Source organism: Kitasatospora sp. NPDC058444 (genome assembly GCF_042721415.1).
GTDB lineage: Bacteria > Actinomycetota > Actinomycetes > Streptomycetales > Streptomycetaceae > Kitasatospora.
Map to the genome: position 1 here is coordinate 1 of NZ_JBHXLL010000050.1, position 56,138 is coordinate 56,138.

Annotated in this window: 48 protein-coding genes and 1 pseudogene (1 of these 49 running past the window's edge); 23 read left to right on the forward strand and 26 right to left on the reverse strand. The window is 73.5% G+C overall.

The window, feature by feature from the left end; translation table 11 throughout:
• Window positions 1-125: 125 nt before the first annotated feature.
• On the reverse strand, window positions 126-3,308 hold the full coding sequence (locus tag ACFWP2_RS33920; protein ID WP_380458708.1) for a cytochrome P450: 3,183 nt from the start codon (window positions 3,306-3,308) through the stop codon (window positions 126-128).
• 182 nt (window positions 3,309-3,490) lie between these two features.
• Here ACFWP2_RS33920 and ACFWP2_RS33925 point away from each other — a divergent pair, with 182 nt between their 5' ends.
• Window positions 3,491-4,156, forward strand: a complete 666-nt coding sequence (locus ACFWP2_RS33925) for a helix-turn-helix transcriptional regulator (RefSeq protein ID WP_380458710.1) — start codon at window positions 3,491-3,493, stop codon at window positions 4,154-4,156.
• 67 nt (window positions 4,157-4,223) lie between these two features.
• Here ACFWP2_RS33925 and ACFWP2_RS33930 read toward each other — a convergent pair whose 3' ends face one another.
• Window positions 4,224-5,036, reverse strand: a complete 813-nt coding sequence (locus ACFWP2_RS33930; RefSeq protein WP_380458712.1) for an SAM-dependent methyltransferase — start codon at window positions 5,034-5,036, stop codon at window positions 4,224-4,226.
• Between the two features lie 54 nt (window positions 5,037-5,090).
• Here ACFWP2_RS33930 and ACFWP2_RS33935 point away from each other — a divergent pair, with 54 nt between their 5' ends.
• Together ACFWP2_RS33935 and ACFWP2_RS33940 are read left to right on the forward strand one after the other, a co-directional pair.
• A complete protein-coding gene (locus tag ACFWP2_RS33935) occupies window positions 5,091-5,504 on the forward strand; it encodes a MarR family winged helix-turn-helix transcriptional regulator (protein ID WP_380458714.1) in 414 nt (137 codons plus the stop codon).
• A gap of 232 nt (window positions 5,505-5,736) precedes the next feature.
• Window positions 5,737-6,465, forward strand: a complete 729-nt coding sequence (locus ACFWP2_RS33940) for a hypothetical protein (protein ID WP_380458716.1) — start codon at window positions 5,737-5,739, stop codon at window positions 6,463-6,465.
• A 34-nt stretch (window positions 6,466-6,499) separates the two neighbouring features.
• Here the strand turns inward: ACFWP2_RS33940 and ACFWP2_RS33945 are convergent, their stop codons facing one another.
• A complete protein-coding gene (locus ACFWP2_RS33945; RefSeq protein ID WP_380458718.1) occupies window positions 6,500-7,891 on the reverse strand; it encodes a carotenoid oxygenase family protein in 1,392 nt (463 codons plus the stop codon).
• 471 nt (window positions 7,892-8,362) lie between these two features.
• Here ACFWP2_RS33945 and ACFWP2_RS33950 point away from each other — a divergent pair, with 471 nt between their 5' ends.
• Window positions 8,363-9,499, forward strand: a complete 1,137-nt coding sequence (locus ACFWP2_RS33950) for a hypothetical protein (RefSeq protein ID WP_380458720.1) — start codon at window positions 8,363-8,365, stop codon at window positions 9,497-9,499.
• A gap of 93 nt (window positions 9,500-9,592) precedes the next feature.
• Here the strand turns inward: ACFWP2_RS33950 and ACFWP2_RS33955 are convergent, their stop codons facing one another.
• Window positions 9,593-10,933 carry a DUF4241 domain-containing protein gene (locus ACFWP2_RS33955; RefSeq protein ID WP_380458722.1) on the reverse strand — a complete coding sequence of 447 codons (1,341 nt, stop codon included), beginning with the start codon at window positions 10,931-10,933 and terminating at the stop codon, window positions 9,593-9,595.
• A 609-nt stretch (window positions 10,934-11,542) separates the two neighbouring features.
• Here ACFWP2_RS33955 and ACFWP2_RS33960 point away from each other — a divergent pair.
• From ACFWP2_RS33960 to ACFWP2_RS33980, 5 genes and pseudogenes are all read left to right on the forward strand, one after another.
• Window positions 11,543-11,725 (forward strand): annotated as a pseudogene (locus ACFWP2_RS33960) (NUDIX hydrolase); the annotation flags it as partial.
• A gap of 115 nt (window positions 11,726-11,840) precedes the next feature.
• Window positions 11,841-12,377: an NUDIX domain-containing protein gene (locus tag ACFWP2_RS33965; protein ID WP_380458724.1), complete on the forward strand. Its 537-nt coding sequence runs from the start codon at window positions 11,841-11,843 to the stop codon at window positions 12,375-12,377.
• A gap of 271 nt (window positions 12,378-12,648) precedes the next feature.
• Window positions 12,649-12,867, forward strand: coding sequence for a hypothetical protein (locus ACFWP2_RS33970; RefSeq protein WP_380458726.1), 219 nt, complete (start codon window positions 12,649-12,651; stop codon window positions 12,865-12,867).
• A 131-nt stretch (window positions 12,868-12,998) separates the two neighbouring features.
• Entirely contained in the window at window positions 12,999-14,999 is a 2,001-nt protein-coding gene (locus tag ACFWP2_RS33975) for an ATP-binding cassette domain-containing protein (RefSeq protein ID WP_380458728.1), read from the forward strand.
• A gap of 513 nt (window positions 15,000-15,512) precedes the next feature.
• Complete coding sequence (locus tag ACFWP2_RS33980; RefSeq protein WP_380458730.1) at window positions 15,513-15,719, forward strand: hypothetical protein; 207 nt, start codon at window positions 15,513-15,515, stop codon at window positions 15,717-15,719.
• 212 nt (window positions 15,720-15,931) lie between these two features.
• On the opposite strand, the gene ACFWP2_RS33985 is transcribed toward ACFWP2_RS33980, so the two are convergent.
• A complete protein-coding gene (locus tag ACFWP2_RS33985; RefSeq protein ID WP_380458732.1) occupies window positions 15,932-16,735 on the reverse strand; it encodes an ADP-ribosyltransferase in 804 nt (267 codons plus the stop codon).
• A 407-nt stretch (window positions 16,736-17,142) separates the two neighbouring features.
• On the opposite strand from ACFWP2_RS33985, the gene ACFWP2_RS33990 reads away from it, so the two are divergent.
• Window positions 17,143-18,111, forward strand: coding sequence for an LGFP repeat-containing protein (locus ACFWP2_RS33990; protein WP_380458734.1), 969 nt, complete (start codon window positions 17,143-17,145; stop codon window positions 18,109-18,111).
• A gap of 102 nt (window positions 18,112-18,213) precedes the next feature.
• Here ACFWP2_RS33990 and ACFWP2_RS33995 read toward each other — a convergent pair whose 3' ends face one another.
• Window positions 18,214-20,190 (reverse strand): ABC transporter ATP-binding protein, encoded by a 1,977-nt coding sequence (locus ACFWP2_RS33995; protein WP_380458736.1) that lies wholly within the window; start codon window positions 20,188-20,190, stop codon window positions 18,214-18,216.
• Between the two features lie 605 nt (window positions 20,191-20,795).
• Here ACFWP2_RS33995 and ACFWP2_RS34000 point away from each other — a divergent pair.
• A complete protein-coding gene (locus ACFWP2_RS34000) occupies window positions 20,796-20,963 on the forward strand; it encodes a hypothetical protein (RefSeq protein WP_380458738.1) in 168 nt (55 codons plus the stop codon).
• 158 nt (window positions 20,964-21,121) lie between these two features.
• Here ACFWP2_RS34000 and ACFWP2_RS34005 read toward each other — a convergent pair whose 3' ends face one another.
• From ACFWP2_RS34005 to ACFWP2_RS34020, 4 genes are all read right to left on the reverse strand, one after another.
• Window positions 21,122-21,988 (reverse strand): DUF4184 family protein, encoded by an 867-nt coding sequence (locus ACFWP2_RS34005; RefSeq protein WP_380458740.1) that lies wholly within the window; start codon window positions 21,986-21,988, stop codon window positions 21,122-21,124.
• A 205-nt stretch (window positions 21,989-22,193) separates the two neighbouring features.
• The gene (locus ACFWP2_RS34010) at window positions 22,194-23,102 is read right to left on the reverse strand and encodes a hypothetical protein (RefSeq protein WP_380458742.1); all 909 of its coding nucleotides are present in this window, start codon (window positions 23,100-23,102) and stop codon (window positions 22,194-22,196) included.
• Window positions 23,099-23,425: a PadR family transcriptional regulator gene (locus ACFWP2_RS34015; protein ID WP_380458744.1), complete on the reverse strand. Its 327-nt coding sequence runs from the start codon at window positions 23,423-23,425 to the stop codon at window positions 23,099-23,101. The genes ACFWP2_RS34010 and ACFWP2_RS34015 overlap by 4 nt, the downstream gene beginning before the upstream one ends.
• 125 nt (window positions 23,426-23,550) lie before the next feature.
• Window positions 23,551-23,823 (reverse strand): DUF2087 domain-containing protein, encoded by a 273-nt coding sequence (locus ACFWP2_RS34020; RefSeq protein WP_380458746.1) that lies wholly within the window; start codon window positions 23,821-23,823, stop codon window positions 23,551-23,553.
• Window positions 23,824-23,995: 172 nt separating this feature from the next.
• On the opposite strand from ACFWP2_RS34020, the gene ACFWP2_RS34025 reads away from it, so the two are divergent.
• On the forward strand, window positions 23,996-24,319 hold the full coding sequence (locus ACFWP2_RS34025; protein ID WP_380458748.1) for a plasmid stabilization protein: 324 nt from the start codon (window positions 23,996-23,998) through the stop codon (window positions 24,317-24,319).
• Window positions 24,320-24,523: 204 nt separating this feature from the next.
• Here ACFWP2_RS34025 and ACFWP2_RS34030 read toward each other — a convergent pair whose 3' ends face one another.
• The gene (locus ACFWP2_RS34030; RefSeq protein ID WP_380458750.1) at window positions 24,524-24,940 is read right to left on the reverse strand and encodes a hypothetical protein; all 417 of its coding nucleotides are present in this window, start codon (window positions 24,938-24,940) and stop codon (window positions 24,524-24,526) included.
• Between the two features lie 333 nt (window positions 24,941-25,273).
• Between ACFWP2_RS34030 and ACFWP2_RS34035 the strand changes: the two genes are divergently transcribed.
• The 3 genes from ACFWP2_RS34035 to ACFWP2_RS34045 all read left to right on the forward strand — a co-directional run bounded on the left by ACFWP2_RS34035 (window position 25,274) and on the right by ACFWP2_RS34045 (window position 28,644).
• Window positions 25,274-26,140 (forward strand): SAM-dependent methyltransferase, encoded by an 867-nt coding sequence (locus ACFWP2_RS34035; protein WP_380458752.1) that lies wholly within the window; start codon window positions 25,274-25,276, stop codon window positions 26,138-26,140.
• A 154-nt stretch (window positions 26,141-26,294) separates the two neighbouring features.
• Window positions 26,295-27,293, forward strand: a complete 999-nt coding sequence (locus ACFWP2_RS34040) for a hypothetical protein (RefSeq protein ID WP_380458754.1) — start codon at window positions 26,295-26,297, stop codon at window positions 27,291-27,293.
• A 160-nt stretch (window positions 27,294-27,453) separates the two neighbouring features.
• Window positions 27,454-28,644 (forward strand): CapA family protein, encoded by a 1,191-nt coding sequence (locus tag ACFWP2_RS34045; RefSeq protein WP_380458756.1) that lies wholly within the window; start codon window positions 27,454-27,456, stop codon window positions 28,642-28,644.
• Window positions 28,645-28,691: 47 nt separating this feature from the next.
• Here ACFWP2_RS34045 and ACFWP2_RS34050 read toward each other — a convergent pair whose 3' ends face one another.
• The 3 genes from ACFWP2_RS34050 to ACFWP2_RS34060 are packed head-to-tail and all read right to left on the reverse strand — an operon-like array spanning window position 28,692 to window position 31,167.
• Window positions 28,692-29,645 (reverse strand): RimK family alpha-L-glutamate ligase, encoded by a 954-nt coding sequence (locus ACFWP2_RS34050; RefSeq protein ID WP_380458758.1) that lies wholly within the window; start codon window positions 29,643-29,645, stop codon window positions 28,692-28,694.
• Window positions 29,642-30,328 carry a hypothetical protein gene (locus tag ACFWP2_RS34055; protein ID WP_380458760.1) on the reverse strand — a complete coding sequence of 229 codons (687 nt, stop codon included), beginning with the start codon at window positions 30,326-30,328 and terminating at the stop codon, window positions 29,642-29,644. Before ACFWP2_RS34055 ends, ACFWP2_RS34050 begins: the two co-directional genes overlap by 4 nt.
• On the reverse strand, window positions 30,325-31,167 hold the full coding sequence (locus ACFWP2_RS34060) for a hypothetical protein (RefSeq protein ID WP_380458762.1): 843 nt from the start codon (window positions 31,165-31,167) through the stop codon (window positions 30,325-30,327). The genes ACFWP2_RS34055 and ACFWP2_RS34060 overlap by 4 nt, the downstream gene beginning before the upstream one ends.
• 277 nt (window positions 31,168-31,444) lie before the next feature.
• On the opposite strand from ACFWP2_RS34060, the gene ACFWP2_RS34065 reads away from it, so the two are divergent.
• Both ACFWP2_RS34065 and ACFWP2_RS34070 read left to right on the forward strand, forming a co-directional pair.
• Window positions 31,445-32,647, forward strand: a complete 1,203-nt coding sequence (locus tag ACFWP2_RS34065) for a hypothetical protein (RefSeq protein ID WP_380458764.1) — start codon at window positions 31,445-31,447, stop codon at window positions 32,645-32,647.
• Window positions 32,648-32,878: 231 nt separating this feature from the next.
• Window positions 32,879-34,519: a CocE/NonD family hydrolase gene (locus ACFWP2_RS34070; RefSeq protein ID WP_380458766.1), complete on the forward strand. Its 1,641-nt coding sequence runs from the start codon at window positions 32,879-32,881 to the stop codon at window positions 34,517-34,519.
• A gap of 117 nt (window positions 34,520-34,636) precedes the next feature.
• On the opposite strand, the gene ACFWP2_RS34075 is transcribed toward ACFWP2_RS34070, so the two are convergent.
• Entirely contained in the window at window positions 34,637-35,908 is a 1,272-nt protein-coding gene (locus ACFWP2_RS34075; protein WP_380458768.1) for an alpha/beta hydrolase, read from the reverse strand.
• Between the two features lie 110 nt (window positions 35,909-36,018).
• Between ACFWP2_RS34075 and ACFWP2_RS34080 the strand changes: the two genes are divergently transcribed.
• Window positions 36,019-36,477 (forward strand): MarR family winged helix-turn-helix transcriptional regulator, encoded by a 459-nt coding sequence (locus ACFWP2_RS34080; protein ID WP_380458770.1) that lies wholly within the window; start codon window positions 36,019-36,021, stop codon window positions 36,475-36,477.
• Between the two features lie 310 nt (window positions 36,478-36,787).
• Here the strand turns inward: ACFWP2_RS34080 and pflA are convergent, their stop codons facing one another.
• The 7 genes from pflA to ACFWP2_RS34115 all read right to left on the reverse strand — a co-directional run bounded on the left by pflA (window position 36,788) and on the right by ACFWP2_RS34115 (window position 48,230).
• On the reverse strand, window positions 36,788-37,618 hold the full coding sequence (pflA, locus tag ACFWP2_RS34085; RefSeq protein WP_380458772.1) for a pyruvate formate-lyase-activating protein: 831 nt from the start codon (window positions 37,616-37,618) through the stop codon (window positions 36,788-36,790).
• 75 nt (window positions 37,619-37,693) lie between these two features.
• Complete coding sequence (pflB, locus tag ACFWP2_RS34090; protein ID WP_380458774.1) at window positions 37,694-40,000, reverse strand: formate C-acetyltransferase; 2,307 nt, start codon at window positions 39,998-40,000, stop codon at window positions 37,694-37,696.
• 97 nt (window positions 40,001-40,097) lie between these two features.
• Window positions 40,098-42,761, reverse strand: coding sequence for a bifunctional acetaldehyde-CoA/alcohol dehydrogenase (gene adhE, locus ACFWP2_RS34095; protein ID WP_380458776.1), 2,664 nt, complete (start codon window positions 42,759-42,761; stop codon window positions 40,098-40,100).
• A gap of 232 nt (window positions 42,762-42,993) precedes the next feature.
• A complete protein-coding gene (locus ACFWP2_RS34100; protein WP_380458778.1) occupies window positions 42,994-43,848 on the reverse strand; it encodes a universal stress protein in 855 nt (284 codons plus the stop codon).
• 128 nt (window positions 43,849-43,976) lie between these two features.
• Window positions 43,977-44,774 carry a universal stress protein gene (locus ACFWP2_RS34105; protein WP_380458780.1) on the reverse strand — a complete coding sequence of 266 codons (798 nt, stop codon included), beginning with the start codon at window positions 44,772-44,774 and terminating at the stop codon, window positions 43,977-43,979.
• Between the two features lie 37 nt (window positions 44,775-44,811).
• A complete protein-coding gene (locus ACFWP2_RS34110) occupies window positions 44,812-47,196 on the reverse strand; it encodes a phosphoketolase (protein WP_380458782.1) in 2,385 nt (794 codons plus the stop codon).
• Between the two features lie 266 nt (window positions 47,197-47,462).
• Complete coding sequence (locus tag ACFWP2_RS34115) at window positions 47,463-48,230, reverse strand: HPF/RaiA family ribosome-associated protein (RefSeq protein ID WP_380458784.1); 768 nt, start codon at window positions 48,228-48,230, stop codon at window positions 47,463-47,465.
• A gap of 377 nt (window positions 48,231-48,607) precedes the next feature.
• Here ACFWP2_RS34115 and ACFWP2_RS34120 point away from each other — a divergent pair, with 377 nt between their 5' ends.
• The 3 genes from ACFWP2_RS34120 (at window position 48,608) to ACFWP2_RS34130 (ending at window position 51,120) form a co-directional block, all read left to right on the forward strand.
• Window positions 48,608-49,477 (forward strand): universal stress protein, encoded by an 870-nt coding sequence (locus ACFWP2_RS34120; RefSeq protein ID WP_380458786.1) that lies wholly within the window; start codon window positions 48,608-48,610, stop codon window positions 49,475-49,477.
• Between the two features lie 76 nt (window positions 49,478-49,553).
• Window positions 49,554-50,195 (forward strand): hypothetical protein, encoded by a 642-nt coding sequence (locus ACFWP2_RS34125; RefSeq protein ID WP_380458788.1) that lies wholly within the window; start codon window positions 49,554-49,556, stop codon window positions 50,193-50,195.
• A gap of 223 nt (window positions 50,196-50,418) precedes the next feature.
• On the forward strand, window positions 50,419-51,120 hold the full coding sequence (locus ACFWP2_RS34130) for a response regulator (RefSeq protein ID WP_380458790.1): 702 nt from the start codon (window positions 50,419-50,421) through the stop codon (window positions 51,118-51,120).
• A 205-nt stretch (window positions 51,121-51,325) separates the two neighbouring features.
• Here ACFWP2_RS34130 and ACFWP2_RS34135 read toward each other — a convergent pair whose 3' ends face one another.
• Window positions 51,326-52,231: a LysR family transcriptional regulator gene (locus tag ACFWP2_RS34135; protein ID WP_380458792.1), complete on the reverse strand. Its 906-nt coding sequence runs from the start codon at window positions 52,229-52,231 to the stop codon at window positions 51,326-51,328.
• A 98-nt stretch (window positions 52,232-52,329) separates the two neighbouring features.
• Between ACFWP2_RS34135 and ACFWP2_RS34140 the strand changes: the two genes are divergently transcribed.
• Both ACFWP2_RS34140 and ACFWP2_RS34145 read left to right on the forward strand, forming a co-directional pair.
• Window positions 52,330-52,821: a GNAT family N-acetyltransferase gene (locus ACFWP2_RS34140; protein ID WP_380458794.1), complete on the forward strand. Its 492-nt coding sequence runs from the start codon at window positions 52,330-52,332 to the stop codon at window positions 52,819-52,821.
• A gap of 65 nt (window positions 52,822-52,886) precedes the next feature.
• The gene (locus tag ACFWP2_RS34145) at window positions 52,887-53,063 is read left to right on the forward strand and encodes a hypothetical protein (RefSeq protein ID WP_380458796.1); all 177 of its coding nucleotides are present in this window, start codon (window positions 52,887-52,889) and stop codon (window positions 53,061-53,063) included.
• Window positions 53,064-53,085: 22 nt separating this feature from the next.
• On the opposite strand, the gene ACFWP2_RS34150 is transcribed toward ACFWP2_RS34145, so the two are convergent.
• The 3 genes from ACFWP2_RS34150 to ACFWP2_RS34160 form a co-directional block, all read right to left on the reverse strand.
• Window positions 53,086-53,910: a GntR family transcriptional regulator gene (locus ACFWP2_RS34150; RefSeq protein WP_380458798.1), complete on the reverse strand. Its 825-nt coding sequence runs from the start codon at window positions 53,908-53,910 to the stop codon at window positions 53,086-53,088.
• 174 nt (window positions 53,911-54,084) lie between these two features.
• Window positions 54,085-54,945, reverse strand: coding sequence for a sulfite exporter TauE/SafE family protein (locus ACFWP2_RS34155; protein WP_380458800.1), 861 nt, complete (start codon window positions 54,943-54,945; stop codon window positions 54,085-54,087).
• A protein-coding gene (locus tag ACFWP2_RS34160; protein WP_380458802.1) for a rhodanese-like domain-containing protein crosses the window boundary here: on the reverse strand, window positions 54,942-56,138 show its 3' portion. The gene runs 228 nt beyond the window's last position; 1,197 of the gene's 1,425 nt are visible here — the last part of the coding sequence; its start codon lies beyond the right edge, outside the window; its stop codon occupies window positions 54,942-54,944. The genes ACFWP2_RS34155 and ACFWP2_RS34160 overlap by 4 nt, the downstream gene beginning before the upstream one ends.

A 56,138-nucleotide genomic window follows, 5' to 3' on the forward strand; every position in this document is an offset into this window, starting at 1 on the left:
GCCCTCCGCGTCTACCCCCCCCCCCCCCCGGCCCCCCCCCCCCGCGCCCTCCCCCCCCCCGGTGGGGGCGGGGCGCCCCCCCCCCCCCCGGGGCCCCCCCCACGGCCGTGTCCGGCGCGGAAGGGTCAGCCCGCGTACACGTCCTCGACGTACCGCCCGGACTCGATCAGCCCCTGGAGCCAGGCCAGCGCCCGCTGCTCGTCGGCGCCCGGGGTGCGCTCCCGGTACAGCGCCCGGAAGGCCGCCCGGACGCCGGGCGCCATCCGGGCCCCGTCGCCGCACACGTACACCTCGGCGCCGGCCTCCAGCAGTTCCCAGACCTCGCCCGCCTCGGCGGCGATCCGGTCCTGCACGAAGCGCCGCCCCTGCTGGGGCCGCTCGCTGAAGGCGGGCCGCAGCGAGACCGCGCCGGTCTGCTCGGCGGCCTCCAGCTCGCCGCGGTGCAGGTAGTCCGCCGCCTCGTCGTCGCAGCCGAAGTACAGCAGCGCCGGGGCGAGGCCGGCCCCCTGGGCGAGCAGCGCCCGGCGGTCGGCGACGGCGCCGCGGAAGGGCGCCAGGCCGGTGCCGGCCGCGATCATGACCACCGGGGTGCGGTGGCCGATCCGGAACGCCTCCCGGCAGGGCTGGACCCTGGCCAGCACGGTGTCGCCGACCGCGACCCGGTCGAGGTAGCCGGAGCCGGTGCCGCGGAAGGTGCCGTGGCCCGAGCGGGCCGGGGCGCTGAGCACCGAGACCATCAGCTCCACCTGGCCGGAGTCGCCGGTGGGCGAGGAGGAGATCGAGTAGTGCCGCGGCCGGATCGGCGGCAGCAGCTCCAGCAGCACCGGCCAGGTCAGCCGCTCCTGCACCGCCGGGTGGTCCTCGATCAGGTCCAGCAGGGTGCGCGGGTCGTCCTCGGGCAGGGCCCGCAGGGCGGCCTGCTCGGGCGGGCAGGGGTTGAGCGCGGCCAGCACGGCGCGCTGCTCGGCGCTCGGGCGGTCCTGCAGCTCGACGTGACGGGTGAGCAGTTCGCGGACGGTCAGCGGGCGGTCGACGGCCAGTCCGGTGCGCCGGTGCGCCACGATGTTCAGCACCGTGTCCGGGTCGGCGCCGAACAGCTTGGCGGCGCGCTCGACCAGCACCGGGTCGTTGGCCGGGAGTACGGCGAGGTGGTCGGCGGTCCGGTAGCCGGTGCCCTCCGGCAGGGCCAGCCGGACCAGCCGCTTGACCCGGTGGTAGCCGGGGTCGGTCAGGCTGCCGACGGCGGTGACGGTCAGCTCCGCCGTGTCGTGCCGGGCCGCCAGCGCGGCCAGCGGGCCGCCGGTCACCTCGGTCACCGAGTACGCAGCCTCGGGCCGCGCCGCGGCGGGGGCGTCGGCGTCCCCGTGGCGCGCCAGCAGGGCCTCGGCCAGCGCCGCGGTGAACTGCCGTACGGTGCCCGCGAGGTCGCCGGAGGCGTCGGCCTCGGCGCGGGCCAGCAGCCGGGTGCCGCCGAGCTCGGCGAGCCGGTCGTCGATCAGCGCCGGGATGCGCTGGTAGGTCGCGGCGTAGGTGCGGTCGCCGATGCCGAGCACCGCGTACTCGACCCCTTCGGCGCCGCCGCCGTCCGGGGTGTCCTGGAGCCGGCGGACGAACCGGGCCGCGTCGTCGGTCGGCTGCCCGTTGTACGAGGCGGCGGTGATCACCACCGGCCGGTCGGTGGGCAGCCCGTCCGCGTACGCGTCCAGCGGGGCGGTCTCGGTCTCGCAGCCGAGGTCGGCGGCGGCCTCCGCGAGCTGTCGGGTGAACTCCCGGCAGGCACCGTAGTTGGAGCCGTGCAGGAGCAGCAGCCCGGTCCCCCGGCGGACCCGCCCGGGACGCTCGGCGACCGGACCGGCCTGGACCGCCGCGGCCTGGGCGGCCGGGGCGGCCGGGGCCTGGACGGGGGTGCGCCGGGCGAGGCCGAGGGTGAACCCGTCGGGCTTGATGGTGAGCGTCTGCTTGAGGGTCAGCCGGTAGTCGGCGTGGTCGATCAGCCGGTAGCGGTGGACCACCATACCGAGCAGCATGACGGCCTCGTGAAACGCGAACTGCCGCCCGATGCAGGCGCGTTCGCCGGTACCGAAGGGCTTGAAGGCATGCGGGGATCGGGCCTCCTCGCGGTCGGGGTCGAACCGGGAGGGGTCGAACAGCTCCGGGTTGTCGCCCCAGGCCGGGTCGCGGTGCAGCAGCGGCGTGCTGACGAAGACGGTCTCCCCGGCGCGCAGCGGGATGCGCCCGCCGAGCAGGGTGTCCTCGCGCGCCTCGCGGCTGAACGCGGGCGCCGTCGGCCACAGCCGCAGCGCCTCGTTGAGCACCTGGCGGGTGTGGCGCAGCCGTCCGACGTCCTCGTAGGAGGGCTGCGGATCGGCCTGGTCGCCCCAGAGCTCGTCCACCTCCCGCTGCACCTGGCGCAGCACGGCCGGGTTCTTGGCGAGGTAGTACAGCGCGAAGGAGAGCGCGCCCGAGGTGGTCTCGTGGCCGGCGATCAGGAAGGTGATCACCTGGTTGCGGATGTTCTCGGCGTCCAGTCGGGTGCCGTCCGAGGGGCGGACCGCTCCGAGCATCAGGCCGAGCAGGTCCTCGGCCGGGCCCTGGACTCCCTCCCCGGCCCGGGCGGCGATCACGTCGTCCACCACGGCGGCCAGGTAGTCGGCGTCGGCCCGGAAGGCCGCGTCGCGCTCACCGTGGTCCGCCTGCGGGTCGCGGGTGAGCCTGGTCATCGCCCAGTCCAGGCAGCGCACCATCGCCTCGACGAAGGGGTGCGGCTCGTCGCGCTCGAAGGAGCCGAAGTCGAAGCCGAAGCCGGCCAGGCCGATGGTGTCCAGGGTCATCCGGGTCATGTCGCCGGGCACGTCCACCGGCTGTCCGGCGGCCTCCCGGCGGTCCCAGGAGTCGACCAGTCGGCGGGCCACCCGGAGCATCACCGGGTGGTAGGCACGCATCGAGCCGAGCGCGAAGGCGGGCATCAGGATGTCGTGCGCCCGGGCCCAGTTGGGCTCGTCGTTGTAGGCGGTGAACAGGCCGTCGCCGGCGAACTGCCGGACGTTCCCCAGGGCCTGGCTGATCGACTTGGTGAACCGGGTCTCGTCGGCCAGCTCCGTCACCAGCTCCAGGCCGCTGACGACCAGGGTGTCCCGGCCGTACAGTCGCTGGACGAAGGCCGGGCCGTGCTCTCTGGCCAGTTCCATGATGCGCAGCATCGGGACGGCGGTCGGCGGCATCGCCGAGATGTCCACCAGGGGGACGCCCCGGCTCTCGCCCCCGGCCGCCGGCTCGTCCTCGGTCGTGCGCTCCACGGTCTCGGTCATCGGTGTGCCCCTCCCACGGCAGGAAACTTTCGTCTTCCACCACTGTGCGCCCAGCTGGAGGGGGCGCCGGCGGCGATCACTACATGATTGTGTAGTACCCGGGGCGGTTACGGGCTTGCTACGGGATCGCTACGGACTTGCTACGGGCCGTCAGCTCGGGCACGGGGAAAGGAGAGTCACGGATGCGGACGAGCGAGGGCTGCGGCCCCGTGCCGGACGACCCGCGGGAAGCGGCGGTGATCTGGCGCAACCGGGCGCTGCGACTGCTGGACCACATGCCGCTGCCGATCGCGGTGTGCGAGTTCGGCGGGCGCATCCTGATCGTCAACCGTGCCATGGCAGCCGAATTCGGCTGTCTGCCGGGCCAGTTGAACAACCGCAGGATCCTGGAGTTCTTCACCCTCCGGGACAGCGGCACCCTGGAGGCACTCACCGAGGCCGTCCGGCTGCACCGTCGCTCGCAGTACCCGGCGCGGGTCTCCTGGACACCCGCCGACGGCCGCGAGCGGCACGGCGAGATGACCGTCGCCCTGGTCGGCGACTCCCCGGAACAGACCCCGAGCCTGCTGCTGTCACTGCGGACGGCGGAGTTCACGGGCGCGGCCCCGCCGCCGGGCCCGCAGGCCGAGGCCAGCCCCGTCGAGACCCGGATCCTGGCCGCGGCGGCCCGGGGCGACACCACCGCGCAGATCGCGCGGGAGATCGGCATCACCCCGGACGGGGTCAACTACCACCTGTCGCGCCTCTCCCGCCGCTGGCGCGTCCCCAACCGCACCGCCCTGGTCGCGCGGGCCTACACCACCGGCGTCCTGGCCCCGAACACCTGGCCGCCGCGGCCGTCCGACTGAGGGGACAAGGGCGGCGGGGGACCGGGACGCTTCGTCTCCCCGACGAGGTGGCCCGGGCGACGGGCGGTCAGTGCGCCGGGAGCCGTACGGCCTCGATGAAGGCCGTCGTGGCGGAGGGGTTCGGGAGCGGGCGTCCGTAGACCTCCCCGAGCCGGACGAGGGTGGTGACCTCCGGCGTCCAGCCGTTCCCGCCGAGCCATCCGTCCGTGCCCGGGCCGAGACCGCCGCGCCACAGCGCGGTCATGTGGGCGAGCGCCGGGTCGTGCGGGGTGCGGCTCAGGTCCCGGCCCTGCTCCAGCAGCAGCCGGCTGCCCGGGGCGGCCAGCCCGGTCACCGCCGTGAGGAGTCCGGCCGCCTCCTCCGCCGTGAGGTAGACCAGCAGCCCCTCGGCCAGCCAGACCGAGCGCCGCTCCGGGTCGAACCCGGCGGCGACCAGCCGCTCGGGCCACGTCGGGTCCAGCAGGTCGGCGGGCAGGGCGGTGCGCTCGGCCTGCGGCACGGCGCCGAGGCCGTCCAGGACCTGCTCCTTGAACGACAGCACCGGGCCCAGGTCGAGCTCGAACACCCGGGTGCCGGCCGGCCAGTCCAGCCGGTACGCGCGGGCGTCCAGCCCCGCCGCCAGCAGCACCACCTGGTCGGTGCCGGCGGCGAGCAGCCGGTCGTCGTAGAAGCGGGTGCGCAGGATGCCGTGGGCGAGCAGGGCCCTGGCGAGCCTGCTGCCCGGGCCTGCCGGGGCCGGTTCGAGGCCGGCGGCGGTGACGAACGCGATGGCGTAGGGGTCGACGAAGAGCGGGTCGGGGCGGGAGCTCTCGTAGGCGCGCGCCCGGGCGACGGACAGGGCGGTGCGGGAGACCGGGCTGAGCGGTTCGGGGGTCGTCATGCCCGGCAATCTACATCGCTACCGATGCATCGGTGAAGATGTATTCTGGCGGGCATGGACGGCGTGCAACTCCTCAGGCTGGGCAAGCGGTTGACCGAACTCGGCCGCGCTCTGATCACCGACCCGGCCTCCGAACACCTCACCGCCGGAGAGATCGCCGTGATCGCCGACGTGTACCGGCACCCCGCCGCCTCCGTCCAGGAGATCCGGGTCCGGACCGGCTTCGCCCAGAGCCACGTCTCGGTCTCCGTCGCCCGGCTGCGCGAACACGGCCTGCTCGACGCCGCGCCCGACCCGACCGACGGGCGGCGCACCCTGCTGACCGTCTCCGACCACGCCCGGCACGCCATCCGCACCCACGTCGCCCGGCCCGCCGAGCCGGTCATCGCCAAGGCCGTCCCGGACCCGGAGAAGGCCCGGAGGGTCACCGAGCTGCTCGACGAGCTCGCCGGTCTGCTGCTGCCCTGACCCTCGCCGGCTCCCCGTCCCCTCCGGTCCCGTTCCGTCTCGTCCGGTCCCGTCCGGAGTTCGACAAGTCGGTGACAAACTCCTCTGGTTGATCCCCCGTCACGACCGATCCCTGCCATCATCCCGGCTGGACCCGGGAGTCGCCCGGGAAGGGCGGAGGGAGCGCGATGGACGTGCGGGCGGCAGATGCGGCACGGGGACGTCGTCCCGCTCCTCACCAAGGAGGTGCGCGATGACGACGAGTGAGCTCCCCGAGCCCGTCGACGCGGGACCCCGCACTAGCGTCCGCGCCCACCCGGGGAAGGGCCACCCCGTCGCCCGCGTAGCGGCCCGGATGCTGCTCGTCCTGACCGGCCTGGCCACCGTCGCCCTCGGCTTCTCCTGGTTCGTCGACGCCTACGACGAGGCGTTCGCCTACCGCAGCGCCCCGGCCTGCACCGCCTCCGTGTCCACGCCCGCCACACCCGCCACGGACTGCACCACCCACGAGACCGGCCGGGTGACGGGCAAGAAGAGGACGTCGACCGAAGACTCCGTCTCCTACGAGGTGACCATCTCCCGCGAGGTCGCACCCACCGCCACCTACCTCGTCACCGACGGCCTCTACGGCAGCGTCCGGACCGGCGTCGACGTGGACTTCACCCTGTGGCGCGGCCACGTCGTGGAGGTCTCGTACCAGGGCCACCGCTCCCCGATCACCGACACCCCGTGGCGCACCCACCTCAAGCTGGCACTCCTGATCGGCGCGGGAACCGCCCTCACCGTCTTCACCCTGCTCCGGGGCCACCGGGACGGCTGGATCGTCCCCGCCACCGCCTGCCTGTTCCTCGCCTTCTTCACCCTCTGCGGCAGTGTCATCCTGGTCACGGTCCACTGGTCCTTCGCCGTCACCCTCGCCCTCGCGATCGTCGGCTGGCTGGCCTTCACGGCCGCCACCACCGCGATCTGCTGGGACCACTAGCCGGGGCGTGCCCCGGTGTCCCGGGCGAGGGTGCTCACTCGGAGTCCTTCCGGGCCGGGTCGGGGATCCAGCTGCCGTGGAAGCCGGCCGGCACCCGGACCGGCAGGTGGACGGTGGCGAGCGGGGCGCCGGTGAAGTCCTCGGCGGAGAGGACGACCAGGTCGCTCGCGCCCCGCTCGGGGTCGTGGACGTAGGCCAGCAGGTAGCCGTCGTCCTCGCTGCGGGCGCCCTGCCTCGGAACGAAGGAGACCTCGCCGGTGTAGCGGCCGGGGCCGAACCGCCGCACGGTGCTGGACTGCCGGCGCAGGTCGTGCTTGATCAGCGCGTCCCCTGCGGCCTCCGGGGGCAGCGCGTCGAGGCTGTCGGCGTCGGCCAGGTGGCGCAGCAGGTCGGTGGCCACGGTGGAGTATCCGTAGCGGTGGGTGCCGCCGACCACCGCCGGGCTGACCGCCGGGAACTCCTGCGGCCGGTCGTCCAGGCGGGTCTCGGTCACCTTGCCGGAGACGGTGTCGACGGTCCAGCGGTCCAGGGTGGGACTGCTCTGCCCGTCCAACGCGCCGCCGGCGAACATCCGCGGGTAGCGGACCACGTCGACGACGACCCGGTGGCCGTCCTCGTGCGCGTTGAGCGTGTGGAAGACGAAGCAGGGCTCGATCTCGTACCAGGCGACCTCGGTGCCGTTGCGCGGCAGCAGCCCGATCCGCGCGGCGCGGGACTCGTCCCAGACCGCCGGATACGTCTTGCGCTCCCGGTTGTCGGGCGGGCTGACGCGCGCCGTGAGGTCGAGGACGACGGCGAAGTTCCGGGTCAGCGCCATGTCGTGCACCACCGGCCGGTGCGCGACCGGCACGTCCACGGCACGCACGACGGCGCCCTGCGGGGAGACCACCAGGTGCCGCAGGTTCTCGCTGTCCCGCTGCCAGGTGATCGCGTGCAGCTCACCGGTGAGCGGATCGAGCTTCGGGTGGGCGGCGAACCCCTCGGGCAGCGTGCCGCAGAAGTCGCTGGCGCCCACCGTCTCGATCTCGTAGGAGAGTTCGTACGGGCGGAAGCCGCCCTCGACCAGCGCGAAGGTGCGGTCTGCGTGCCCGATGACGTGGGTGTTGGGCGCGACGTCGGTGATTCGCGGCGCGGCGCCGGGGCGCGGCCGCTCCCCCAGGGCCTCGGCCACGGCGGCGCTGCGCACCAGCCGGTTGCGGTACCACCGGGCCCGCCCGTCGAGCAGCCGCACCCCGTGCACCATCGCGTACCCGGCGAACAGGTGCCGCGGCCGAGGGTCCTCCGGCCGCATCCCGTTGGGCCCGTTGCGCAGGTACCGGCCGTTGAGCTCGGCCGGGATCGTGCCCGTGACCGGCAGGTCGAACGCGGTGACTTCCTCGCCCACCGGCGTGTAGGCACCGGTGAACGGATTGGTGACGGTGGACACCGCAGACTCCTCCAGACCGCTTCCGACTACCGCCGCACCCGCGGAGCGGCGCGCACGGATCAACGACCCGCCGCCCTCCGGGTGACGGCCGCCGCTCAGCGGGTGCCAGCCGCGCGGCGGTGAGTGAGCCGGCGGTATCGAAGGAGGTGCGGGCGCGGCGGCGAACGCGTCGAGGACGGTCTCGCCGAAGGCCTGGCCGAAGAGCACGGCCTCCTTGGTCGGGTCCCGGCCACTCGCGCCGCTCGCCGCGGGTCACCCATGGCGGTGAACTCGACCGCCGTCCCGGCGAATCTGCGGGCACCGGATTCGTCCACGCAACAGAGTGGACCGACCGATCGGGGGGACGCGGCAAGCACGACCGAGCCGCGCGAGCGTGACCGCACCCCGGTGACCGCACCGCCGGCAGCCGTCATGCCTCTCCCCCACGCGGCCGCGTCACCGAGCAGGTCCGCTGAGAGACGGGAGACCACGATGTCGATGCCGTACCCGGGTGAGCCGTTCGCCGAGCCGGTCGATGAGGCCGGGCAGACCTCTGCCGTCGCGGTGCGCCTGGTGCTGGCCGTGGCGGACGCGGTGCGCCGCTCGGCGCAGCGCAGGGCGGGCGGGGAGCAGGCGTTGCCCGCCGCGGATCAGGCCGTGCCCGAAGCGGCCGGGGACGTGAAGGCGCTGGTGGCGCCCGCCGTGGCCTGGGCGCTGATGAGCGATCCCGACTGGCCGGTGATGGCGCGGCAGTTGGTCGCGCTGCGGCGGGCCGGTGTCGACCTGGAAGGCTTCCTGTCCCGCGTGGGCGACCTCGCGGTGTCCGTACGGAGCGCGGTCGAGGCGAATGCGGCGCGGAGCGCGGCCGAGGGAACCCAGGAGTGGGCGCGGCTGCTCCGTTCGACGCTGCCGGCGAGCACCGTGCGGGAGGCGATCCTGTCCTCCCCGACCTGGCCGGAGACCGCGGCCACCGTGCAGGCGCTGCGACAGCGCGGCGCCGACGTCCGGCGGATCCTGGTGGCCGCCCACGCGGAGGGCGTCGGCGTCGAGCAGGCCGTGGACCGGGTACTCCGTGCCGGTCGCCGGTCGGCGGCTTCGCCGGGCCCGGACTCGCTGCGTTCCTACGGCCCGCTCACCGCCGGGCTGGACGTGCCGAACGACCTCTCGCTGGGAAGCCGCTTCAGGGCGCTGGCGCAGCTGGGGGTGAGCCGGTCGGAGAGCGCCCGCTTCGTCCGGTGGGTCCACGAGGCGCTGCCGAAGCGCGAACGCGAGGCCGCTCTGCTGGTGAACTCCCGCCAGTGGCCCCTGTTGGCGGCCCGCATGGCGCGGATTCAGGACGAGGGCCGATCCGTGCCGGACCACCTGACGCGGCTGATGCGTGACCGCAGTTGGGAGTCCGGTCCCGCTTCCTCCCTGGTCGCTCGCCTGGTGCGCGCCACCGCCGACGCCCTGAACCGGCCGACGCCCACGGACTGCGCAGCCTCCACCGTTCTGGCCGGTCCGGCCAAGGCCCGCTCGGCGACAGCCGCCCGGCCCCCTCGGCCCACCCGAACCGCCACCCCCACGCGCCACCCGGCCGCCCCGTACCGAGCACCCGCCCCCAACCCGCGCGCCGGCCGTTCGCGCTGACGGCGACGGACGCCCGGCCCCACCGGCCCCGCGCCCGCCACAGCCCGGACGGGGCACGGCGGGCGCGGGGCCGTCACGTGTGCCGGAGGGCCGTCACGGGGCCGTCGGTTCCAGGCAGCCGACTTCGTAGAGGTCCGCCACGACGATCGCCGTGACGTCACCCGCGTCGTCACGTCCCACCCAGACCGGGTAGACGCCGTCTCCGCCCAGCAGGAAGGTGACCAGCTCGGCCCCACCGGCGCGATCGGCAACCTTGCTGTAGCCGCCCTCGAGGTTGTCGACGTCGTGGACGTCGTCGCCACCGGAGTCGCCGGAGTCGCCACCGCCGGAGGTGAGAGCGCGCATGTAGCGGCGGCCCAGGTCGGTTCGGGCGGCGGACTCCACGAAGCAACCGGTGGCGGAATCGACGCCGAAGCCGAAGTACTGGCCGTCGCGCAGCAGCCGCGGGTCGTCGCCCGGCGGGACCGCCATCGTCCAGCGGACGGTCGGCTTCTCGCTCACCAGCACGCGCACGGCGTACGTGTCGCGGGCGGTGAAGCGATCGCCGAACATCTCGTCCTCGTAGTCGGCACCGGTCTCCTGCACCGGGTAGACGCCGGGCGGGACGTCGATCACCAGCGGGTCGCCCTCCGCGCCGTCGGGCAGGTACGAGGGGTCGCAGACCGCCAGCCGACCCGTCGGCAGGGCGATCTCCGTCACCGTCCGGACCGGATCGATGGTGAGCGACTGCGGCCGGTGGCGATGGGTGAACGTGAACCCGGGGGTGAACAACTCCTCGAGCCGGGGTGCGGCCGCCGGCGCCGGCGGCCGCCAACCGAAGGGCTCCGCTGCGCCGCCGGCCGACGGCGGCGCGACGGCCGACGGCGGTGCGCCGGCCGACGTCCCCTCGACGATCTCGAACGTTCCCCGCGACCCGAGCTGGGGTGCCGCCAACAGGCTTTCCCAGCAGCCGAATTCCGGGACCGGCAGCCACCACTGGTCACGCGGCAGGTCGACCAGCGTGCGCGTCGATCCGCCACCGCGGCCGCGCGGGTAGCGGCCCTCGCTGTTCTTCCCGTCCGGATACAGGTCGACGGTCCGCCGCAGGGCTCCGTCCGAGAGCTCGGGGAGGTCCTCCTGCTCGTAGGACCACTCGGCCAGGTGGCGCAGGAACAGCCGTCCCGGCTCCAGCCTGCGCAGGTCGGCCTCGAACACGCGGCGGCCCCAGCCGTCGAACCGCCACAGGCCCAGGTAGTGCTCCGCCCAGGCGACGTGCAGCACCGCGAGGGGAAGCTCCTGCCCCGGGGCGGCGAGCACGACGGCGTACGGCTCGCCGGCCGCGTCCCGGCGGGCGGCCTCCGCCCGGGAGATCGGACGGACCGTCGAACGGTTCGCGGAGTCCCACCCGTCGCCGTAGACCGCTTCGACGAGCACGTCGCTGTACACCTCTGTCATCCCTGCCTTCCATCGGGCCGTCCGCTGTGTGGATCACCCTAGAGACCGGGTCCGACAGGTCCGACAGCCGGGCCGCCGGTGCGGGCGGCAAGCCTCCCCGACCCCTTGCGCTGTGCTCGAAACCTGATCGAGCAGTTGTCCAACCGAACGGGTGAAATGGACGGCGACCGCGCGCCATCCGGACTTCCCGTGGGCCGAAGCGTCCGCAGCCACCTCGCCACCGGCCGAGCGGCCGCACTCGAACAGGCTCTCGCCGCCTGTTCGCTGGGGTCCGCCGTCCCACCCGGACCTGTGCGCGTCCGACCGGAGGGCACCCGATCCACCCCTGGTCGTGCTCGAAAAGTCCCCATTCGACCTCGGCACGCCCGGAGGTAATCCACTTGAACGCCGAATTCGAACAGCACCATCATCGGTCGCCTGGAAACGACCGCCCATACATCCGTGAACTCGTCCTCCAGAGAGGCGATTTGACCATCGAAACACCCTGACCGGCAGCACCGCACACCCGCCCACCGTCCGGGCCCGGAGGACCTGTGGCGAGACCGGCACCGACCGGCGGAACGTGTTCCGCCCTACGAGCGAGGAGCCCCAACAGTGATCGACTTCCATGTGCTCACCGATCTGGCCCTCCACGAGGGCGTCGACCGGATCGCCGTCGGTGTGGTGGTCCGCGACGCCTCCGGCCGGATCCTGATGATCCGCCGGGCCGCCCACGACGACCTGCCCGGTCTGTGGGAGTACCCGGGCGGCGGCCGGGAGGGCGACGAGGCGGTGGAGGCCGCCGCGTCGCGGGAACTGTCCGAGGGGTCCCCTTCGACGAGGTGCTCGACCTCAAGGTCCCGCCCTACCTGCACCACTACCTGCCACTGCTCCGCGCAGCGGTCGAGAACCCCACCGGGAGCACCACGTGACCCAGCTCGACGACACCCGCCACCCGGCTCACCCGGCTCACCCCGCAGTCACGGCGGACGCAGCGGACACGGTGTCCGCGACACCCGGTACGGACCCGCTGACGCTGGTCGTGGGCGTCCACCTCGTCCTGGCCGACGACGGCACGGTGCTGCTCGGGCGGCGCCGCAACACCCGCTACGCCGCCGGTTTGTGGCACCTCCCCGCCGGCCACATGGAACCCGGCGAACCGATCACCCACAGCATGACGCGCGAGGCCGAGGAGGAACTCGGCATCACCATCGCCGCGGACGACCTCGAACTCGTCCACACCCTGCACCACCTCGACGCCGACGACGGCCGCAGCCGCCTCCAGCTCTTCTTCCGCCCCGCCCGCTACACCGGGCAGCCGCGCAACGCGGAGCCGCACAAGTGCGAGGAACTGCGCTGGTGGCCGCTCGACCACCTGCCTCCCGACACCGTGCCCTACACGGCGCACGCCCTCGGTGAGATCACCCTCGGCAACCCCCTGTCCACCGTCGGCTGGCCGGCCTGACCGCGTAACCCCGCACCGGCCCGCAGACCCGCCGCGCCGCCCACCCCGACCAGCTGACGTACCCGCCCGACCAATCGCCCTGGAGGTAACACCGTGGAAAGCCTTCGCCAGACCGTAGCCGTGATCGCCCACGACCGCGACCGGGGCCTGGTGGCGACCGTCCGCCACGCCACGGACAGCTGCAGCCCGACGCCGGCGGACGAGGCTTCCCCACCCACGGCCGGAACGACGAACGCTTCGACTCGAGCACGCTGATCGGCGCGTGACAGCGATGGGCCGACACCGACGCCCGCCCGACCCCCAGCTGCCGACCGACACCGACGCCAGGCTGCGCGCCATCGCCGGCGAGCAGCCCGTCCTGGAGGAAGGCGTCGTCGTCTTCCCCGGCAGCACCGTTCCGTACGCCTACCGGACGGTGCACAGGCCGGACGGCACGACCGACCGTCACCTCGTCCGTCTGGAGACCCCACCACCACGACCGCCCCACTGACCCCCTTACCGACCACCCTTCGTGGAGGACCCACCGTGTCCGGGCCCCCATACGCCGCCCTCCGGGCCCGCCCGCCACTCGGGCACGTACACCCCCGCAGCCACCACCCTCGCGACCGGGAAGGGCCGCACATGAAGCGAAACCGCACGAAGGCCGCCGCCGAGCAGTCGGTCTCCCCCAGCGAGCAGTTCCTGTTCGGCGGCCCCCTACGCTACGACTACACCTTCGACGACCACGAGCAGACCATGCTCCAGGTCGGCTTCCTCACCGTCGCCCGCCAGATCCCCGGTCTGCTGCGCACCGCCGTCCGGCTCGCCCGGGAAGCGGACCGCACCGCGCTGGTCGTCGTCGCCGTCGCCGAACTCGGCCGAGCGGCCGCCACCGCCCTCGGGCTGCTCGCCACCAACCAAGCCCTCGCCTCCCTCTTCGCGTCGGGCCGGTCGGAGGACCTGCTGCGCTCGGCCCTGCCGGCGGCCCTCGCCGTCGGCGGCGCCGCCGCCTTCTCCGCCGTCATGGGCGTGCTCTCCACCTGGGCGACCAGGCGGCTGGAGCCCAAGACCGAGCGCGCCGCCACCGACGCCTACCTCCGGCGCACCGCCCGGGTCGAACTCGCCGCCCTGGAGGATCCCGAGTTCAGCCGGCAGCTGGAGTCGGCGCGCTTCGGCAGCTCGGCGATGCGCCGGCTGATCGGCCAGGGCGTGCAGGTCCTCGCCGCGCTGCTCAGCATGGTCGCGGCCGGCGGGGTACTGCTCAGCCTGGACCCCTTGCTGCTGCCGATGCTCGTCCTCATCGCCGCGCCGAAGGGCTGGGGTGCGGTGCGCAGCGCCCGGCGCCGCTACCGCTCGGTCATGGCATGGATCCAGCACCACCGCGCGTCCTCGGTGCTCGCCCAGGCGATCTCCCAGCCGCACGCCGCCACGGAGGTCCGCGTCCACGCGGTGGGCCCGTTCATCCTCGGCCACTACCGCGAGCTGGCGCGCGCCTCGGAGCTGGAACAGAACCGCCTCGCCCGGGCAGGGGCCGTCACCTCGCTGCTGGCGTCCGCGCTGTCGGGGCTGGCCGCCGCGGCGACCTTCGCCGTCCTCGGCCTGCTGGTCCACTACGGCCGGATGGACCTGGCCGTCGCGGGCACCGCCGTGGTCGGCGTGCGCACCGGCACGGGCAACATCACCTCCCTGGTCACCACTGTCAACGGGCTCTACGAAGAGGCACTGTTCGTCCGCGACCTGGAGTCGCTGCAACGCGAGGCCGAGCGCCGGGCCATCCCGACGGGCGGTGCCGATCTGCCCGAACGGCCGGAGGTCCTGCGGGTGGAGGACGTGTCCTTCACCTACCCCGGCCGTACCGGCCCCGCGCTCCACGACGTCACCCTGGAGATCCCGCGCGGCAAGGTCGTCGCCCTGGTCGGCGAGAACGGCTCGGGCAAGTCCACCCTCGTCAAGCTCCTGTGCGGCCTGTACCTCCCCGATGCCGGCCGCATCCTGTGGGACGGCGTCGACACCGCCACCGCCGACCGCGACCAGCTGTTCTCCTCCGTGGTCATGCTCGAACAGGACTTCCAGCAGTGGCCGTTCACTCTGCGGGCCAACGTCCTGATCGGCCGCCCGGAGAACGGCGACGACGACGCCCAGCTCAAGCGCGCCGCCGACTACGCCGACCTCCAGCCCCTCCTCGAAGGCCAGGACCACGGCTGGGACACGCTCGCCGCCCGCGGCTTCCGCGGCGGCGTGCAGTTCTCCGGCGGTCAGTGGCAGCGCATCGGCATGGCCCGCGCCCACCATCGCGCCACCACCACCGGCCCGGCGGGACGCCGTCCCCACCTCGTGATCGCGGATGAACCGACCTCCGCCCTCGACGCCAGGTCCGAGGTCGCGGCCTTCGGCCGCATCCGGGAACTCGCCGCCCAGGGCCTGACCGTCGTCCTGATCACCCACCGCCTCGCCGCCACCGCCGGGGCCGATCTCATCTACGTCCTCCATCAGGGCCGCCTCGTCGAGCAGGGCACCCACGACGAACTGATGGGCCTGCGCACCCGGTACCGCGAGTCCTACCTCCTCCAAGCCGCCCAGTACAGCACCGCGCACGTCCCCCACCAGAGCTCCGCCACGACTGCACCCACCACCTCGGCCTGAACGACGCGGGCCCGATCACACTGCTCCGGCCTGGACCGCGCCACCGCCGCCACGCCCACCACTGCCGGCCGTCTCGGTTTTGCCCAGCCCGCCCCTCGAACCGGAGGCGAGGACAGCGGCCCCTGACTGGGCGGCCCCGCGCGGCAGCATCGCCGTTGAACCCGCCGGCCTTCCCTCACCGCCGTGCGGCCCGGCTGGTGGATATGGCGGACCCGACAACCCTCGCGGCCGCGTCCGTCAAGCGTCACACCGGCGAACAGATGAGCGACGGACCGGGATGCCGCTTCACCGAGCCCAGCGACCTGCGGAGCCGCGACAATGCCGTCCACTGCAGGTCCAGGTACCTCCTGACGGCGCGGCTGCGGCCGTCGCCCGATTTTTGTCCGACCGGACAGCGAGTGGATCAAGCCCCGTCAACTACGCTGCCGCCAGATCCCTTTCCCCGGATCCGGGCGACCACGTGGCGCCCGGGACAGGCCCGGAGCAGGCGCCTTCAGGGAGAGGGGTTCGTCCATGGACGCCGACAGAGGTGGTCAGGGGCGAGGTACTGACGATCAGAGAGCTGATCCCGTCACCGAGGCGCTTCGCGACCTCGCGGGAGCAGCCAGAGCCGGCGTCGAGCTGGAGAAGCAACGGGAGCGGTACGGCTTCTTCCTCGGCCTGGCGAAGGCCGCCCTCGTGTTCGCCGGCGACATCGTCACGAGGTTCCTCGGCACATGAGATCGGCTCGCAGCCGGGAAGGTCGACCGGCTACGAGCCGCCACCGGGCGGTCGGCCGCCGCTCCCTTTCTTCTGCGCACAGTGGATAGGGAGCGGCGCCGGCCGTGTTCACACCGATTGCTTCTCATCGGCATCAGTCGCGCGATCGGAAGCCTCCGACGACGGAGAGGAGGACGAGACACCCGGGCCGGGCGACGGCGGACGGCCTGCGGTCAGTGCAGCCAGGGCTGGTAGTGCGGGTTGTCCACGCAGCCGGACTCGACCAGGGAGGCGGTGGCCCGCTCGACCGGGCAGGCCCGACGGATGAAGTGCCGGTCCACGCCGCCGGGGAAGGCGACTTCGAGCTGGTCGGCGTACTGGTGCTGGTCGCCGATGGTCTTGTTGACGTCGATGCCGCCGGGGGCGTCGATGAAGTAATCCCAGGGCACCTTCTTCCACTTCTTGTACAGCTCGGGGTCGTAGGTGGTGCTGACGTACGGCGAGGACTGGTTCTGCAGGACGTAACTGGTGACGTCGTACTGGCCGTTGACGGTGTCCTTCGGGGCGAAGCCCTGCTCGAAGATGACGGACGGATCGCGGCCGTCCGAGCGGAAGAGCGGGTGGCAGTTCTTGCGCCAGTGCGGCGGTGCAGGAGTGATGCGGGGTACGTCCACCCGGCGGTCCACGGCGGCGTACAGCGGGTCCGGGCCCTGGGGGAGGTTCTCGAAGATGCCGGCGGGCAGGGTGACGGCCGACCGCCCGGAACAGTCCTCGGCGCGCAGTTCGGCCTCGTCGGCGAAGTCGATCCGGCGCCCGTCCAGGAGGATGGCGACGGCCTCGGTGCCGAGTTCGTGGACGATGACGCCGTCGCACTGGGGGCCGCTCCAAAGCGCCTCCCCGCTGGGGTCGAGGCAGCTGAACGGCGCGGTTCCGGTCGCGGCCGCGGGGGCGGCGACGGCCGGCATCTCGGGCGTGAGCACGACGGCGCAGGCGAGGGCGACTGCGCCGGCGGCGGTGCGGATTCGAATGTTGATCACGTCGGCTACCCTGGCCGTCCGTCGGTCCGGAGGTGCCGCAACTCACCCGATCAAGGGCGTGTCCGCAGCCCTGGTTGACACCCCCGCCCGGCCGCCGGCCTCCGGTCCTGACGGGATCGTCGGTCGGCCGCGCCGTGCGCCGCACCGATCCGGAACCGGACCACCCTCTCCCCCGGTGGGCACACGACCGGATGGCCATCGGCAGTCACCAACAGTCAACAGCGTTCCGACGTGGGACAGTTCCGGTCTTCCAATCCTGCCGGCCGGCCGTGCTCCGTACCGTTGCGAGTCGACGGTACGGAGCACGGGCAGCGCCCGTCGTACAGGCGAGGGGAATCAGCATGGCACGCTCCATCCGACCCATCCGATCGTGGACGTACCGGGCCTTCAGGGCCGGGGCCGTCGCCATGGCAGCAGCCTGCCTGTCCGTCGCCCTGCCGACGGCACCGGCATCCGCGCAACCGTTCTGCGGGCAGGAGGTCGGCGGAGACATCCTCGCCAAGTACGTCGAGCTGGGCGGGGAGTCGTCGCCGCTCGGCTGCCCCGTCGACGGCGAACTCGCCAACCCCGACGGCGTCGGCAGGCGCCAGCAGTTCCACGGCGGCACCGTCTACTGGAGCCCGGTGACCAAGGCCCACCCGGTCTGGGGCGCCATCGGGGACAAGTGGGGCCAGACCGGCTGGGAGGCGGGCTCCCTCCGCTACCCGCTCAGCGACGAGCTCACCAACCCCGACAACACCGGCAAGCGCCAGCAGTTCCAGGGCGGCACCGTCTACTGGCACCCGACGCTCTCGAACGGCGCGCACCCGGTGCGGGAGACGATCGGCGGCCTGTGGGGCAAACTCGGCTGGGAGGCCGGCGCGTTCGGCTACCCGACCGGCGACGAGCAGTGGGACGCGGGTCTGCGGCAGACCTACCAGACGTTCTCCGGGAAGCCCGGGGCGAAGCTCTGGTACACCACCGACTCCGTGCCCGACGTGGAGGGCTGCCCGGAGCACGGCTACTGCGCGGGATTCCGGGCGGACACCTCCGCGCCCTGGATCAACAAGGTGGGGGTCGTCATCGACGAGCGGACCTCGGTGCTGACGGTGTCGGCCTACCCGACGAAAGCCGGCTGGGACGACGCCGACACCAACTACGACGAACTGTGGCGGCAGATCTGGAACACCGTCCCCTATCCGTCCTCCATGCTCACCGCCGACCAGGGCTCGTCCGTCTACGAGCAGATGGCCTGCCACGCCCGCTACTCGTACAACATCTTCGGGCACTACCTGGGTGGCATCAGCTGGGACTTCGAGTCGAACCGGCCGAACATCTCCTGGGACAGGGCGATGAATCCGCTCGCCGTCGCCATCCACCACTGCAACTGGGACTGACAGCTGCTGCGCGGGGGCGAGCGATGGTGCGCCGCCCCCGGGGGGAGCCGCCCGGGCCATGCCCCTCAGGGACACGGCCCGGGGACTCCGGGATGCCGCCCCCTATCCGCCGACCCCGGTCTCCTCGTCCGCCCGGCCCGGCAGGGCCCGCTGGACCGGGAGGCCGGTGCGTTCGTTCTGCAGGTCCCACAGCTCCCTGAACCGGCCTGCCTCGTCGGCGACCAGCTCGGCGAACGTCCCCTCCTGGAGGACCTTTCCGTCTTCGAGGACCACGATCCGGTCGGCGACGGCCACGTTGGTGAGCCGGTGGGTGACCAGGACGACCGCCCGTTCGCGCGCGACCGCCCGCAGGTTCTGGAAGATCCGGTGCTCGGCGCGCGGGTCGAGGGCGGCGGTCGGCTCGTCCAGGACGAGCAGTCCCGCCTCGCGGTGGAACGCCCGGGCGATGGCCAGGCGCTGCCACTGGCCGCCGGACAGCTCCTCGCCGCCCATCCACTCCACGGCCAGCAGGGTGGACAGGCCCCGGCGGAGCTTGGCGACGACGTCGGCCGCGCCGGAGGCGTCGGCGGCGCGCAGCACCGCCGCGTCGCCCTCGGCGGTGGGCTGGCCCAGCGTGATGTTCTCGCGGCAGGTGAGCGGCCAGCGCGCGTAGTCCTGGGGTACGACGGCGACCTGGCGCCACAGGGCGTGCGGGTCGAGGTCGCGGGTGTCGCGCCCGTCCCACCGCACCGATCCGGCGTCGGGTAGGTAGAGCCCGGCGAGGAGCTTGGAGAGGGTGGTCTTGCCGGAGCCGTTCTCCCCCACCAGGGCGAGGATCTCGCCGCGCTCGACGTGCAGGTTCACCCCGTCCAGGGCCTTGCGGTCGGAGGCGGGGTAGGCGTAGTCGAGGTTCTCCACCGCGATCCGCCGCGGGGCCTCGGGGACGTCGGTGCCGCGTTCGGGCCGGTGGCCGCCGGCGGTGTCGAGGAAGCTCGACCAGTCGTCCAGGTACATGCCGGTGCGGAAGAGGTCCGCGCCGTAGCCGACGATGCCGCGCAGGCTGGTGCCGACCGCGGTCAGGGCGAACACCGCCGCGCCGCCGCGCGGCAGGCTCATCCGGCCGGTGCTGACCAGCCACAGCATCGCCGCCCACACCACCGCGCTGCCGAGGCCGGAGGCGGCGGCCCCGATCACCGACACCCGGGCGCTCTGCCTCGCCGCCCGTCGCGACGTGGCGTCCAGCCGCCGGCCGACCTGGTCGTACTTGGTGAGGAGGAACTCGCCCATGGTGTCGGAGCGGACCTGGTCGGCGTTGCGCTTGAGGTGGATGTACCAGCGCAGGTTGGCCATGATCCGGCGGTCGCCGATCGCGGCCCGGTTCGCCAGGAACTGCACCCGGGCGGCGTGCACCGACGCGATCCCCTGGGGCAGCGCCGCGAGCACCAGCAACGGCAGGAGGGCGGGGTGGAGCACGGTCAGCACGCCGGCCGCGCCGAGGAGCGAGGCGAGGGAGGCGAGCAGGTTCTGCGCCTCCCCGACGATGTCCACGCAGACCTCGGCGCCGCGGTCCGCGGCTTCCAGCTCGTCGTTGTAGCCGGCGTGGTCGTAGGCGGTGAGTTCGGCCGCGACGGTGGCGCGCAGCACGGCGGCCTCCGCCTCCCGGGAGATGCGCGGCGACAGGTGGATGGTGATGGTGCGGATGGTGATGCCCAGCAGGGAGCGGGCGCCGGCCGCCGCCGCGATCACGAGGATCGACGGTGCCGCATGGGTGAGCTTGTCCTCGACCCGGCCCGGGCCGAACAGCGCCGAGATCGTGCCGGTGGTCGCGAACAGGCCGGCCGCGCCGAGTACCGCGGACACGGCCTGGCAGACCAGCAGCAGCGCGACGGAGGTGCGGTCGATGCGCCAGCCGAGGCGGAACGCGCGGACGACGAGCGCGGGCAGGCGGCGCGCCATCGCGCTGACGCTGATCGCCTCGATCGCCTCGATGCGGCGTCCGTCGGCGAGCCACCGCAGTTCCTCGTCGGCGGCCTCGGCCGAGGCCGCCGCGGTCGTGGTCGTGGTCGTGGCCGTGGTCGTGGTCGTGGTCGTGGTGCTCAAACGTTCACCTCCTTGCTCGACACGAGGGCCACCGGGGCCACCGGGGCTGCCGTGAGGGGTGGGACGTGGATCGCCGGGGTGGGGTGACAGGCCACAGATCCTCCAGACGCGGAGCGGTGCGCGGACGCGCGGAAGCGCCGGTTCCCGGCCAGGCAGTGGAATGCCAAGTTGGCTTTCCTCAGGCCGAGTTGACGGTGTTCCGGGGGTCGTTGCGGGCGGATGGCGTCCGATGATGGTGCTGTTCGAAGACGGCGTTCAAGCGGATTCGCCTCCGGGCGAGCCCGGGTCGAACGGGGACTTTTCGAGCACGTTCCGCGCGCGGCCCGGGGCGTGATCCGGTCGCTCGCGCACAGGATCGGGAGGGTGGCGGAGCCCAGTGCGCAGGCGGCGAGAGCCTGTTCGAGTGCGGGCTTTCGGCCGGGTTCGCGGGGGCGGCGGACGTCGTGGTGGGTGAGGACGCCGGGCGGTGCGAGGCCGCCGCCGGAATCACCCGATCGGCTGGTCAGCCGCCCGACCAGGTTTCGGGCAGGAGGCAAGCCGGACGGGGCTGCGCGGAGCCGCCCGGCCCGGCTCTGATGTCAGTGCCCGCCGGTATGTTGCCGAGCATGACCACCGTGAACAGCGTGACCGCCTTCCCGACGACCACCGGACCGGCCACCGCGGCCGGGCGCACCACCGAAACCCCGGCCCACGGCTCCGCCGTCACCGTCCAGGTGATCCCGCTCTGGGCCGCCCCCTGGTCCCCGGCGGCGCAGGGCGCCGCGAAGCACTGAGCGCATCATGCCGGTTCGATGGCGGCTCGGCGGGGGCGGGTCGGGCCCGGGCGGTTCCCCGGGGCTCAGCAGACCACGAGAGCCGGCCGGACGTCGCGAGAACGCGGTACCCGGGCGGATCGCGGACGTACCCGGTGAGTCGATCGAGCGACGTCCCGTCAATCGCCGTGAACGGGGCCGGCGCCGCCCCGCCCGGACCGGGCTTCGGTGACGGCATGACGGATCCACCACGCGAGGACGTAGAGGGTCAGGGCCACGATCAGGCCCGCGCCCGCGCCCTTCGCCGCGTCGGACAGCACGCCTTCGGCGAGTCCGGCCGAGGACAGCCCGCCCCTCTCCGCTTCCGGGCCTGCGAGCCACCGCCAGGCATGGGCGACGGCTCCGGCGGCCGTGAACAGGCCCATCGCGAGGAGGACTTGGCGGCGCGGACCGCCTGCCGGCCGCCGGCGATCCGGCTCGGGCGCTGTCAGGAGACGGTTCCGTCCACGCCACGCGTACAGCGCGATGGCGGCCAGGCCGCCGATGGTGCTCACGTGCTGCAGGGCCCGCGCCCAGGTCAGGCCGCCCACCGACGTCGAGGCGAGCCAGGGCGTGCGGGTGACCACGAAGCCGTCCACGTGGGTGAAGGCGTCCCACACCAGGTGGGTGGCGATGCCGATCAACGCGGACAGGACGACCCAGCCGGCCCGTCGGACCGGCACACCGGCCGGCCCCGGCAGCGGCAGCGGCAGCGGCAGCGAGACGGACCTCGGCAGCAGGGACGCCAGCGGGCGACAGCCGGCCCGGAGTAGCGCCCACAGCAGGAGCGCGTACGGCAGGGTGACGGTGACGACGCCCGAAACGCCGTGTGTGGTGGTGGCATTGGCGAAGGGTTCGTACCAGGACTGCGCGCTGACCGGCAGTCCCGTGGTGGCGAGGAAGTAGGGCAGGTCGGGTGCGACGGCTCCGGCGACCAGCGCCGTTCGGCTGAAGGGCCGCCGCAGCAAGGGCAGTACGGCCGCGGGGTGGGACAGGGTGAACGGCATGGGCATCCTCTCGCGCGGACCCAATAGTCCGCCGAACGGAATGCTACGTCAAACGGACTATCAAGGGTGCGACTGAGCCCACCGTCTCCACCTTCGAGGTTCGGCAGCGGCAGGCCCCCCGACCGACGGCCGCTCAGGATGACCGGCGCTGCCCAGACTGACGGGCACGGCTCAGGCCGACGGGGGCGCTCAGGATGACGGCCGCTCAGACCGAGGAACGCGCCCCGGTCCGCCGCAGCCGACCGGCGAGCAGCATGGCCGCCACGGCCACCGACACCACGGCCACCAGGCACGCGACGGCGGTCGAGTCACCCCACGCCGTGACGCAGGCGTGGGCCATCAGCGGCGGGGACGCCAAGACGATCGCCACCGACTCGCGCCCGCCCCGCGATCCGCCGCGCCAGGTCAGCGCGACCCCGGCCGCGGCGAGGACGAGCAGCGGCCAGCACCCGTAGTCGGTGCTGACCCACGGCACCGCGTGGGAATCGATGAGCGCCCGCGGCACGACCACGAGCGCGATCACCGCACCCGCCATGCCCGCCGCCGGTCCGGCGCGACCGCGCTCCACCCGCCGGTCGGGCGGGCAGGCGAGCACCACGGCCGCCGCCAAAACCGCCGCGGCCGGAGTGGCGACCGGGTCGCCGAAGGCCGGCCCGCTGACCACCGCGGCCACCGCGAGGGAGAGCAGCCCGACCACCGTGCACGGCACCCCCGCCCGCCACCGCCCGGCCAGCGCCGACGCCGCCCCCACGAACACCGACAGGGACGACACGAGCAGCACGCCCCACGCCCCCGACAGGTCCACTCCGAGCTGCAGTCCCAGCGGGGCCGGGGAGGCCAGGAGGCTCGCGTACCAGCGCAGCAGGTGCAGCCCGCACGCGGCGGCAGCGGCGGCCAGGGCGAACGGGTAGGCCAGGCCCAGGATCCGTGCGGCCGGAGCCGCCGGTCCCGGTCCCAGCCGCATCCGCAGCGCGTGCGCGGCCAGGCCCGCACCGTCGCGCAGCCGCGTGCCCCACGGCTCGCCCGCCGTCATCTCCCGGAAGGTCGCGGCGATCTCCTCGCCGTGGGCCTGCCGGTAGGCGGCGGGATACAGCCGCACCACGTGGTCGATCACGTGGCGGACGGCGACGGCCGCGCGGCGGACAGCCGGCGGCTGGCCTCCCGCGCCGTCTCGGCCAGCCGTTCGGCCTCCGCCGCCAGCCGTTCCCGCCCCGCCGGGGACAGGGTGAAGATCCGCCGGGCCCGGCCGTCGACGATCTCCTCGCGGTCGACCTCGATCATGCCGTCGGCCAGCAGCCGGTCCAGGGCCCCGTACAGAGCGCCGGTGCGCAGCGCGACCCGGCCGCCGGTCATCGCCTTGACCTCCTGCGCGATGGCGTATCCGTGCCGGGGTGCGTCGGCGAGGGCTGTCATCACCATCACGGTCGGCTCTTGCATAGCGCGCTCACTCACCCGACGAAGATAGTCACTCCGCCGGAGCATCTCAACGCGGCTGCCGGTGTCGTGGCCGCCCGAACGGAGCGTCGCGGCCCGGCCCGCTCAGGAACCGCCGCCCGACCCGCTCAGGCGTCACCGGTCGCGCGCCGGTAGCTGCGGCCGTCGCGGGTGCGGGTGAGCCGGCCGCTCTCCACCAGATAGCGGCGCAGCGCCGAGTGGTCGTCGTGCACGGTGCGCAGGGCCTCGTTGACCTCCGGCTCGCCGTACTCCCGCGCCGGTTCGAAGAGCGTGGCGGCGAGGTGGTCGAGCAGCGCGGCACGGGGGCCCGTCCTGCGCGGGATGGTCGTCAGCCGGCCGTCCCGGAACAGGGCGGCCAGGTTCGCGGGCGGCTCGGACATCGTTCGCTCCTGTGCGGGTCGTCGGCGGCACTTCGGCACTTCCTCCCGTGAGGCTGCCAGACCGCAGTGCCGTGGGTCATCCGGTTTTGACCGCCGCCCGGCGGCCCGAGCGAATCAAGCCCGGCGTTCCGGGTACACGCCCGGGCGTCCCCACCGGACCGAGGAGGAAGTCATGCCCGCCGGTTCGAACAAGAAGCGTGAACGCCAGTACGAACACATCAAGGACAGCGCCCTGGACCGCGGCGAGAGCGAGAAGCGGGCCAAGGAGATCGCCGCCCGCACCGTGAACAAGGAGCGGGCCCGGCACGGCGAGTCGAAGACCGCCAGCCGCTCCTCGACCCACGACATCTCCTCCTCCCGGCGCGGCGGCCTGCGCTCGCACTCGGGCTCCGAGGGGCCGACCAAGGAACAGCTCTACAACGAGGCCAGGCAGCGCGACATCCACGGCCGTTCGAAGATGAACAAGAAGCAGCTCGCCAGCGCGCTCGGCCACTGAGCCGGCGGCCGGTCCCCGTGCGCTGGACGACCCCCGAGCAGCGCACGGCCCGGCGCGCCTCTCGCCGCCGGGCCGAACGTGCACCGCACCGGGACCCGTGCGGGCCCGCCGAAGCGGTCGCCGGCGTCAGGGCCGGGCACCTCGGCAGGCCGCACGGGCCGGAGCCGCGGACCGGTGCCGCAGACCGGTGCCGCGGACCGAGGATCAGCGCACGGTCACGGTGAACACGGGCGAGGCGGTGCTTCCGCTGATGATGCGCAGCTCGTTCAGGCCCTTGATGCCGAGCTTCACGCCGAGGTTGTAGGAGCCGTCGCGGGCCGTGGTGACGGAGGCGGGCAGGGTGACCCACGCGCCGTTCTGCTTCTGCTGCAGGGTCACCGTGCTTCCGGCCGCGAGGCCGGTGGTCGTGCCGGTGATGCGGAACAGCTCCCACGCCAGGACGGTGGAGAGCGACGGCTTGGCGGTGATGCCGGCCTGCGCGGCCGCGGCCGCGGGCTGGGAGTCGGACACGGGCTGGGAGACGGGGGCGGCCGCCAGGGCGGTGCCCGCGAGGGCGAGGGAGAGCGCGCTGAGGGTGGTCACGGCGGCCAGGCGCAGGGAGTTCCGCTTGGAGACGATCACGGGTGCACCCCTTTCCGGGGAGGATCCGGCCCGAAGGCACGATCGGTGCGACTCGGGCTCTGTCATCTGTGGAGACGCTCCGGCCCGCACTCAGGTTGTGGACGAAACGTCACCACTCCGTAACAGTAAGCGATTTGGTCGGCCGATGTCCGGCCCCACGGCACGATCGCACCGGTCCGACGGCTCGATCGCACCGGTCCGGCGGGCATCGGCGGCGGTCGGGCCGTCGTCGCGGCCGTGCGGCCGAGGGGATCAGGCGGACTTCCCGCGCGACACAGGCGAGTTGGCTAGAATGCCGCGGGCCTGGCATGATCACCAATGAAGGGGCAGGGAATGAGCACCGACGAGACCGTTGCGACGGCCGCCGAGTTCGGATCAGATGAATCGGCTGCCCTGCACATACGCCAGGACATTCCGCACAGCGCCCGGATGTACGACTACTTCCTCGGTGGCAAGGACAACTTCGCGGTCGACCGCGAGGCCGCCGAACGCGTCCTGACCGTCTTCCCCACCATGCGCACCGCGGTTCACGCCAACCGCGCCTTCATGCACCGCGCCACCCGGACCCTGGCCCGGCGCGGCCTGCGCCAGTGGCTGGACATCGGCACCGGCATCCCCACCTCGCCGAACCTCCACGAGGTGGCCCAGGCCGTGGAACCGGCGGCCCGTGTGGTCTACGCCGACAACGACCCCGTCGTCCTGGCCCACTCCCGCGCCCTGATGACCAGCACCCCCCAGGGCCGCACCGCCTACGTCCACGGCGACGTCCACGACCCGGCCGCCATCCTGGCCACTCCCCAGGTCGCAGCGACCCTCGACCTCACGCAGCCCGTGGTCCTGTCGATGGTGGCCCTGCTCCACTTCGTCCCCGACCTCGCCGACGCCCACGCCATCGTCAAGCACCTCCTGGACCCGCTGCCGTCCGGCTCCGCGCTGGTGCTCTCCCACGCCACCGCCGAACTCGACCCGGCCGGCGCCCCCAAGGTGCAGGAGATCTACAACCAGGCCGGCACCTCCCTCCGCCTGCGCCACAAGGCCGAGTTCGCCACCTTCTTCGAGGGCCTCGACCTCCTCAGCCCCGGCATCGTCCCCGCCCACCGCTGGCACGGCGACGAAACCGACGCCCCCACGGACGACCTCCCCGCGACCGTCACCGACGCCCAGGTCTCCTTCTACGCGGCCGTCGCCGTCAAGCCCTGACACTCGCGGAGTCGGAAGCATCAGCATCCGTGGCGTGATCACCGGCAGGTGGTCACGCCACGGGAACGGCAACAGCCTTGTGCCGAAGGCACTTTGACGGGTCGGTCCCACCCGACCGGCGGAGGTGTCACCGGTGGCACCTATCCTCCTGATCATGATCCGCACCACTCCTCCCCGTCCGGTCGACGTGACCGCTCACTTCCCCGAGCTCGCACCGATGGCGCGCGTGACCGTCCGACTTCACCCCCGTGCCGGGGAACCCACCGCGGCGAACAGTTCGATCGGCGGCCCCCTGCTGTGGCCGGAGCGGGAGCCGTGGCCCACCTGCCCGGAGCACGGTGGCCCCTGGCAGTTCGGCGCCTCTCCCGAGGACATCCGGCTGGGCCGCCGGCTCGTCGCCGAGCTGGGGCGCCGCCCCGACCAGGGCGGCGACCCGCTGAGCCCGGAGGAGCGCGCGACGCTGGACCGCGTCCACGAAGGCGCGAAGATCCCCCAGAACGGGCCGCTCCCGATGGTGCCGGTGGCCCAGCTCTACGCCGCCGACGTGCCCGGTCTGCCCTGCCCGGACGGCGCTGATCTGCTGCAGGTGCTGTGGTGCCCGTTCGACCACGACGACGAGGACTGCCTGCCCCGCACCGAACTGCGCTGGCGGACCGCCGCCGACGTGACCGACCCGCTCGACCCGGCCACGGCCCCGCAGCCGTCGGTGATCGGCAACGACGAATATCTCCCCGCGGTCTGCGTCCTGCACCCCGAGACGGCCACCGAGTACCCGGCCCCGCACGAGCTGCCGAAGGAGCTGAGGAACCGGATCCACTCCTGGGAGGACCAGCAGGGCCTCGTCTACCAGTACGACCTCGCCGTCGCCCCGGGCTGCAAGACGGGCGGCCACGCCCCGTGGAGCTTCAGCGACCCGTTCCCCATGGCCTGCCCCGCATGCGGCTCCGACGTCCGACCGCTACTGACGCTCAACGGCAACGAGTGGGACGGCGGCAGCGGAAGCTGGCGGCCGGTGGAGGAGTCCGGCTACACCGGCGTGCACTACCTCGGCCCGGCCATGTCCACACAGCTCGGCATCGGCCGCAGCGGAAGCCTCCAGCTGTACGTCTGCACGGCCTCACCCGACCACCCGCACCTCCAGTACAACCAGTGACCAGGTGCGATTCGGGGGGCGAGGCATCCGTCGCATGTGAATGATCAGCGCGACGTCGGCTGGCCCCGCCGGGTGATCTCAGGGCGCGGGTTCCGCATCGTCCGGCCGACGGCTCGCATAGTCGGACCGTCACACCAGCCGATCATGGGACGAGCCGAGCATGCGATTTCCGCGCCGAGAGATTCTCACCGCCGCCACCGCCCTGCTGCTCGCCCTCCCGGGGTGCGGGGCACCACAGGAGGGGCAGGACACGCCGTCGCCGACGCGGGACCCGGGCTCCGCGGCCACGCCGACCCCGCCGGGACCACGGGCCTTCACCCTGGTCGCGACGGGGGACGTCCTGCCGCACACCGAGATCATCCAGCAGGCCAAGGAGGACGCCGGGGGCGACGGCTACGACTTCACCCGGATGTTCGCCGGGATCAAACCGGTCGTCGGTGCCGCCGATCTGGCCATCTGCCACATGGAGACGGTGTACGGCGCCGACGGCGGCCCCTTCACCGGCTACCCGTCCTTCAAGTCGCCCCCGCAGGTGGCCCGGGCACTCAAAGACGCCGGATACAGCTCCTGCGACACCGCCTCCAACCACACCCTCGACGACGGGCCGGACGGCATCCGGCGCACGCTCGACGCCATGGACGCCGTCGGCCTGAAGCACACGGGCTCCGCGCGCAGCGCCGACGAGGCGGGCGGTCCCGCGCTGCTCACGGCAGGTGGCGCCACGGTGGCCCAGCTCGCCTACACCTACGGCACCAACGGCATCCCGCTGCCGCAGGAGCGGCCCTGGGCGGTCAATCTGATCGACCGGGAGCGGATCCTCGCCGACGCGAGGGCGGCCCGGGAGCGCGGTGCGGACATCGTGGTGGTCAGTCTCCACTGGGGCACCGAGTGGCAGGACGCCCCGAACGAGCAGCAGCTCGCACTCGCCCGTGACCTGGCCGCCGAGCAGAGCCCCGGCCGGCCCGACATCGATCTGGTCCTCGGCACCCACGCCCACATCCCGCAGGCGTACGAGAGGATCAACGACACCTGGACGGTCTACGGCCTGGGCGACCAGCTCGCCGGACACATGTTCAACCACACCGGCGCGGAGGACCCGCGCGGGAACTGGAGCTCGATCGCCCGGTTCACCTTCTCGCCACCGACGCAGGCCGGACAACGCTGGGCCGTCACCAAGGCCGAGTTCGTCCCGCAGCTGACGGACCTCGGTCCGCCCTACCGAGTCCTGGACCTGGCCGAGGCCGTCCGGCACGACCCCGGCCGCGCCGACTACGCCCGGGCCCTGGACCACATCCGCTCGGTCGTGCTGAGCCGCGGCGGCGCCTCGGCAGGGCTGACCATGGCGCCCTGACCGGGACGGCATCCGTCCGTCGCTCCCGGCTCGACGGGCCGCCGCCCTCAGGCCCCGGCGCCCGCCGCGGTTCGGGTACGGGCCGCAGTTCGGGCCGCGGTTCGGGCCGCGAGGAGGTCGGCGACGGCGCGGGTGATGCCGCCGCCGTCGTCCTCGAAGTAGGTGAAGCCGGGGGAAGGGTTGACCTCGAAGCAGACCCAGCGGCCGTCGGGGGTGCGGCGCAGGTCGATGCCGGCCAGCGGCAGGCGCAGGGAGTGGGCCAGGGCGCGGCAGCGGTCGGCGAGTTCTTCCGGCAGGGTGACGGGGATGCGCTCGGTCCGGATGTCGTACCGGTAGTCGTCGGCCTCGCTGTGGACGAGGACGGCCAGGACGCGGTCCCCGACGACGTGGACGCGGTAGTCGGTGCCCGGGACGTAGGCCTGGAACTGGGTGGGGCAGTGGCGCACGTCCTCCAGCCGCTCCAGGTCGTGGGCGTCGAGGCGGCGGACGATGGAGCGCACGCCACTGACGGACTTGGCCACGGCCTGGGGGTGCCGGTCGAGGAAGTGGCGCGCGGCGGCGGGGTCGGTGGTCACCAGGGTGGGCGGTACGGGGAAGCCGCACGTGCGGATGGCCTCCGCCTGGCCCGGCTTGCTCGTGTTGGAGGCCTGGGCGCTGAGCCGGTTGACGACCAGCACGTCGGTGGTCTCCGTCCAGGCGAGGAAGCCCTCGGCGAAGGCGGCCAGGTCACGGGCCTGCGGGGAGTCCGCCGTCCAGCCCTGGGCCTGCAGGACGTCGGCGGTTCCGTGGGGGCGCAGGTAGGCGGCGCTGATCCGGCGGAGCGGGACGCCGGCGATGTGGCCGTCCACCGCCGGCCCGGCCTCCGCGCCCCCGGCGTGGAAGGCGAAGTCGGCCGGCGCCCGGCGCGGGTCGACGGCCAGCACCGGCAGCCCGCGCGCGAGGAGCTCCCGGTGGACGGGCTCCAGGACGGGGTCGTCGGCCGGGCCCCACAGGGCGATCACGACAGCGTCTCCTCCAGGGCGGCCAGCACCGCCCGTTCGGTGAGGGGCGGAACGAGGGTCACCGCGTTGAGGGCGTGGCTCCCGGTGTGGAACCAGGCGCCCAGGAGCGGCAGGCCGGCGTCGGCGGCCAGCGCCTCGGCCGCCGGTCGGGGGGCCGCCGGACCCGAGCGGGCCCGGCCGCCGATCACGGTCACCAGCGCGCGGTCGTGGTGGCGCCGGGGCGCGGGCGCCGACCGCGGCGCACGGCTCCGCGAACCGTCGGAGCGGCCGGAGGCGGTGGGGATGCCGAGCCGGGCGGCGTGGCAGAGCCACTCCAGCCGGGAGCGGGGCGGCCCGACCAGGCAGGTCGGCGTGGGCGGGTTGACCACGGGGCACGTCAGCCGACCGAGCCACCAGGAGAGCATCGCGGTGCTCTCGCTCGCCGCGTACGGCCGGTCCTCGGGCACCACGCCGACCAGTTCGCGGGGCGGGACGGCCGGCAGGCGCACCAGCACGCCGGTCAGCTCGTCGGCGGGGCGCGGGATGCCGGCGGCGACGAAGGTGCCCGGCCCGCCGCCGACCTCCGCCTGCCAGCCGGGCCGTGACAGGTCGAGCGGGGTGATCACCGCCGCGTCGTGCCGCGCCCACCGCCGGGCCAGGGCCGCGGCCTCGTCGTCGACGGCGGACGCGACGATGGCGATCACCGGTGGTCGTCCGCCTCGCCGTGCAGGGGCGAGACCTCGCCGACCCGGGGCCGGAGCGGGGCACCCACGAAGGCCTTGCCGGGGAAGGCCTGGCGCTCCAGGCGGGTCAGACGGTCGCCGATGCTCCGCAGGGTCTCCGGGTCGATCCCGTCGAGGATGCCGTCGGACAGCTCCGACACGGCCGTCTTCTCCAGCCCGCTCCGCTTCACGTCGTCGATCCGCTTGTGCAGGTCGTCGCCGATCACCGCGGTGTCCCGCAGCTGCTTCAGGTCGACCTCCACGGACTGTTCCTTGAGGAGCTCCTTCACCCGGATCTTGTGGCGGCGCTGCCACTGCGCCCACCAGTAGTCGACCAGGCCGTGGATGCCGTAGAACTGGGTGATGTGCGGCGAGTGGAACGAGGCCAGGACCGGTTCGTTGTACTCGGCGGCGGCGGCGCCGTGCAGGAAGTTGTTGTGGATGCCCAGCTCGATGAAGGTGCCGAGTTCGTCCGCGGTCGCGAAGTCGGGCGTGCCGGAGTCGAGGCGTTGCGCGTCGCCGTCGAAGGAGTCCCAGCCGTACTCGCTCTTGCGCAGTTCGGTGGGCACGCTGTGCCACGGGGCCACCAGCTGGACCTTCTGGACGGGGTCGTCGAACGGCGCGGTCGTGAAGGTGTGGGGGTCGTACCAGGCGTGGAACTGGGCGACGAAGTTCCGGTGGAAGGTCAGGAACTCCAGGCCGCCGCCGGGTGTGCCGGCCGGGTGCGTTCGGCCGGGTCCCGCTCCGGGGTGGGCGGAGGGGTCGTGCCAGTGGTGGTGCTGGTCGGCGAGCTCTTCGGGGAAGTCGGGGATTTCAGGCATCGGACCCTCGGATGGTGTGTCAGGAACGGGGTGAATCCGCCGAATCGATCGGATGCGATCCATCGTCAGGGTAGGTCAGATCCGCCCGATGCCGGGGGCGACGCGCTGCCGTCGTCGCCTGAGGGGCGGTGTCGAACGCGACCAACGGGGTGGTCAGGCCGCTGCTCTCGGTCGTGAGTCCGGCACGCCGCCGATCCGATCGCTCCCGACCCCTGGAAGCACGGCGGCAGTCCTGTCAAACTGCCTGCCTCACAGCCTACTTGGGGAGGAACGAGCCATGTCGAACGGCGAAGTGCGCAGACCGCCGGCGCAGCGGATACGGGCGCTGCTCAGCCTGCTGGTCCTGGCCACGGCCGCACTGCTGGCGGGGCCGGTACCGTCCGCCTCGGCGGCGGCCGGCGAGGCGGAGGTGTACTACATCGGGGACGACGGGGGTCTGTGGAGCTACCAGTACTCGGACACCGCCGGCAGCTGGAGCGCGGCCGCGCGGCGCGGGCCGGCCGCGCTCGCCCCGCCGGGCGCGCGGGTGGCGGCGGTGCGGGTGCCGGGCCACCGGCCGGCGGTCTACTTCGCCGCGACGGACGGCTCGCTGTACGAGTACTGCGCGGACTCCCCCGCCTCGGCGCCGTTCTCGATCAGCGCCCCGGCCTCGGCCGAGCCCGGCGGGCGGATCACCGCCGCGTGGGCGGGAACCCGGCTGACCCTGGCCACCGGCACCTGGACGGGCTCCACAGCGGCGGCGACACCGACGGCCGCCCCGGCCACCCCGGCGACACTGGCGGCCCCGGCGGCGGCCACGCAGTTCAACGACGCGTGCCTCCCGATGACCGTGGACTGGCGCCAACTCCCCGCCCCCGCCTACCCGTCCTCGGAGGCCGCCTCCTTCGCCGTCTCCGGCCGCGCCGGGATCTTCACGATCGGCGACACCGGCGGGGTGACCGTCGGCTGGACGTCCCAGGCCACCGGCGGGATGGCCACCTACACCGTCGCCCCGGCGGGCAGCGCCCGACCGGGCGGCGGCATCGCGGTGGCCCCCGGAACCACCTCCGGCACCGTGTCGGTGTTCTTCGCCGGCCGTGACGGGCGACTCAACCAGGCGACGGTCAACACCGGGGCCGGCCGCATCGGTTCCCTCCAGGCGAACACCACCGCCCCGGCCGGCAGCGTCCCGGACGGGGCCGTCGTCTCAGCGGCGAAGAACGCGGCGGGCACCACCGTCGGCTACGTCGCCGCCGACGGTTCCATCACCCTCGCCCACCTGTCCTCCGCGGGACTGTGGCAGAGCACGGAGGCGATCAGCGCCACCGGGTTCTCCAACCCCGGCAGCTCGGTGGCCATCTCGGACGTCGACGGCTACCCGGCCTGCGGCACCAACGGCCCCCGCCCCGTCCACTTCGGCCCCGTCCGCGGGCCGTCCCCCGACCCGTGGGTCACGGCCGGCCTGAACGCGACCATCGGCGCCGCCATGACGTTCGCGTAGGAATCCGCGCACCCAGCCCGCGCGGAGCTCTCGACCGGAGGGCGGAACAGGCGTCGGCGATCACGGGGTTCCGACCCTCCGCCATGATCGGGGACGCCTCCGCCTGTCCTTCAGGTCGAGAGCCAGCACCCATATTACCGGCCAGTAATTTGGCTGATCACCACCTCCCCTGAGGATCCGTCAGATCGTTAGGCTCCCGCAGTCAAGCAGTTCGAACGCACGGGAGCAGCGATGGAACGGTCCAGGCGGAGCAGCGCACGACGGACGGCGAGCGTGGTGATCGCCGCGGCGGTCGCCCTCGGCGCGGGCGCCGTCGCCCGGCCCGCGGTGGCGGCCGCGCCCGCGGCGCCGGTCCGGGCCGCGCAGACCGTCGGGTCGTTCCGGCTGGCGGACATCCCCGCGAAGGACGGCGTCGTCCTCAAGGCCGACGTCTTCACCCCGCCCGCCGGCACCCCGGGCGCCGACCCGCAGGGGCGCTACCCGCTCGTGGTGCAGCCGGCCAGCTGGGGCCAGAACGACCTGGAGTACGTCGCCCAGGGCCGCGCCCTGGCCGAGGACGGGTACGTCGTCGTCACCTACACCGTGCGCGGCTTCTGGGCCTCCGGCGGCGAGGTCGACGTGGCCGGGCCCACGGACGTGGGCGACATCTCCACGGTGATCGACTGGGCCCTCGCCCAGACCCCCGCCGACCCGGGGCGCGTCGGCATGGTCGGCCTCTCCCTGGGCGGCGGGCTCACCCTGCTCGGCGCCGCCTTCGACCCGCGGATCAAGGCCGTCGCCTCGCTCAGCGGCTGGGCCGACCTCACCGACTCGCTGTACAGCGGGCAGACCCGACACCTCCAGGCGGCCGCCGTGCTCGCCGGCATCCAGGCCCCGACCGGCCGCAAGAGCCCCGAATTCGCGCAGGTGCTGGACGACCTCTTCGCCGACCGCGACCTGCCCGACGTCATCCGCTGGGCCGACACCCGCTCCCCGGCGCGCTACGTGGACCGGATCAACGCCAACGGCACCGCCGTCCTGCTGGCCAACGCCTGGGGCGACAGCTTCTTCAACCCCGGCCAGATCACCGACTTCTACCAGCGCTTGACCGTACCCAAGCGCCTGGAACTGCGTCCGGGCGACCACGCGAGCCAGGAGTTCACCGGCCTGCTCGGGCTCCCCAACGCCGCCTGGGACAGCGCCCGTTCCTGGCTCGACCAGCACCTCAAGGGCGCCCCCGCCCCGGCCGGCGGCGGCCGGGACGAGCCGGTCGACCTGGAGGTCCGTCCCACCGGCCGCCACGAGAGCCACCCCGACTGGCAGTCCGCCGCCACCCGCACCGACCACCTGGGCGTCGGCACCGACACCCTCGGCGGCCCGGCCACCGGAGAATGGCGCAGGACCGTGGTCGGCGGCCTGCCGTCCGGCGCGAACGCCGGGGTCGCCCTGCTGTCCGGCGTGGTCGACCAGGCCCTGCGCCGACCGCCCACCGTGGTCGTCCCGCTGCTCGCCCGCCCGGCCGCCGGTGTCTGGCAGTCCCAGCCGTACCCGCAGGGCCTGTCGGTACGGGGCGCCGCCCGGCTGCACACCACCGTCACCGCCTCCGGCCCCGACGGCACGGCCGTGGCCTACCTGTACGACGTGGACGCCCTCGGAGTCGGCCGGCTGATCTCCCACGGCCCGCAGAGCTGGACCGGACGCACCCCGGGCCGGCCGTTCCCGCTCGACGTCACCCTCTTCGCCACCGCGTACGACGTCCCGCCCGGCCACCACCTCGCCCTGGTCCTCGGCACCCGCGACTCCCTCTACGGCGGCACGACTCCCCTCGGCAGCAGCGTGACCTTCACCTCCACCCCGGCGGACCCCGCCGACCTGGCCCTGCCGGTGCGCTGAGCCCGGGCACCCGGGGGCCGCGATTACCGCGGGACGCACCGAACCGCTCGGAGGCCCCCGCCCGATGGCGGGGCCTCCGCCGCTCCCGCCCGCAGGCGACGGCGGCGTCCGCGGGGCTCAGCCCCGACGGGCCCGGGTGAGCCGGATGCCGCTGAGCGCGGTCGGAGCGGCGCCGAGCCACCAGGTGGGGTCGGCGCTGCCGTCGGTGGTGCGGCCGTCACGGTGGACGTAGTGGCGCACGTCCCGTCCGGGCTCGGCGAACTCGCCGGCGAGGGCCCGCTGCAGCCACTCCGCCCCGAACCGGAAGACCTCGGCCGCCACTCCGCCGAGCGGGTGGAACTCGTCCTCGTAGACCCGCAGTTCCTTCGGCGCCCGGACCCGCTCGAAGCTCTCCAGGGCCTGGCCGAGGTCGGTGAGCTCGTCGAACTCGCCGATCCCGTACAGCACCGGGCAGGTGATGTCGGCCACCAGTTCGCCCAGCGGCATCCGCCGGACGAGGTCGCGGTCGAAGGCCGCTTCGTCGGTGTACCCGGCCATGTACATGTAGTTGTTCTTGAAGGTCGGCTGGGCGCGCTCGAAGATCGTCGCGAAGTCCCCGGTGACGGCCTCGAAGGCGGCGAGCGCGGCCAGGCGGCGGTCGGTGGCGGCGGCCCGGGATCCCCAGTAGCCGCTCATCGAGATGCCGAACATGCCGATCCGGTCGGCGTCGACCTCGGGGAGCGCGGCAAGGTGGTCGAGGTAACGGCCGATCGCCCGCTCGTAGTTGCCGAGGTCGACGGTCAGTCCGCCGGCGCGGCTCTCCCCCTGGCCCGGCCCCTCGATCGACAGCGCGACCATGCCGCGCGAGGTGTAGTAGCGCTCGGCCGCCCAGATGTAGTCCTCCTTGATCATGTCCATCCCGGGGCCGAGGATGACGGCCGGCGCGTTCTCGACCGGCCCGGCCGGCAGGTGCAGCAGCGCGAAGATCCGCGAGCCCTCGAAGTCCAGCTCCACCCGCCGCACCCGGCCCTCGCGCAGCGCGCCCAGCCGCTCCACGCAGTGGTTGGCGCGCTCGCGCATGGCCGTCTTGCGCGAATCCGCCGCGTCGAAGATCGAGTACTGTGCCCGGCCCCACATCACGGCCGCCCTCAGGTAGAGGTCGGCGGCGGTCTGCGCGAATCCGCCGCGCTCGTGGTGGGCGGCGCGCTCCTCGGCCTGGCCGGCCACCGTCGCCCACGCCTTGGGCAGCATCGCGCCGCTCCTGACCAGCGCGAAGACCTTGGCGAAGTCGGTGTGGTCGTGGCCCAGCTGCTCCATGGTCCCGACGGCCTCGGGGTGCAGCGCGTCGAAGCCGCCCTGGGCGAGGGCGGTGTCCAGGGCCCAGCTCTGGCCGGTCGAACGAATGGTCATGGGTCTCCTCCTTGGGATCCATCAGCCTTTGGCTAAGCACTTAATGAATAAGTACTTATCTATTAACTGCCGAGGTTAGGCTCCTGTCAACCCACCGAGGAGGACCGACCATGGCCGAGACGCCACCCACCGACGACCGCGCCCGGGCACTGGACCGCCTGGCCCGCGCCGCCTACCGCCTCAGCGCCGCCGACGCCCGGCTGCGCGGACGCGCCACCCGCACCCCGGGCGCGCTCTCCCTCACCCACGCCCGGGCACTGCGCACGCTGGCCGAACAGGGCCCGCTCACCATCAGCCGGCTCGCCGCCGCCACCGAGACCACCGGCGCCGCCACCACCCAACTGGTCAACGGCCTGGTCACGGCCGGATACGTCACCCGTACCCGCCAACCCGAGGACAAACGCACCGTCCTGGTCGCCCTCACCGACACCGGCCGGGCCCGGCACGACCAGCGCCAGCAGGCGCTGACCGAGGCCCTGCACACCGACCTGAACGACTACGACGACGCCGCCCTCGACCGCGCCACCGAGGTACTGCGACGACTGTCCGCCGTCTACGACCGGCTGTGAGGCCACGGTCGGGCCGCTCCGATCACCGCGCCCGGGACCTCCGGATCGCCCTTCGATCCCGGACTTCGACGGTTCATCACATGCTGCCACCGGCACCATCGGGGGATGGACCTCAGCGCCGGACTGATGACCCTGGCCTCCGCCGGCGCCGTCCGGCTGGTGGAGGCGACCTCGGCGGGTCGCTCCGGGCCACCGTTCCGGGCCGCCGCCCAGAACGGTTCCGCCGAACCCCGGCCGTCCCGATTCCACCACGCGCCCATCGGGTCGACCGTCCCACCGGCGCGGCCGGATCCTCCCCGAAGGGCCGGCGTCAGACGGCGTTCAGGCCGTGCGCCACGAAGATCGCGCGGGTTTCTGCGACCTGCTCTGGGCTGGGCGCCGGGGTGTCGGCCAGGGGGAAGTCGAGGCCGAGCGCCCGCCATTTGGGGGCGCCGAGCCGGTGGAAGGGCAGGATGTCGACCCGGGTGACATTGCCGAGCGAGGCGGCGAAGGCGGCCACGCCCTCGACGTTCGTGGTCGGATCGGTGAGCCCGGGTACAAGGACGAAGCGAACCCAGACCTCGGTGCCGAGGTCTGCCAGGCGGCGGGCGAACTCCAGGGTGGGGGCGAGTTCCCGCCCTGTCACGTGGCGGTAGAGCGCGCGGTCCCAGGACTTGATGTCGAGCAGGACGAGGTCGGTGTCGGCGAGCAGGGCGTCCGTGGCACGAGCACCGAGGTACCCGGACGTGTCCAGTGCGGTGTGCAGGCCGAGTTCGTGCTTGAAGCGGTGCAGCAGTTCTCCGGTGAGGACCGGCTGGAGCAGCGGTTCGCCTCCGCTGACGGTGGCGCCGCCACCGGAGGCCCGGATGAAGTCGGTGTACTTGGCGGCCTCGTGGACGATGTCCTCCGCGGAGGCGGGTCGGCCGTCGCGCGTGTACCGGGTGTCGGGGTTGTGGCAGTACAGGCAGCGCAGCGGGCAGCCGGCCAGGAAGGCAACGAAGCGGGTGCCGGGCCCGTCGACGCCCGTGGACAGGTCCCAGGAGTGCAGCATTCCCCCGGCGGGCCGACGGGTGCCCACGACGGCCGGGGTCACCGGCGCAGCCGGGGTGGCGCCCGTCGGGGGAAGGCCGAGCGGGCGGACGGGGAGGTCGGTTCGGTCCATGGTGGGGCCTCCGGGAACGGCGGCGCCGGCGCCCCGTGGTCGGGCAGGGCACCGGTGCCGCGTGACTGGCCGCGCCTACAGCGCGTCGTGGAAGGTGCGGCCGACCACGTCGAGTTGCTGTTCGCGCGTGAGCCGGACGAAGTTGACCGCGTAGCCGCTGACCCGGATGGTGAGCTGCGGGTACTTCTCCGGGTGGTCCATGGCGTCCAGCAGGGTGTCCCGGTCGAGGACGTTGACGTTCATGTGGAAGCCGTGGCACGTGGTGTAGCCGTCCAGCACTCCGACCAGGTTGCCGACGCGCTCCTCGGCGGTGCGGCCGAGCGCGTCCGGGGTCACGGTGTTGGTGAGCGAGATGCCGTCCTCGGCCTGCGAGTAGGGGATCTTCGCGACCGAGAGCGCGCCGGCCACGTAGCCGTGGGCGTCGCGCCCGTTCATCGGGTTGGCGCCCGGGGAGAACGGTTCGCCGGCCCGCCGGCCGTCCGGGGTGTTGCCGGTCTTCTTGCCGTAGACCACGTTCGAGGTGATGGTCAGGACGGACTGGGTGTGTTCGGCGCCCCGGTAGGTGGGGTGCTTGCGCACCTTCGCCATGAAGTCCTCGACCAGCCGGACGGCGATCGCGTCGGCCCGGTCGTCGTTGTTGCCGTAGGCCGGGTAGTCGCCCTCGACCAGGTAGTCGGTGACGAGGCCGGTCTCGTCACGGACCGGACGGACCTTGGTGTGCTTGATCGCGGACAGCGAGTCGGCGGCCACCGCGAGCCCGGCGATGCCGCAGGCCATGGTGCGCCGGACGTCCCGGTCGTGCAGGGCCATCTCGATCCGCTCGTAGGCGTACTTGTCGTGCATGTAGTGGATGACGTTCAGCGCGTGGACGTACGTTTCGGCGAGCCATTCCAGCTGCTGGTCGAAGCGGGCCAGCACCTCGTCGTAGTCGAGCACCACGCCGCCCACCGGGGTGGTCGGGGGTCCGACCTGGGCGCCGGAGAGTTCGTCCCGGCCACCGTTGATCGCGTAGAGGAGGGTCTTGGCGAGGTTGACCCGGGCGCCGAAGAACTGCATCTGCCGGCCGACCTCCATGGCGGAGACGCAGCAGGCGACGGCGGTGTCGTCGCCGAAGCGGGGGCGCATCAGGTCGTCGGACTCGTACTGGAGCGAGGAGGTGTCGATCGACACGCGTGCGCAGAACTCCTTGAAGCCCTGCGGGAGTCGCGGCGACCAGAGGACCGTCATGTTGGGCTCGGGCGCCGGGCCCAGGTTGTAGAGGGTCTGGAGGTAGCGGAAGGACGTCCGGGTGACCAGGGTCCGCCCGTCCGTGCCCATGCCGCCGATCGACTCGGTGACCCAGGTCGGGTCCCCGGAGAACAGCTCGTCGTACTCGGGGGTGCGCAGGAAGCGGACGATCCGCAACTTGATGACGAAGTCGTCGACGATCTCCTGCGCCTGACGTTCCGTCAACCTCCCTTCGTCCAGGTCTCGCTGGAGGTAGACGTCGACGAAGGTCGAGGTGCGGCCGAGCGACATGGCCGCGCCGTTCTGCTCCTTCACCGCCGCCAGGTAGCCGAAGTAGAGCCACTGGACGGCTTCACGGGCGGTCGCGGCCGGGCCGGAGACGTCGTGCCCGTACGCCGACGCCATCTCCTTGAGTTCGCCCAACGCGCGGATCTGTTCGGCGAGTTCCTCGCGCTCGCGGATGGTCTCCTCCAGCCGCTCCGGGGAGGTGGGCGGCGCGTCCAGGCCGGCCTTCTCGGCGAGCTTGGCCTCGACCAGCCGGTCCACGCCGTAGAGCGCCACGCGCCGGTAGTCGCCGATGATCCGGCCGCGGCCGTAGGCGTCCGGCAGTCCGGTGATCACGCCGGCCCTGCGGGCGGCGAGGATCTCCGGGGTGTACGCGTCGAACACGCCGTCGTTGTGGGTCTTGCGGTAGCGGGTGAAGATCTTCTCCAGCTGCGGGTCGACCGGGTAGCCGTAGGTGCGCAGCGCGCCGGCGACCATCCGCCAGCCGCCGTTGGGCATGATCGCGCGCCGGAGCGGGGCGTCGGTCTGCAGGCCGACGATCAGCTCCCGCTCCTGGTCGATGTAGCCGGGCGCGTGGGCGGTGATGCCGGAGGGGATGTCGTAGGCCACGTCGTGGACGCCCCTGGCGCGCTCGGCCGGGAAGAGGTCGGTGATCCGCCGCCACACCGCCGCGGTCCGCTCGGTCGGACCGGTGAGGAAGTCCGCGTCGCCCTCGTACGGGGTGTAGTTGCGCTGGATGAAGTCGCGGACGTCGATCGCGGTCCGCCAGGGCCCGTCGGTGAAGCCGCGCCAGGCGTTCCGCGTCTCCGTCTCCGTCTGCGGCTGCGGCTGCTGCGGCTGCGGCTGCGGCTGCGGCTGCTGGAAGGTCATGTCCTCGCTCCCGTCTCTGTCTCCTCGCCGCCATCGTGGTCCGGCGAGGGCCCCGGTCCTTGTCCGGAAGGTCCCGGACGACCGGGGCCGTTGGTCCTCAGGCCTGGTCGCCGTAGTAGGCGCGGCGCATCAGCCGCTGCAGGTCGGCGACCATCGGCATCCGGGGGTTGGCCGGGGCGCACTGGTCCTCGTAGGCGTTCATGGCCTGCCGGGGCAGGGCGGCGAGGAACGCCGCCTCGTCGACGCCGGCCTCCTTGAAGGAGCGCGGGATGCCGACCCTGTCCCGCAGGTCCTCCACGGCCGCGGCGAGGGACTCGACGCCCTGCTCGGCGGTCGTGGCCGGCAGGCCGAGCGTCCGGGCGATCGCCTGGTAGCGCTCCGGGGCGGTGTAGTGCTGGTACTTCGGCCAGCCGGTGACCTTGGCGGCGGGCGAGCCGTTCCAGCGGATCACGTGGGGCAGCAGCAGCGCGTTGGTGCGGCCGTGGGCGAGGTGGAAGGTCGCGCCGAGGGTGTGGGCCATGGCGTGCACGGCGCCGAGGAAGGCGGAGCCGAAGGCCATCCCGGCGATCGTGCCGGCGTTGTGCATCTTCTCCCGCGCCACCGGGTCGTCAGGGCCGTTCAGCACGGCCCGCTCCAGGTGTTCGAAGATCAGCCTGATGCCCTGCAGGGCGAGTCCGTCGGTGAAGTCGTTGGCGTAGACGGAGACGTACGTCTCGATGCAGTGGGTGAGGGCGTCGAATCCGGTGTCGGCGGTGACGTGCCCGGGCAGGCCGGTGGTCAGGGCCGGGTCCACGATGGCCACGCTCGGGGTGAGCGCGTAGTCCGCGAGCGGGTACTTCTGTCCGGTGGCGGTGTCGGTGATGACGGCGAAGGGGGTGACCTCGCTGCCGGTGCCCGAGGTGGTCGGGATGCAGACCAGCTTGGCCTTCTCGCCCAGGTCGGGGAAGGTGAAGGCGCGCTTGCGGATGTCGAAGAACTTCTCCTTCAGGTCCGCGAACTCCACCTCGGGGTGCTCGTACATCAGCCACATCACCTTGGCCGCGTCCATCGGCGAGCCGCCGCCCAGGGCGATGACGGTGTCCGGTTCGAACTCCCGCATCAGTGCCGCGCCCCGGCGGACGGTGTCGATGCTCGGGTTCGGCTCGACGGAGTCGACGACCCGTACCTCGACCGGGTCACGGCGCCGGTCGAGGACGCTCCGGATCCGCTCCAGGTGGCCGATCTCCACCATCGTCCGGTCCGTGACCACGACGATCCGGTGCGCGTTCGGCATGCTCGCCAGGTACTTGACGGAGTTGCGCTCGAAGTAGATCTTCGGCGGGACCTTGAACCACTGCATGTTGGTGGTGCGCCGCCCGATCCGCTTGATGTTGACGAGGTTCAGCGCCGACACGTTCCCGGACACCGAGTTGTGCCCGTAGCTGCCGCAGCCCAGGGTCAGCGAGGGGGTGAAGGCGTTGTAGACGTCGCCGATGCCGCCCTGCGAGCTCGGCGCGTTCCAGATGATCCGGCAGGCCTTGACCGCGTGCCCGAACTCCTCGACGAACGCCTCGTCCTCGGTGTGCACCGCGGCCGAGTGCCCGAGGCCGTTGAACTCCACCATGGCTGCCGCCAGTTCGACCCCGTGGGCACGGCTGTCGGCGGTCAGGACGGCGAGCACGGGGCAGAGCTTCTCCCGGGTCAGCGGCTCCTCGGGCCCGACCCGCTCACAGTCGGCGAGGATCACCGAGGTGTCGGCCGGGACCTCGAAGCCGGCCGCCTCGGCGACCTGCGCGGCCGAGCGGCCGACCACCGCGGCGTTCAGCCTTCCGCCGGCGCAGTCCGTGCCCTCGCCGGCCCCGAAGAGGTGGCGCTCCAGCAGGGCCTTCTCCTCCGCGCTCGCGTGGTGGGCCTTCAGCGTCCGGAACCCGGCGAGCGCCGCCCCGCGGATCTCCCGGTCCAGGATCACCGCCTGCTCGGAGGCGCAGATCATCCCGTTGTCGAAGGACTTCGACAGCACGATGTCGTTCACCGCCCGCCGGAGGTCGGCGCTGCGCTCGACGTACGCCGGGACGTTGCCCGCGCCCACACCGAGCGCCGGCTTGCCGCAGGAGTAGGCGGCCCGGACCATCGCGTTGCCGCCGGTGGCCAGGATCGTCGCCACGTCGGGATGGTTCATCAGCGCACCGGTGGCCTCCCGCGAGGGCTCCGCGATCCACTGGATGCAGCGGGCAGGGGCACCGGCGGCCACCGCCGCGTCCCGTACGGTCCTCGCCGCCTCGGCGGAGCAGCGCTGGGCCGAGGGGTGGAAGGCGAGGACGATCGGGTTGCGGGTCTTCAGGGCCAGCAGGCACTTGAAGATCGTGGTCGAGGTCGGGTTGGTCACCGGAGTGATTCCGGCGACCACGCCGACCGGCTCGGCGATCTCCACGATGCCGTCGAGCTCGTCCCGGTACACCACCCCGACGGTCCTCGTCCGGGCCATCACGTGGGTGACGTTCTCGCAGGCGAAGACGTTCTTCACGGCCTTGTCCTCGAACACACCGCGCCCGGTCTCCTCCACCGCCAGCACCGCCAGCGCGGTGTGCCGTTCCAGCGCGGCCAGCGAGGCCTTCTTGACGATGTGGTCGACCTGCTGCTGGGTGAAGCCGGCGTACTCCCGAAGGGCCGTCAGGGCCCCGGTGACCAGTGCGTCGACGGCGGTGTCCGCGGCCGGCACTGCGGGCTGCTCCGGGATCGGAACGGTGTGGTCCTTCGCCTCGGTCTGTGAGCGGCTGGGCATGGGCTGGCCACCTTTCGGTTTCGTCGTCCGGGGAAGCGGGCGCCCGCGGTCGTCCGGCCGGGCTGTCCGCTCACAGCGTCCCCCGACCGGTGTGGTCCGGACGGCGGCCATTGGGGGTCGTCCTGAGGGCCGAAGGTCCTCTCCTTCCCCCGCGCCGGTCCCCTGCGGGCACGCGAACGGCCGTGGTGCGGACGGCTCTTCGTCCGCGCCACGGCCGTGTGCCGGGCCGGTCTCAGTCGTGCGGCACGACCGCGACCGGGCTGTGCGCGTGGTGGAGGACGGCGTGGGTGACGTGGCCCAGCCAGGGCGCCGACGGGTGGAGCCTGGGCCGGCGGCGCCCCACCACCGTCAGGCAGGCGCTGCGGGAGGCCTCCACCAGCGCCCGACCGGCCGGCCAGGCGGTCAGCTCGGCCTCGACCCGGACCTCCGGGTGCTTCGCCCGCCAGGGCGCCAGGGCGTCCTGGAGCCGCAGCAGCTCCGCGGCCTCCAGTGCCTCCCTGACCTCCGGCTGGTAGACCACGGGCTCGGTCGAGTACGGCCCCGCGGGCACCTGACGGCTCTCCAGCACGCGTAGCGTCGCGCCCCGCGCCGCGGCCTGTTCGAAGGCGAAGGCGATGACGTCCGGATCGGCCTGGTCGCTGTCCAGCCCGAGCACCACCTCGCCCGCGCCGGCGCCCTGTCCGTCGGCCCCGTCGCGGACCACCACGACGGGGCAGTTCGCGTGGCCCGCCGTCCGGAGCGAGACGGAGCCGACCAGCAGCCCCGCGAACCCTCCCAGACCGCGCGAGCCGAGCACCAGCAGGCCGTTCCGGCCCCCGGCGGCGGCGAGCGCGTAGGCCGGGGTCCCCGGCATGTGGTCGCAGGTCACCTCCAGCCCCGGCAGCAGGCGCGTGAGGTGGTCCCGGGTGGCGAGCACCGACGGCGGCACCTCGCCGCGGTCGGACTCCCCGGGCGCGGTCGAGTCCACGCCCCCGACGTGGAGCAGCCGCAGCGGCCGGCCGCTGCGGTGCGCCTCCCGGGCGGCCCACTCGGCTGCGGCCGTGCTCGGCTCGGATCCGTCGGCTCCGACGACTACGGCGTACGGCATGATGCCGGCCCTCCCTGGTTCGACGGTCGCGGCGCGGATGCCGGCGACCCCGTGTGGGATCCACGATCGCGCTCGCCGCGGGCCGTTCCCAGGGCCGAGCAGCCCCAGGGACGGCCCGAAGGTCCCGGTCACGACTCCGGGACGACGGCGACCGGGCAGAGCGCGTGGTGCAGGACGGCGTGGCCGATCGGTCCGAGCGCGCCCACCAGGAGCGCGCCCCGCCTGCCCAGCACCAGGAGTCGGGCCTTGGCCGACGCCTCCACCAGCGCCAGGCCGGCTCCCGCGTCCGTGCTCTCCGCGACGGCCTCGACCCCGGGACGGGAGGCCCGCCACGGGGCGAGGACGCGGGCGAGGAGTGCGTCCTCGTCGGCCGGTGCGCCGGTGGCCGAGGCGTGCACGACCCGCAGCGGCAGTCCGTGGCGGTGCGCCGCGGCGAAGGCGAACTCCAGCGCCGCCTCGGCCGGTCGGCGGGCGTCCAGGCCGAGCACGATCTGCTCGCGCGGCTCCGGGCCGACCGGGTCCACCGGCAGCACTACGGTCGGGCACCCGGACCGGGCCGCGAGGTGCAGGGCGGTGGAGCCGACCCGCAGTCCCGGGAAGCCGCCGGCCCCGCGGGCCGCGACGACGAGCAGTTCGGCGTCCTCCCCCGCGGCCAGCAGCGCCGCGGGGGCGACGTCGTGGACCTCCTCGGCGCGGGTCTCCAGCCCGGGGTACCGCACCGCGAGGACGTGGCGCACCTCGTGGAGCAGGTCGCCCGGGCCGGTCCGCCGTCCGACGGACCGGCCCGGGAGCAGATCGGGCATCAGGGGCAGGGCGTGCAGGACGCGCAGCTCGCGGCCGAGCGACAGCGCCTCACGGGCGGCCCAGTCGGCGGCGGCCAGGCTGGGGTCGGAGCCGTCGACTCCGACGGTTACGGGCAGGTCCATCACTGATCTCCTGACGGTCGGCCCCCCTGGTCGCGGATCAGCCCTCCCAGGTCCAGTCGGTGATCTCGGGCAGATCGGTGCCGTGTTCGCGGATCCAGTCGTGGTGGCGGGTGCGCCGGTCGGCCATCTCCTGGCGCAGGGCGGCGGCCCGGACGGCGAGGCCGGGGACGCGGTCGATGACGTCCATGACCAGCCGGTAGCGGTCGAGGTCGTTGCGGACCACCATGTCGAAGGGCGTCGTGGTGGTACCCGACTCCTTGTAGCCGCGCACGTGCAGCTGGGGGTGGACGGCCCGGCGGTAGGCGAGGCGGTGGACCAGCCACGGGTAGCCGTGGTAGGCGAAGACCACCGGCCGGTCGCGGGTGAACAGGGCGTCGAACTCGGGGTCGGGCATGCCGTGCGGGTGCTCCTCGGCGGGCATCAGCCGGGCCAGGTCGACCACGTTGACCACCCGGACGGCCAGGTCGGGCAGACGGCGGCGGAGCAGCTGGGCGGCCGCGAGGACCTCCTGGGTGGGGACGTCCCCGGCGCAGGCGAGCACGACGTCGGGTTCCCGGGTGCCGTCCTCGGTGCCGGCCCACTCCCAGATCCCGGCGCCCCGGGCACAGTGGGCGCGGGCCTGCTCGAGAGTGAGCCAGTCGAAGCAGGGCTGCTTGCCGGCGACGACGACGTTGACGTAGTCGCGGCTGCGCAGGACGTGGTCGGCGGTGGCGAGCAGGGTGTTGGCGTCCGGCGGGAAGTAGACCCGGACGGCTTCGGGGCTCTTGTTGAGGACGTGGTCGACGAAGCCCGGGTCCTGGTGGGAGAAGCCGTTGTGGTCCTGGCGCCAGACGTGCGAGGTGAGCAGGTAGTTGAGCGAGGCGATCGGCGCGCGCCAGGGCAGCGCCCGGGTGGTGCGCAGCCACTTGATGTGCTGGTTGACCATGGAGTCGACGATGTGGACGAAGGCCTCGTAGCAGGAGAACAGTCCGTGGCGGCCGGTGAGGAGGTAGCCCTCCAGCCAGCCCTGGCAGGTGTGTTCGGAGAGGATCTCCAGCACGCGGCCGTCGCGGGCGAGGTGTTCGTCGACGGGCAGGGTCTCGGCCTGCCACGCCTTGCCGGTGACGGCGTAGACGGCCTGGAGCCGGTTGGAGGCGGTCTCGTCCGGGCCGACCAGGCGGAAGTCCCTGCGTTCGGCGGTGTCGGCCATCAGCTGTTCGAGCAGGTCGCCGAGCACCCGGGTGGGTTCGTGCAGGGTGGTGCCGGGCTTGTCCACGGGCACGGCGAAGCGCTCCAGCGGCGGGATCGGCAGGTCGCGCAGCAGCAGGCCGCCGTTGGCGTGCGGGTTCGCCCCGAGGCGGCGGTCGGCCTCGGGGACGCAGGCCAGCACCTCGGCGGTGGGCCGGCCGTGGTCGTCGAAGAGCTCCTCGGGCCGGTAGGAGCGCAGCCACTCCTCCAGTTGGGCGAGGTGGGCGGGGTTGTCCCGGACCTGGTCCAGCGGCACCTGGTGGGCGCGCCAGGTGCCTTCGACCGGCACGCCGTCGACCTCCGCGGGGCCGGTCCAGCCCTTGGGGGTGCGCAGCACGATCAGCGGCCACCGCGGGCGGTCGGCCCTGGCGCCCGTGCGGGCCTCGTGCTGGAGGGCGGCGATCCGGTCCAGGGCGGTGTCCATCGCCTCGGCCATGGCGCGGTGGACGGTCATCGGGTCGTCGCCGCTGACGTACAGCGGGAGGTGGCCGTACCCGCGCAGGAGCGCGTCGAGTTCCTCCTCGGGCAGCCGGGCGAGCACGGTCGGGTTGGCGATCTTGTAGCCGTTGAGGTGCAGGATCGGCAGCACGGCGCCGTCGTGGACGGGGTCGAGGAACTTGTTGCCGTGCCAGGAGGCCGCCAGCGGTCCGGTCTCGGCCTCGCCGTCGCCGATCACGCAGGCGACCAGCAGACCGGGGTTGTCGAAGGCCGCGCCGTAGGCGTGCGAGAGCGCGTAGCCGAGTTCGCCGCCCTCGTGGATGGAGCCCGGTGTCTCGGGCGCGACGTGGCTGGGCACGCCGCCGGGGAAGGAGAACTGCCGGAACAGCCGGCCCATGCCGGCCTCGTCGCGGGTGACGCTCGGATAGGTCTCGGTGTAGCTCCCCTCCAGCCAGGAGTTCGCCAGCACGGCGGGCCCGCCGTGCCCGGGGCCCCAGACGCAGATCGCGTCCAGGTCCCGGGCCTTGACCACCCGGTTGAGGTGGGTGTGCACCAGGTTGAGGCCGGGCGAGGTGCCCCAGTGGCCGAGCAGCCGGGGCTTGATGTGCTCCGGGCGCAGCGGCTCGCGCAGCAGCGGGTTGGCCATCAGGTAGATCTGTCCGGCCGACAGGTAGTCGGCGGCCCTCCAGTGGGCGTCGAGCGCGCGGATCTCCCCCTCGGAGGGTCCGCCGGGAGCCGGGCTGGGATGGACGGACATGACTGCGTACTCCTCAGGTCTGTCGGCTCTCCGACCACCGGTGGTCGGCGAACCTCATCGTCGTCTCTCGGCCGGAGCCCGCTCAGGGCCTAACAGGCCACATTCCACGGGATGCCGGGGGCCGGTGGTCCCTGCTGTCCACGGGATTCATCCGGATGGCCCGCACTGTGCCCCGCACTGCCTCGCACCACGAACGGCCGGGTGGGGAGAGGGCTGCCCTCTCCCCACCCGGCCGAGGCCCGGTCGGCCCGGCCCCGCCCCGGTTGCTAGTCCGCGGGAGTGATGACGCCGTAGTGGCCGTCGTACCGGTGGTACAGGACGTTCCCGCGCCCGGTCTCGCTGTTGGTGAAGAAGACGAACGGCAGGCCTCCCAGGTCGAGCCGCGCGGCGGCGCCGGCGACGCTCAGCTCCGGTACGGCGTGGGTGCTCACCGAGATTCCCGGCTCGGCCTCGGGTGCCGTTCCGGCCGAGACGATCCGGTACGCACCCGTCTCCCCGTCGTGGTGGACGACGCTGTCGCAGCCCGTGTGCGCGTCGGTGTAGAGGTGGAAGTCGTAGTCCATCGCCTCCAGTTCGAAGACCGCCGCCCACGTGGTCTGCCGCGCGAGACTGTAGGTCTTGTGCCGCACGACGCGGCGCTCCTCGCTGTCCAGCGCCCGGCGTTGCGGCCGGTGTTCGTGCCTGGCGGCGGGCCGCTCCGTGTGGTGGCGGTGGTGCCGGTGGGCCCGGACCCGGGCGATCCTGGCGTTCAGCCGGTCCTGGAGCAGGTCGACGGCCTCCTGCATGGTGGTGGCGGCGACGTGGGCGCGCACGGGCCGACCGTTCAGATCGAGCGTGGCCTGGGCGGTCGACGGCCTGGCCACGGCGTGATTGGGCTCCTGGGTGAGCTTTACCCGGACGGCGAGGACCGGCTCGTCGAGTCGCTCCAGAACGGCGAGCAGCTTCGTCCTGGCGTAGTCGGGCGCGGCCAGGGTGACCTCACCGCGGGTCGTCACGGTGATGTCGGGGGCGGTTCGGGTCTGCAGGCGGTTCATCGTGGTTCCCTTTCCGGTACGTCGGACCGTAGTGCGCGCGTCAGCCCGTGGCGTGCGTTCCGACCCGTGCGGACGGGCCCGGTCCGCGCCGTTGCCCGTCGTCGAAGATCTTCGGGTCCGCGGGACGGCGCCTCCCATGGGCCGACGGTCCCGCTCACCCGCGCCGGCGGTCCCTGTTCCACCCGCCCGATGGTCCCGGGGCGCCGGGGCGGACACCGGCTCACGAGGCGAACGGCTCCCCGGCGTTCGCCCGGGTCGGGACCACCGGCCCATCAACCGGTCCCGTCCGGCCCTGGGTCGGCCGCGGGCCCCGGCGGGAGATTGGTGCCACCGGACGACGACGCGCCCGGCCCCGACCCGGCATCGAAGGAGTACCCGTGACCACGCAGCAGGTGCTGGCGGGCCTCGACGGCTCACCGCAGAGCGAGGCCGCCGCCATGTGGGCGGCGCAGGAGGCCCACCGGCTCGGAGCGGCCCTGCGGCTGCTCCACGTCTGGCCCTGGCTGACCAGCGCGGAAGCCGAGCGGCAGGCGCGGCCCGGCGACCTCAGGCCCGCCGCGCTCGACGCCCTCTCCCGCGTCGCCGACCGGATCCGCCTCACCCACCCGGACCTGACGGTGGAGACCGCCGTGCGGGCCGACGACCCGGTGGACGGGCTGGTCGCCGAAGCACAGGGGCGGGAGATGCTGGTGCTCGGCTCCCGGGGCCTCGGGGGATTCACCGGTCTGCTCGTCGGCTCGGTCTCCCTCGCGGTCGCCGCCCGCGCGACCGTCCTCGTCCGCGAGGAACAGCCCCTGCCGCGCACGAACACCGCTCCCGCCCGCGAGGTGGTGGTCGGCGTCGACTCCTGCGAACCGGACGAGGCCGTCCTCGAGTTCGCCTTCGCCCAGGCGGAGCGCCGCGGCGCCACGCTGCGCGCCGTCCACGGCTGGGACCCGGCCCCGGCATGGGCCTTCGGAGGCATGATGCCGCCTCCGATGGACCTTCCCGACCAGGAGGGCACGGAGGCTTCCCTGCTGTCGGAGCACCTCACGCGCCCGCGGGCCGGCCACCCGGGCGTGGACGTCGTCGAGGACGTCCGGATCGGCGGCGCCGCGAACGCCGTCCTGGACGCCTCCGCCGGCGCCGAGTTGGTCGTCATCGGTCGGCGCGAGCGCCGCCACCGCATCGGCACGCTGCTCGGCCCCGTCGCCCATGCCGTGCTCCACCACTCGACCGCTCCGGTCGCGGTGGTCCCCCATCCGTGAGGACGGGCCGCGCCCGCCACCGCCGTCCACCGAACCGTTGACGAAGTCCACCGAACCGTTGACGAAGGAGACCGACATGACCGCCGTTCCCGGGCCCGCCGGCCCGGTCCCGCACCGACGCCGGCGCGACCACCTGCGGCGGGCGTTCGGGCGGGACGGCAACCCGCTGGTCCGCCCGATCGACCGCTCGCGCAGCCGGGTCCTGCTGCTGACCGCGCTCGGCATCGGGCTGGCCCTGCTCTTCGGCGCCGGCGCGGCGGCGGACCGCTTCGCCTCGGTCCGGCACCGGGAGTCCACCACGGCCGCCCGGCTGCACGACGTCCAGGCCGTCACGCTCGCCCCGGCACAGCGACGGATCGACCCCGGCACCGGGAGGACGCGGTACGAGGCCGAAGCCGCGTGGACCTCCCCCGACGGCCGTGGCACCACCGGGACCGTCTCCGTTCCCGGCAGCACCGCCACCGGTTCGGCCGTCGGGATCCGGGTCGACGACACCGGCCGGCCCGTCCCTCCCCCGCCGGGGACGATCCGGGCCGCCGCCGACGCGGCCTGCCTCGGGTTCCTCGCCTTCGGCGGCCTCACCACGCTCCTCATCGCGGGCCTCAGCATCCGTCTGATGCTCCTCGACCGCCGGGCCGACGAGGCCTGGCAGCGCTCCTGGTCGTCCTTCGAGCCCCGGTGGAGCGGCCGCACCCGGCGCGACAACCGGGCGGGCTGACCCCGCACCGCGGACCCGGACCGGCCGCACCGGCGCGGCCGACGGCTCTCCGGACGCGGAGGAGGGACGGCACCCCACGCCATGACGGCCCGTCGGCCGCCGTGCCGTCGGCATCACCCGCGACACGGAGCCGGGCGGCCCTACCGGTTCGCCCCGGATTCCGGCACACTGCCAGGGGATCTGAACGACCTGCCCGCCGAGGCAGGCTGAGCGCGGAGCGGTGATGGCGGACGACCTGGCGGCCGGCACGGACAACCCGGTGAAGGTGTTCCTCCTCGACGACCACGAGGTGGTCCGACGGGGCGTGCACGACCTGCTGGACACGGAGCCCGGCCTCACCGTGGTCGGCGAGGCCGCCACGATGGCCCAGGCGCTCGCCCGCGTGCCGGCGCTGCGCCCGGACGTGGCGGTCCTGGACATGCGGCTGCCCGACGGCGACGGAGTGACGGTCTGTCGCGAACTACGCTCGCAGCTGCCGGAGTTGGCCTGCCTGATCCTCACCTCCTTCGACGACGAGGAGGCCCTGCTCGACTCGATCATGGCTGGCGCCGCCGGCTACGTCCTGAAGCAGATCAGCGGTACCGACCTCGTCACCGCGGTCCGCACGGTCGCCTCCGGGCAGTCCATGCTCGACCCCGGCGCCGCCACCCGGCTGATGGCCAGACTGCGCGGCGAGGCCGCGGCCCAGCAGCCGTCCGACGCGCCTCAGCTCACCCAGCGCGAGCGGGACATCCTCGCCCTCATCGGCGAGGGCCTGACGAACCGGCAGATCGGCCAGCAGCTCTTCCTCGCCGAGAAGACCGTCAAGAACCACATCTCCCGCCTGCTCGCCAAGCTCGGCGTGGAGCGCCGTGTCCAGGCCGCCGTCATGGCCACCCGGGTACTGACCGGCCAGGACCCCGCGACGGCCCGCACCACCGCATGACCCCGGCGGACGCGGCGCCAGTTCCTTGAGCCGGGGATCCGCGTCGGTGGCGTTGCCGGACGGAGTGGAAGCGGGGCTGCGGGTCGTCTTCAACGGCCGGTTGGATCGCCTTCGCCGTGGTGTCCCCCGGCGATCAGGGACACCAGGGGATCGGGCCCTGAACCACTGCTGGGAACCAGCGGGAAAGCGACCCGAGCGGGCACCTTCAGGCGCCGTCCCGGCCGCCCGTCATGGACTCGGACACCGCGACGAAGGCCCGCACGAGGGGACGGTCGTCTCCTCGGCGGGTGGCCAGGAGGACCCTGCTCACCGCGGGCGGCCCGTCGAGTTCGAGGCTCCGCGCGCCCGCGGGGAGCAGCGTGGTGGCGCTGTGGGGGGCGATGGTGACGCCGAGGCCGGCGGCCACGAGCATGGTGATGGTGTGCCAGTTCGAGCATTCCTGGGCGACTCGGACGTCGTTGCCGGTGTCCCGGATCGGCCGGGTGTTCACGTCGAAGGCGTGGGCTCCCGCCGAGCGCGGGAAGAGGATCAGGGGGTCGGCGGCCAGCGCCGCCGGGTCCACCCGGCCGGCGGCGGCCGCGGGGTGGTCGGCGGGGACGACCGCGACGAAGCGTTCCGTCGTGAGGAGGGCGAGGTCGATGTCCTCGCGTTCCTCGGCGTCCCGGACGATCCCGATGTCGGCCGTACCGCGTTCCAGGGCCGTCAGGACGTCGACGGTGAAGCCGTCGTGGAGCTTGACCTGGACGTCCGGGCGGCGGAGGGAGAAGGCGCGGAGCCGTTCGCTGACGATCGCGGTGGCGGAGGTGATGAAGGCGATGTCCAGCCGGCCGGCCTCGCCGCGGCCGACCCGCCCGGCCTCGTCCAGGTCGGCGGCCAGCCGGCCCAGGAGGTCCCTGGCCCGCGGCCGGAACGTCGCTCCCGCGTCCGTGAGGCGGACGCTCCGGGAGGTCCGCCGGAACAGCTCGACGCCGACGATCTTCTCGAGCTGCCTGATCTGCTGGGACAGGGCCGGCTGGGCGATGTGCAGCCGCTGGGCGGCGCGGCCGAAGTGGAGCTCCTCGGCCAGCGCCAGGAAGTAGCGCAGATGGCGGAGCTCGATTCGCTGATCCATATCTCCAGCCTATTGATCGGGGTCCGGGTGCGTATTGGACACATGGGTGGGCGCGGCCGCAGGCTGACGTGGTGTCATCCAGGGAAGGGATCCACCCCATGCCGTACGCCTCCGCCCCGACCGTGGTCTCCTCGATCGCCTCGCAGAGCGACGCCGACGCGTTCCGCGAGCTGAACGAGGAGTGGATCTCGCAGCTGTTCACCCTGGAAGCGGAGGACAGGGCCGTGCTCGGGGATCCGTTCGGCCGCATCGTGGGCCCGGGCGGCGACGTGCTCCTGGCCCGCGAGGCGGGCAGTGGGGCCGTCCTGGGGTGCGTGGCACTCCTGGCCTACCCGGACGCCGTGTTCGAGCTGGCGAAGATGGCCGTGACCCCCGCGGCGCAGGGACGCGGCATCGGCCGTCTGCTCGTGGCCGCGGCGATCGACCGGGCCCTGGCACTCGGCGGGGCCCGGCTGTTCCTCGGGACGAACAGCAGGCTGGCGCCCGCCGTCCACCTCTACGAGGAGGCCGGGTTCGTCCGGATCACCCGCGACCGCCTCCCGGTGGCCGAGTACTACGCCCGCGCCGACATCCTCATGGAACTGGGCTGACGCCCCGGACACGGCCTGGACGGACGTCGGAGGTGTGACGGAGAACGCGAACGGAGGAGGTCGGCATGGATGGTGGCCACCACGGCGGTGACGGCAACGACTCGTGGCTCAGCAGTGTCGTCGGCGGCGGCGACGGGCCCTTCGGCAGTGGCGGCAAGGGCGGCGGTCCGCTGGGGACGATCCTCGTGATCCTCCTGGTCTTCGGTCTGCCGATCCTGGTGGTGCTCCTGCTGGCCGACTGACGGACAGCGGGGCTCGGTCCCGTCAGGGCGTCTGGACCGAGGCGCCGAGCCGGTAGTCGTGCGCGGAGAACGCGGCGGCGACGGCGAACCGGTCCGCCCTGACGAGCGTCTGCCGCCACTCGATCGCACGCCCGTCGGTGTCGCGGCCGAGCCGGTCGATCGCGAGCAGCGCGGTGGTCGCGGGGAGGTCGAGCAGGATGCGCTCCCCCCGGCCGGGGACCACGGCGCGGATGCGTTCCCAGCCCCCGCGGATGCGGCTGCCGCAGTGGCGTTCGAGCTCGTCGTAGAGCGAGGTGTGGGTGAAGTCGACGTCCAGCAGCGGGTGGGCCAGGTCCGCGGGAAGCCAGATCCGGTCGACGGCCAGCGGTTCCTCGTCCGCCAGGCGAAGGCGTTCGAGGTAGACGAGCGGCGTGGACTCCTCGAGTCCCAGCCGGGCGGCGATGACGCCGTCGGCGCGGCGGTCGAGCGCGCGCACGACGCTGCGCTGGACGGCGCCGACCTCCTCGACGGAGCGGAACAGGCTGTACGCCTCGCTGATGTCCTGCTCCAGGGGGCGGCTCGCGGTGAACCGGGAGGCCTTGCCGCGCTGGGCGGTGACGAGGCCCTCCTCACGGAGCGTCCGCAGGGCCTCGCGGACGGTGTGCCGACTCACCCGGTACTCGGCGACGAGGTCGTGCTCGCCGGGGAAGACGTCGCGGAACTCGCCCTCGTCGAGCCGGCGCAGCAGGTCGGCGCGCAGCTGCGCCCAGAGCGGACTGCCGGCGGCTCGGGCGAGGGGCCGGGGGCCGGGCGCGGAGGTCACGGCGCCCTCCTGTGGTTCGGGGGTCGGGTGGGTGGTGCGGGACACGAGGTGAATGTTCGTACCTTCGGGGGGTCAGCACAAAATCGTTGCCCACCGGGCGAGGCGGGCAACGACGGGCAGCGGCGGGGGCGACGGGCAGCGGCGACGGACGGCGGCGAGCGACGGGTGGCGGCCGCTGCCCGGACGTGAGGGGTCCGGGCAGCGGCCGTGCGGGATCCGTCAGGCGGAGGCGCCGATCAGCATGAACGCGGCCACCGCGAGCAGGACGACGGCGAAGGCCCGTTGCAGCGCCGCGCCGGAGAGCTTGGCCGCCAGTCGCTTGCCGTCCCAGGCACCGAGGACGGCGGCTCCCACGAACGGCCCGAAGATCGCCGGGTCGATGGACACCTCCGTGACCGTCAGGCGGGTGGCCAGGGAGACGACCGAGTTGATGACGATGACCACCAGGCTGGTGCCGACGGCCTTGCGCATCGGCAGCCGGAGCACGGAGACCAGCGCGGGCACCGCGAGGAATCCGCCGCCGACTCCCAGCAGCCCGGTCACCACCCCCAGCCCGGCGCCGGCCGCCACCGTGCCAAGGTGCCCGTCCCGGCCGGCCGGCTTCACGGACGTCGCGGATGGACCGGACGTCGCGGACGTGGTCGGACCGGACGTCGCGGGCATGGTCGGACCGGACGGACCGGCGCCGCCGCCGTCCTCGGTCGCCGTGCCCCGCGCGGCGCGGGTGCCGCGCAGCATCACCGCGGCGGCCACCGCCGCCAGGACGGCGAACGCGGAGGTCAGCACCGGCTGCGGGATGCGGTGGGCGAGCACGGACGCCCCGATGGCGGGGAGCACCCCGGCCGCGGCGAACAGCGCTCCGGTGCGCCACTGGACGTTGCCGGTGCCGGCGTGGCGGACGAGCGCGGTGACGGAGGTCGCGGTGACGATGACCAGGCTGGTCGTCCCGGCGTCGGAGGGCGACAGGCCCAGCAGGTACACCAGGGCCGGGACCGCGAGCACTCCCCCGCCGCCGCCCAGCGCACCGAGAGCCACACCGACCACGGCTCCGCAGAGCAGAGCGGTGATCAGGACGCTCACGCCGTGACGCCGTCCGAGTCCTGGTCGGCGGGGTGGACGACCTCGCCGTGCCAGGCGGCGAAGCCGCCGCGCAGGTCTGTGGCCTCGAAGCCGCGGGCGCGCAGTACGGACGCGGCCACCGAGGAGCGGTTGCCGCCCGCGCAGATCACGGTCAGCGGCTGCTCGGCCGGCAGTTCGCCCAGGCGGGCGAGCAGTTCGGGCAGCGGGACGAGCCGGGCGCCGGGGAGGGTGCCCTTGTCCCGTATCTCACCCGGGCCGCGGACGTCCAGCAGCTCGAACTCGGCCGCGCCCTCGGCGAGTTCGTCGGCGAGCTCGTCGGCGTCCACGCGCACGACCGCGGTCAGGTGCGCGGCACCGATCGTCTCGACCGCGGCGTCCAGGGCGCCCAGGACGCGGTCGAAACCGATCCGGGCCAGGCGGTTCCGGGCCTCGATCGCGGTGTCCGGGTCCCCGCACAGGACGATGGCGTCCTGGGCGTCGAGCACCTGGCCGGCGAGTTCGGCGAACCGGCCGCCGAGGGGGATGTTGACCGCGCCGTACGGGTGGGCGGCGGCGAACGCCTCCGGGTCCCGGGTGTCCAGCACGGTGGCGCCGCCGGCCCGGGCCTCGATGAACGCCTGGGGGGTGAGCGGGGGGACGGGCGTCTCCTCGTCCAGGACCGGACGGGCCTGGCGGTTGCGCACCGAGGTGAACGCGAAGTAGGCGGGCGCGGCGGGCTGGCCGTCGGTCACCACGGCGACGAACTCGTCCTCGGTCATGTCGGCCAGGGCGTAGTTGCCGCGGCGCTGGTTGCCGATCGTGCAACTCAGCTCGGTGGAGAGGTTCTTGCCGCAGGCCGAGCCGGCTCCGTGCGCGGGGTGGACGCGCGTGTCGTCGGGGAGGGTCAGCAGGGCGCGGGTGGAGCGGTACAGCAGGCGGGCCATCTCCTCGGCGGACCGGCCGCGCGAGCTGAGCAGGTCGGGGCGGCCGACGTCGCCGATGAAGAGCGTGTCGCCGGTGAGCACGCCGAACGGGACGGCGTCACCGGCGTGTTCGCGCACGACGACGCAGATCGACTCCGGGGTGTGGCCCGGGGTGTGCAGGATCTCCAGCTCGACCTCGCCGAGGCCGAGTCGCTCGCCGTCGCCCAGGGGGTCGGTGTCGAAGTCGAGTTCGGCGGCGGAGCCGTAGGAGATCCGCGCGCCGGTGCGCTC

Excerpts from the sequence above, each read along its gene's own strand:
- ACFWP2_RS33925 (WP_380458710.1), top strand. The coding sequence starts at position 3,491 with ATGCGGACGAGCGAGGGCTGCGGCCCCGTGCCGGACGACCCGCGGGAA.
- ACFWP2_RS34005 (WP_380458740.1), bottom strand. The coding sequence starts at position 21,988 with ATGCCGTTCACCCTGTCCCACCCCGCGGCCGTACTGCCCTTGCTGCGG.
- pflA (WP_380458772.1), bottom strand. The coding sequence starts at position 37,618 with ATGGACCGAACCGACCTCCCCGTCCGCCCGCTCGGCCTTCCCCCGACG.
- ACFWP2_RS33980 (WP_380458730.1), top strand. The coding sequence starts at position 15,513 with ATGGACGCCGACAGAGGTGGTCAGGGGCGAGGTACTGACGATCAGAGA.
- ACFWP2_RS33920 (WP_380458708.1), bottom strand. The coding sequence starts at position 3,308 with ATGACCGAGACCGTGGAGCGCACGACCGAGGACGAGCCGGCGGCCGGG.
- ACFWP2_RS34110 (WP_380458782.1), bottom strand. The coding sequence starts at position 47,196 with ATGTCCGTCCATCCCAGCCCGGCTCCCGGCGGACCCTCCGAGGGGGAG.
- ACFWP2_RS34140 (WP_380458794.1), top strand. The coding sequence starts at position 52,330 with ATGCCGTACGCCTCCGCCCCGACCGTGGTCTCCTCGATCGCCTCGCAG.
- ACFWP2_RS34080 (WP_380458770.1), top strand. The coding sequence starts at position 36,019 with ATGGCCGAGACGCCACCCACCGACGACCGCGCCCGGGCACTGGACCGC.
- ACFWP2_RS34135 (WP_380458792.1), bottom strand. The coding sequence starts at position 52,231 with ATGGATCAGCGAATCGAGCTCCGCCATCTGCGCTACTTCCTGGCGCTG.
- ACFWP2_RS34115 (WP_380458784.1), bottom strand. The coding sequence starts at position 48,230 with ATGAACCGCCTGCAGACCCGAACCGCCCCCGACATCACCGTGACGACC.
- ACFWP2_RS33940 (WP_380458716.1), top strand. The coding sequence starts at position 5,737 with ATGACGACGAGTGAGCTCCCCGAGCCCGTCGACGCGGGACCCCGCACT.
- ACFWP2_RS34015 (WP_380458744.1), bottom strand. The coding sequence starts at position 23,425 with ATGCAAGAGCCGACCGTGATGGTGATGACAGCCCTCGCCGACGCACCC.
- ACFWP2_RS34125 (WP_380458788.1), top strand. The coding sequence starts at position 49,554 with ATGACCGCCGTTCCCGGGCCCGCCGGCCCGGTCCCGCACCGACGCCGG.
- ACFWP2_RS34045 (WP_380458756.1), top strand. The coding sequence starts at position 27,454 with ATGCGATTTCCGCGCCGAGAGATTCTCACCGCCGCCACCGCCCTGCTG.
- ACFWP2_RS34060 (WP_380458762.1), bottom strand. The coding sequence starts at position 31,167 with ATGCCTGAAATCCCCGACTTCCCCGAAGAGCTCGCCGACCAGCACCAC.
- ACFWP2_RS34145 (WP_380458796.1), top strand. The coding sequence starts at position 52,887 with ATGGATGGTGGCCACCACGGCGGTGACGGCAACGACTCGTGGCTCAGC.
- ACFWP2_RS34000 (WP_380458738.1), top strand. The coding sequence starts at position 20,796 with ATGACCACCGTGAACAGCGTGACCGCCTTCCCGACGACCACCGGACCG.
- ACFWP2_RS33930 (WP_380458712.1), bottom strand. The coding sequence starts at position 5,036 with ATGACGACCCCCGAACCGCTCAGCCCGGTCTCCCGCACCGCCCTGTCC.
- ACFWP2_RS34025 (WP_380458748.1), top strand. The coding sequence starts at position 23,996 with ATGCCCGCCGGTTCGAACAAGAAGCGTGAACGCCAGTACGAACACATC.
- ACFWP2_RS34130 (WP_380458790.1), top strand. The coding sequence starts at position 50,419 with ATGGCGGACGACCTGGCGGCCGGCACGGACAACCCGGTGAAGGTGTTC.
- ACFWP2_RS34035 (WP_380458752.1), top strand. The coding sequence starts at position 25,274 with ATGAGCACCGACGAGACCGTTGCGACGGCCGCCGAGTTCGGATCAGAT.
- pflB (WP_380458774.1), bottom strand. The coding sequence starts at position 40,000 with ATGACCTTCCAGCAGCCGCAGCCGCAGCCGCAGCCGCAGCAGCCGCAG.
- ACFWP2_RS33990 (WP_380458734.1), top strand. The coding sequence starts at position 17,143 with ATGGCAGCAGCCTGCCTGTCCGTCGCCCTGCCGACGGCACCGGCATCC.
- adhE (WP_380458776.1), bottom strand. The coding sequence starts at position 42,761 with ATGCCCAGCCGCTCACAGACCGAGGCGAAGGACCACACCGTTCCGATC.
- ACFWP2_RS34065 (WP_380458764.1), top strand. The coding sequence starts at position 31,445 with ATGTCGAACGGCGAAGTGCGCAGACCGCCGGCGCAGCGGATACGGGCG.
- ACFWP2_RS33970 (WP_380458726.1), top strand. The coding sequence starts at position 12,649 with ATGGGCCGACACCGACGCCCGCCCGACCCCCAGCTGCCGACCGACACC.
- ACFWP2_RS34040 (WP_380458754.1), top strand. The coding sequence starts at position 26,295 with ATGATCCGCACCACTCCTCCCCGTCCGGTCGACGTGACCGCTCACTTC.
- ACFWP2_RS34100 (WP_380458778.1), bottom strand. The coding sequence starts at position 43,848 with ATGCCGTACGCCGTAGTCGTCGGAGCCGACGGATCCGAGCCGAGCACG.
- ACFWP2_RS33950 (WP_380458720.1), top strand. The coding sequence starts at position 8,363 with ATGTCGATGCCGTACCCGGGTGAGCCGTTCGCCGAGCCGGTCGATGAG.
- ACFWP2_RS34070 (WP_380458766.1), top strand. The coding sequence starts at position 32,879 with ATGGAACGGTCCAGGCGGAGCAGCGCACGACGGACGGCGAGCGTGGTG.
- ACFWP2_RS34020 (WP_380458746.1), bottom strand. The coding sequence starts at position 23,823 with ATGTCCGAGCCGCCCGCGAACCTGGCCGCCCTGTTCCGGGACGGCCGG.
- ACFWP2_RS34075 (WP_380458768.1), bottom strand. The coding sequence starts at position 35,908 with ATGACCATTCGTTCGACCGGCCAGAGCTGGGCCCTGGACACCGCCCTC.
- ACFWP2_RS33935 (WP_380458714.1), top strand. The coding sequence starts at position 5,091 with ATGGACGGCGTGCAACTCCTCAGGCTGGGCAAGCGGTTGACCGAACTC.
- ACFWP2_RS33955 (WP_380458722.1), bottom strand. The coding sequence starts at position 10,933 with ATGACAGAGGTGTACAGCGACGTGCTCGTCGAAGCGGTCTACGGCGAC.
- ACFWP2_RS33975 (WP_380458728.1), top strand. The coding sequence starts at position 12,999 with ATGAAGCGAAACCGCACGAAGGCCGCCGCCGAGCAGTCGGTCTCCCCC.
- ACFWP2_RS34105 (WP_380458780.1), bottom strand. The coding sequence starts at position 44,774 with ATGGACCTGCCCGTAACCGTCGGAGTCGACGGCTCCGACCCCAGCCTG.